Annotated in this window: 54 protein-coding genes and 4 pseudogenes (1 of these 58 running past the window's edge); 18 read left to right on the forward strand and 40 right to left on the reverse strand. The window is 43.0% G+C overall.

Annotated elements, in window-relative coordinates:
* Window positions 1-153: 153 nt before the first annotated feature.
* The gene (locus tag KI350_RS18635; RefSeq protein WP_035336978.1) at window positions 154-576 is read right to left on the reverse strand and encodes a MerR family transcriptional regulator; all 423 of its coding nucleotides are present in this window, start codon (window positions 574-576) and stop codon (window positions 154-156) included.
* A gap of 164 nt (window positions 577-740) precedes the next feature.
* Between KI350_RS18635 and KI350_RS18640 the strand changes: the two genes are divergently transcribed.
* Entirely contained in the window at window positions 741-1,571 is an 831-nt protein-coding gene (locus KI350_RS18640; protein WP_020450517.1) for an ion transporter, read from the forward strand.
* 37 nt (window positions 1,572-1,608) lie between these two features.
* Here KI350_RS18640 and KI350_RS18645 read toward each other — a convergent pair whose 3' ends face one another.
* From KI350_RS18645 to KI350_RS18685, 9 genes are all read right to left on the reverse strand, one after another.
* Window positions 1,609-2,805 (reverse strand): cytochrome P450, encoded by a 1,197-nt coding sequence (locus tag KI350_RS18645; RefSeq protein WP_065644551.1) that lies wholly within the window; start codon window positions 2,803-2,805, stop codon window positions 1,609-1,611.
* A gap of 17 nt (window positions 2,806-2,822) precedes the next feature.
* Window positions 2,823-3,824 carry a biotin synthase BioB gene (gene bioB, locus KI350_RS18650; RefSeq protein WP_065644550.1) on the reverse strand — a complete coding sequence of 334 codons (1,002 nt, stop codon included), beginning with the start codon at window positions 3,822-3,824 and terminating at the stop codon, window positions 2,823-2,825.
* The gene (gene bioD / locus KI350_RS18655; RefSeq protein ID WP_020450514.1) at window positions 3,821-4,528 is read right to left on the reverse strand and encodes a dethiobiotin synthase; all 708 of its coding nucleotides are present in this window, start codon (window positions 4,526-4,528) and stop codon (window positions 3,821-3,823) included. The genes bioB and bioD overlap by 4 nt, the downstream gene beginning before the upstream one ends.
* Window positions 4,525-5,676 (reverse strand): 8-amino-7-oxononanoate synthase, encoded by a 1,152-nt coding sequence (gene bioF / locus KI350_RS18660; protein WP_065644549.1) that lies wholly within the window; start codon window positions 5,674-5,676, stop codon window positions 4,525-4,527. Before bioF ends, bioD begins: the two co-directional genes overlap by 4 nt.
* Window positions 5,666-7,012, reverse strand: a complete 1,347-nt coding sequence (gene bioA / locus KI350_RS18665) for an adenosylmethionine--8-amino-7-oxononanoate transaminase (RefSeq protein WP_065644548.1) — start codon at window positions 7,010-7,012, stop codon at window positions 5,666-5,668. The genes bioF and bioA overlap by 11 nt, the downstream gene beginning before the upstream one ends.
* A complete protein-coding gene (gene bioW, locus KI350_RS18670; protein ID WP_020450511.1) occupies window positions 7,009-7,779 on the reverse strand; it encodes a 6-carboxyhexanoate--CoA ligase in 771 nt (256 codons plus the stop codon). Before bioW ends, bioA begins: the two co-directional genes overlap by 4 nt.
* 181 nt (window positions 7,780-7,960) lie before the next feature.
* Window positions 7,961-9,163 carry a GTP-binding protein gene (locus tag KI350_RS18675; RefSeq protein ID WP_065644547.1) on the reverse strand — a complete coding sequence of 401 codons (1,203 nt, stop codon included), beginning with the start codon at window positions 9,161-9,163 and terminating at the stop codon, window positions 7,961-7,963.
* A gap of 65 nt (window positions 9,164-9,228) precedes the next feature.
* Entirely contained in the window at window positions 9,229-10,902 is a 1,674-nt protein-coding gene (locus KI350_RS18680; RefSeq protein ID WP_065644546.1) for a nucleoside recognition domain-containing protein, read from the reverse strand.
* Window positions 10,896-12,008: an NAD(P)/FAD-dependent oxidoreductase gene (locus tag KI350_RS18685; protein ID WP_065644545.1), complete on the reverse strand. Its 1,113-nt coding sequence runs from the start codon at window positions 12,006-12,008 to the stop codon at window positions 10,896-10,898. Before KI350_RS18685 ends, KI350_RS18680 begins: the two co-directional genes overlap by 7 nt.
* A 132-nt stretch (window positions 12,009-12,140) precedes the next feature.
* On the opposite strand from KI350_RS18685, the gene folE2 reads away from it, so the two are divergent.
* Window positions 12,141-13,043, forward strand: a complete 903-nt coding sequence (gene folE2, locus KI350_RS18690) for a GTP cyclohydrolase FolE2 (protein WP_023855779.1) — start codon at window positions 12,141-12,143, stop codon at window positions 13,041-13,043.
* A 135-nt stretch (window positions 13,044-13,178) separates the two neighbouring features.
* Window positions 13,179-13,455: pseudogene (locus tag KI350_RS18695) on the forward strand (ArsR/SmtB family transcription factor).
* Window positions 13,456-13,484: 29 nt separating this feature from the next.
* On the opposite strand, the gene KI350_RS18700 reads toward KI350_RS18695, so the two are convergent.
* On the reverse strand, window positions 13,485-14,150 hold the full coding sequence (locus KI350_RS18700) for a DJ-1/PfpI family protein (RefSeq protein ID WP_020450506.1): 666 nt from the start codon (window positions 14,148-14,150) through the stop codon (window positions 13,485-13,487).
* A 125-nt stretch (window positions 14,151-14,275) separates the two neighbouring features.
* Here KI350_RS18700 and KI350_RS18705 point away from each other — a divergent pair, with 125 nt between their 5' ends.
* The gene (locus KI350_RS18705) at window positions 14,276-15,190 is read left to right on the forward strand and encodes a LysR family transcriptional regulator (RefSeq protein WP_065644544.1); all 915 of its coding nucleotides are present in this window, start codon (window positions 14,276-14,278) and stop codon (window positions 15,188-15,190) included.
* Between the two features lie 29 nt (window positions 15,191-15,219).
* Here KI350_RS18705 and KI350_RS18710 read toward each other — a convergent pair whose 3' ends face one another.
* From KI350_RS18710 to KI350_RS18720, 3 genes are all read right to left on the reverse strand, one after another.
* Window positions 15,220-17,109 (reverse strand): ABC-F family ATP-binding cassette domain-containing protein, encoded by a 1,890-nt coding sequence (locus KI350_RS18710; protein ID WP_065644543.1) that lies wholly within the window; start codon window positions 17,107-17,109, stop codon window positions 15,220-15,222.
* Between the two features lie 84 nt (window positions 17,110-17,193).
* Entirely contained in the window at window positions 17,194-18,618 is a 1,425-nt protein-coding gene (locus tag KI350_RS18715; protein ID WP_212930572.1) for an SLC13 family permease, read from the reverse strand.
* Window positions 18,619-18,765: 147 nt separating this feature from the next.
* Window positions 18,766-19,371: a TetR/AcrR family transcriptional regulator gene (locus KI350_RS18720; RefSeq protein ID WP_020450502.1), complete on the reverse strand. Its 606-nt coding sequence runs from the start codon at window positions 19,369-19,371 to the stop codon at window positions 18,766-18,768.
* Between the two features lie 128 nt (window positions 19,372-19,499).
* Here KI350_RS18720 and cyoE point away from each other — a divergent pair.
* Window positions 19,500-20,418 (forward strand): annotated as a pseudogene (gene cyoE / locus KI350_RS18725) (heme o synthase).
* Between the two features lie 157 nt (window positions 20,419-20,575).
* Here cyoE and KI350_RS18730 read toward each other — a convergent pair.
* The 7 genes from KI350_RS18730 to pdxR form a co-directional block, all read right to left on the reverse strand.
* Complete coding sequence (locus KI350_RS18730; protein ID WP_020450500.1) at window positions 20,576-21,427, reverse strand: methyl-accepting chemotaxis protein; 852 nt, start codon at window positions 21,425-21,427, stop codon at window positions 20,576-20,578.
* A gap of 16 nt (window positions 21,428-21,443) precedes the next feature.
* Window positions 21,444-22,901: a benzaldehyde dehydrogenase gene (gene yfmT, locus KI350_RS18735; protein WP_025810370.1), complete on the reverse strand. Its 1,458-nt coding sequence runs from the start codon at window positions 22,899-22,901 to the stop codon at window positions 21,444-21,446.
* 159 nt (window positions 22,902-23,060) lie between these two features.
* Window positions 23,061-23,375, reverse strand: a complete 315-nt coding sequence (locus KI350_RS18740) for a DUF2178 domain-containing protein (protein WP_023855788.1) — start codon at window positions 23,373-23,375, stop codon at window positions 23,061-23,063.
* Complete coding sequence (locus KI350_RS18745) at window positions 23,368-23,577, reverse strand: helix-turn-helix transcriptional regulator (protein ID WP_020450493.1); 210 nt, start codon at window positions 23,575-23,577, stop codon at window positions 23,368-23,370. The genes KI350_RS18740 and KI350_RS18745 overlap by 8 nt, the downstream gene beginning before the upstream one ends.
* A gap of 144 nt (window positions 23,578-23,721) precedes the next feature.
* Entirely contained in the window at window positions 23,722-24,441 is a 720-nt protein-coding gene (locus KI350_RS18750; protein WP_003179658.1) for a YebC/PmpR family DNA-binding transcriptional regulator, read from the reverse strand.
* 119 nt (window positions 24,442-24,560) lie between these two features.
* Window positions 24,561-25,478, reverse strand: coding sequence for a DMT family transporter (locus KI350_RS18755; protein ID WP_079289168.1), 918 nt, complete (start codon window positions 25,476-25,478; stop codon window positions 24,561-24,563).
* Window positions 25,479-25,579: 101 nt separating this feature from the next.
* Complete coding sequence (pdxR, locus tag KI350_RS18760; RefSeq protein ID WP_065644541.1) at window positions 25,580-27,001, reverse strand: MocR-like pyridoxine biosynthesis transcription factor PdxR; 1,422 nt, start codon at window positions 26,999-27,001, stop codon at window positions 25,580-25,582.
* Window positions 27,002-27,137: 136 nt separating this feature from the next.
* Between pdxR and KI350_RS18765 the strand changes: the two genes are divergently transcribed.
* Window positions 27,138-28,025, forward strand: coding sequence for a DMT family transporter (locus KI350_RS18765; protein ID WP_025810363.1), 888 nt, complete (start codon window positions 27,138-27,140; stop codon window positions 28,023-28,025).
* Window positions 28,026-28,224: 199 nt separating this feature from the next.
* On the opposite strand, the gene KI350_RS18770 is transcribed toward KI350_RS18765, so the two are convergent.
* The 10 genes and pseudogenes from KI350_RS18770 to KI350_RS18810 all read right to left on the reverse strand — a co-directional run bounded on the left by KI350_RS18770 (window position 28,225) and on the right by KI350_RS18810 (window position 40,068).
* Window positions 28,225-29,145 carry a DUF5655 domain-containing protein gene (locus tag KI350_RS18770; protein WP_065644629.1) on the reverse strand — a complete coding sequence of 307 codons (921 nt, stop codon included), beginning with the start codon at window positions 29,143-29,145 and terminating at the stop codon, window positions 28,225-28,227.
* Between the two features lie 20 nt (window positions 29,146-29,165).
* Entirely contained in the window at window positions 29,166-32,039 is a 2,874-nt protein-coding gene (locus KI350_RS18775; protein ID WP_065644540.1) for an AAA domain-containing protein, read from the reverse strand.
* 178 nt (window positions 32,040-32,217) lie between these two features.
* A complete protein-coding gene (locus KI350_RS18780; RefSeq protein ID WP_026578916.1) occupies window positions 32,218-32,976 on the reverse strand; it encodes a class I SAM-dependent methyltransferase in 759 nt (252 codons plus the stop codon).
* Window positions 32,977-33,136: 160 nt separating this feature from the next.
* The gene (locus tag KI350_RS18785; RefSeq protein ID WP_011197633.1) at window positions 33,137-33,259 is read right to left on the reverse strand and encodes a PhrK family phosphatase-inhibitory pheromone; all 123 of its coding nucleotides are present in this window, start codon (window positions 33,257-33,259) and stop codon (window positions 33,137-33,139) included.
* Window positions 33,256-34,368: a Rap family tetratricopeptide repeat protein gene (locus KI350_RS18790; RefSeq protein ID WP_103750401.1), complete on the reverse strand. Its 1,113-nt coding sequence runs from the start codon at window positions 34,366-34,368 to the stop codon at window positions 33,256-33,258. The genes KI350_RS18785 and KI350_RS18790 overlap by 4 nt, the downstream gene beginning before the upstream one ends.
* A 248-nt stretch (window positions 34,369-34,616) precedes the next feature.
* Window positions 34,617-35,465 carry a PRD domain-containing protein gene (locus tag KI350_RS18795; RefSeq protein ID WP_095292935.1) on the reverse strand — a complete coding sequence of 283 codons (849 nt, stop codon included), beginning with the start codon at window positions 35,463-35,465 and terminating at the stop codon, window positions 34,617-34,619.
* Window positions 35,466-35,494: 29 nt separating this feature from the next.
* Window positions 35,495-36,961, reverse strand: a complete 1,467-nt coding sequence (locus tag KI350_RS18800; RefSeq protein WP_161513113.1) for a glycoside hydrolase family 1 protein — start codon at window positions 36,959-36,961, stop codon at window positions 35,495-35,497.
* 5 nt (window positions 36,962-36,966) lie between these two features.
* Window positions 36,967-38,832 (reverse strand): beta-glucoside-specific PTS transporter subunit IIABC, encoded by a 1,866-nt coding sequence (locus KI350_RS18805; protein ID WP_065644537.1) that lies wholly within the window; start codon window positions 38,830-38,832, stop codon window positions 36,967-36,969.
* A 252-nt stretch (window positions 38,833-39,084) separates the two neighbouring features.
* Window positions 39,085-39,189, reverse strand: a pseudogene (locus KI350_RS23460) (hypothetical protein); the annotation flags it as partial.
* Window positions 39,190-39,546: 357 nt separating this feature from the next.
* Window positions 39,547-40,068 (reverse strand): ParB N-terminal domain-containing protein, encoded by a 522-nt coding sequence (locus KI350_RS18810; RefSeq protein WP_023855800.1) that lies wholly within the window; start codon window positions 40,066-40,068, stop codon window positions 39,547-39,549.
* Between the two features lie 79 nt (window positions 40,069-40,147).
* Between KI350_RS18810 and KI350_RS18815 the strand changes: the two genes are divergently transcribed.
* Window positions 40,148-41,065 carry a hypothetical protein gene (locus KI350_RS18815; RefSeq protein WP_023855801.1) on the forward strand — a complete coding sequence of 306 codons (918 nt, stop codon included), beginning with the start codon at window positions 40,148-40,150 and terminating at the stop codon, window positions 41,063-41,065.
* Window positions 41,066-41,557: 492 nt separating this feature from the next.
* On the opposite strand, the gene KI350_RS18820 is transcribed toward KI350_RS18815, so the two are convergent.
* Both KI350_RS18820 and KI350_RS18825 read right to left on the reverse strand, forming a co-directional pair.
* Window positions 41,558-42,022 (reverse strand): SMI1/KNR4 family protein, encoded by a 465-nt coding sequence (locus tag KI350_RS18820; protein ID WP_065644536.1) that lies wholly within the window; start codon window positions 42,020-42,022, stop codon window positions 41,558-41,560.
* 12 nt (window positions 42,023-42,034) lie between these two features.
* Window positions 42,035-43,930, reverse strand: a complete 1,896-nt coding sequence (locus tag KI350_RS18825) for a T7SS effector LXG polymorphic toxin (RefSeq protein ID WP_065644535.1) — start codon at window positions 43,928-43,930, stop codon at window positions 42,035-42,037.
* 277 nt (window positions 43,931-44,207) lie between these two features.
* On the opposite strand from KI350_RS18825, the gene KI350_RS18830 reads away from it, so the two are divergent.
* Together KI350_RS18830 and KI350_RS18835 are read left to right on the forward strand one after the other, a co-directional pair.
* Window positions 44,208-45,317 carry a Rap family tetratricopeptide repeat protein gene (locus KI350_RS18830; protein WP_023855627.1) on the forward strand — a complete coding sequence of 370 codons (1,110 nt, stop codon included), beginning with the start codon at window positions 44,208-44,210 and terminating at the stop codon, window positions 45,315-45,317.
* Window positions 45,314-45,445, forward strand: a complete 132-nt coding sequence (locus tag KI350_RS18835; protein WP_023855626.1) for a Phr family secreted Rap phosphatase inhibitor — start codon at window positions 45,314-45,316, stop codon at window positions 45,443-45,445. Before KI350_RS18830 ends, KI350_RS18835 begins: the two co-directional genes overlap by 4 nt.
* 91 nt (window positions 45,446-45,536) lie before the next feature.
* On the opposite strand, the gene KI350_RS18840 is transcribed toward KI350_RS18835, so the two are convergent.
* Window positions 45,537-45,920, reverse strand: a complete 384-nt coding sequence (locus KI350_RS18840; protein ID WP_023855625.1) for an ArpU family phage packaging/lysis transcriptional regulator — start codon at window positions 45,918-45,920, stop codon at window positions 45,537-45,539.
* Between the two features lie 370 nt (window positions 45,921-46,290).
* The gene (locus tag KI350_RS18845; protein ID WP_065644534.1) at window positions 46,291-46,842 is read right to left on the reverse strand and encodes a hypothetical protein; all 552 of its coding nucleotides are present in this window, start codon (window positions 46,840-46,842) and stop codon (window positions 46,291-46,293) included.
* A gap of 81 nt (window positions 46,843-46,923) precedes the next feature.
* Here KI350_RS18845 and KI350_RS18850 point away from each other — a divergent pair, with 81 nt between their 5' ends.
* Entirely contained in the window at window positions 46,924-47,226 is a 303-nt protein-coding gene (locus KI350_RS18850; protein ID WP_023855623.1) for a hypothetical protein, read from the forward strand.
* Between the two features lie 173 nt (window positions 47,227-47,399).
* Here KI350_RS18850 and KI350_RS18855 read toward each other — a convergent pair whose 3' ends face one another.
* Entirely contained in the window at window positions 47,400-47,606 is a 207-nt protein-coding gene (locus tag KI350_RS18855) for an XtrA/YqaO family protein (protein WP_023855622.1), read from the reverse strand.
* Window positions 47,607-47,742: 136 nt separating this feature from the next.
* Window positions 47,743-48,420 carry a hypothetical protein gene (locus tag KI350_RS18860; protein WP_023855621.1) on the reverse strand — a complete coding sequence of 226 codons (678 nt, stop codon included), beginning with the start codon at window positions 48,418-48,420 and terminating at the stop codon, window positions 47,743-47,745.
* Window positions 48,421-48,753: 333 nt separating this feature from the next.
* Here KI350_RS18860 and KI350_RS18865 point away from each other — a divergent pair, with 333 nt between their 5' ends.
* The 6 genes from KI350_RS18865 (at window position 48,754) to KI350_RS18890 (ending at window position 52,875) form a co-directional block, all read left to right on the forward strand.
* Window positions 48,754-48,957 (forward strand): ImmA/IrrE family metallo-endopeptidase, encoded by a 204-nt coding sequence (locus KI350_RS18865; protein ID WP_236808666.1) that lies wholly within the window; start codon window positions 48,754-48,756, stop codon window positions 48,955-48,957.
* Between the two features lie 262 nt (window positions 48,958-49,219).
* A complete protein-coding gene (locus KI350_RS18870; protein WP_023855618.1) occupies window positions 49,220-50,407 on the forward strand; it encodes a hypothetical protein in 1,188 nt (395 codons plus the stop codon).
* Window positions 50,373-50,786 (forward strand): hypothetical protein, encoded by a 414-nt coding sequence (locus KI350_RS18875; RefSeq protein WP_023855617.1) that lies wholly within the window; start codon window positions 50,373-50,375, stop codon window positions 50,784-50,786. The genes KI350_RS18870 and KI350_RS18875 overlap by 35 nt, the downstream gene beginning before the upstream one ends.
* On the forward strand, window positions 50,767-51,570 hold the full coding sequence (locus KI350_RS18880) for a restriction endonuclease (protein ID WP_065644533.1): 804 nt from the start codon (window positions 50,767-50,769) through the stop codon (window positions 51,568-51,570). The genes KI350_RS18875 and KI350_RS18880 overlap by 20 nt, the downstream gene beginning before the upstream one ends.
* A 161-nt stretch (window positions 51,571-51,731) precedes the next feature.
* The gene (locus tag KI350_RS18885; protein ID WP_023855615.1) at window positions 51,732-52,148 is read left to right on the forward strand and encodes a recombinase family protein; all 417 of its coding nucleotides are present in this window, start codon (window positions 51,732-51,734) and stop codon (window positions 52,146-52,148) included.
* A 379-nt stretch (window positions 52,149-52,527) separates the two neighbouring features.
* Window positions 52,528-52,875 (forward strand): hypothetical protein, encoded by a 348-nt coding sequence (locus KI350_RS18890; RefSeq protein WP_023855614.1) that lies wholly within the window; start codon window positions 52,528-52,530, stop codon window positions 52,873-52,875.
* Window positions 52,876-53,123: 248 nt separating this feature from the next.
* On the opposite strand, the pseudogene KI350_RS18895 reads toward KI350_RS18890, so the two are convergent.
* From KI350_RS18895 to KI350_RS18905, 3 genes and pseudogenes are all read right to left on the reverse strand, one after another.
* Window positions 53,124-53,579, reverse strand: a pseudogene (locus KI350_RS18895) (DUF3578 domain-containing protein); the annotation flags it as partial.
* A 151-nt stretch (window positions 53,580-53,730) separates the two neighbouring features.
* Window positions 53,731-55,113: a 23S rRNA (uracil(1939)-C(5))-methyltransferase RlmD gene (gene rlmD / locus KI350_RS18900; protein ID WP_065644532.1), complete on the reverse strand. Its 1,383-nt coding sequence runs from the start codon at window positions 55,111-55,113 to the stop codon at window positions 53,731-53,733.
* A 48-nt stretch (window positions 55,114-55,161) separates the two neighbouring features.
* Window positions 55,162-56,076 (reverse strand): diacylglycerol kinase, encoded by a 915-nt coding sequence (locus tag KI350_RS18905; RefSeq protein ID WP_023855610.1) that lies wholly within the window; start codon window positions 56,074-56,076, stop codon window positions 55,162-55,164.
* Between the two features lie 199 nt (window positions 56,077-56,275).
* On the opposite strand from KI350_RS18905, the gene KI350_RS18910 reads away from it, so the two are divergent.
* Together KI350_RS18910 and KI350_RS18915 are read left to right on the forward strand one after the other, a co-directional pair.
* Complete coding sequence (locus KI350_RS18910) at window positions 56,276-57,229, forward strand: nucleoside hydrolase (RefSeq protein WP_025810350.1); 954 nt, start codon at window positions 56,276-56,278, stop codon at window positions 57,227-57,229.
* A 13-nt stretch (window positions 57,230-57,242) separates the two neighbouring features.
* Window positions 57,243-57,671 carry the 5' portion of a GNAT family N-acetyltransferase gene (locus KI350_RS18915; RefSeq protein WP_033155047.1) on the forward strand. 114 nt of this gene lie beyond the right edge of the window, so the window shows 429 of its 543 coding nt (coding positions 1-429); the start codon lies at window positions 57,243-57,245; the stop codon falls past the right edge of the window.

Here is a 57,671-nt window from a genome sequence, read left to right on the forward strand (position 1 = left end):
ACCTAGCGAAGCTAGGCTAGGGGTGTGGGAGGACTTTTTCTATTTCTTTTATAAAGATGACAAAACACATCAAAACCATTTAAAACAAAAAAGCTTGTAGAAAAACATAGGTTTCTCTACAAGCTGACGCTATAAAAATAGCGTTTTTCTTGTTTAATCAATTGATTCAAGCGCATTCTCGGCTTTTGCCTGCATAGCCTCCAAGCGCTTCTTGAATGATTGAAATTTTTCAATCTTTTCATCAATCATTCTCATCTGTTCATTCAGCATCCTCTGAATGTCTTCGAGCTTTTCTTTTCGTTCCCGTTTGTCCAGCGATAAAAGGTATCCTTCTTTATTCATCTCCAAGTGCTTGCCCGTTTCCATGAACTGCTGGAGCTCCTGCAGCGAGAATCCCAGCACTTCCTTCGCGCTGATCACTCTTTCAAGCTCTTCAAGATCGTCTTCAGAGTAAAGACGGACACCGCCTTCCGTCCGCTTCGGTGAAGAAAGCAGACCAATTTCTTCGTAAAAGCGGATCGTTCTTTTCGTCAGGCCGCTTCGCTTGGCCATTTGATCAATCTTCATCCACTCCACGTCCATATCCCCCCGAGATTTTTCTTCTTTTCTATTATACTACCATTATACTTTTACGTAAACGTTAAGTTTTTCGATACAAAAAAAAGAACTGACTTGACATCATCCTGCTGCTGTAACGTATCATAGAAATGGACAAATAAACAGGAGGACAAATAATCAGAGTGAACACTCATCAAAATCGATTTTCAGTTCAAAGTAAAGTTTCGGCATTGATTGAAAGCCGGCTGTTTCAGTCATTCATAACGACGGTCATTGTGTTGAATGCCATCTCGATCGGTTTGGAAACTTACGCTTTCTTTAAACCTTATCAAAAAGTATTTTTTATTGTGGATTGTTTGTTTTTAACGATATTTGTCATCGAACTATCTCTTAAACTATTCGTTCAAAAACAGCACTTTTTTAAAAACAACTGGAACGTTTTTGACTTCGTAATCGTCGCCGGCAGTTTGATTCTTTACAATACGAATTTCGTCAGCGTTCTCCGTATCTTCCGGGTGCTGCGGGTGCTGCGGACGATCACTTCCGTTCCCTCATTAAGAAGGATCGTCAATGCGCTGTTTATGGCGATTCCGACTATCAGCAGCGTCATTATTCTGATGAGCATCATTTTTTATGTGTACGCCGTCATCGGTACGATGTTCTTTTCTGCTATCGCGCCGGAATACTTCGGCAACCTGCAGCTCAGCCTTCTGACACTGTTCCAAACCTTTACGCTCGAATCGTGGGCAAGCGGCATATTCAGGCCGATTTTTGCCGAGAGCGGCTGGTCATGGCTCTATTTCGTTTCATTTATCATTATTGCGACTTTCATTATGATCAACTTGATCGTCGGGGAAATCGTGAATAATGCACAAAAAATTTCTCAGGAAATAGAAGATGAGACAGGCGAGCTGAAAGAGGATACAAAAGAAATCAAAGAACTGCGCGCGGAGGTTAAAGAATTAAAAGCGCTTCTGGAAACCTATATCACGCAAAATGAAAAGAAAGATTAAAAAGGGCCGGCACCTGTAAGCCAGCCCTTTTTTGTCTTTAATTGAGGATGACAGGCAGCTCAGCCAGCGATCTAAAGCCGATTAACCTGCGAAATGGAACGTCTGTTGAAGCAAGCTTCAACTTAGGCAGCCGCTCCAACAATACGGGAATGGCAATTTGCGCTTCTAGCCGAGCTAATGCCGAGCCTAAACATACGTGTGCACCGGCTCCAAAGGCAAGGTGCGGATTCGGTTTTCTCGTGATGTCAAATACATGCGGATTTTGAAATATCTTCGGATCGCGGTTGGCGGCGCCTAAAAGGATGTATACGTGCTCTCCTTTTTTAATGATCTTCCCGTTGATTTCACAGTCCTCTGACGCGGTGCGCGCTGTCAGCTGTGTCGGACTTTCATAGCGCAGGCATTCTTCAACGGCTGACTCAATCAGCAGCGGATTTTCTTTCAGCGCGCTGAGCTGGCCGGGATGGTTCATGAGCAAAAACAATCCGTTCGTCAAAAGGTTGACCGTCGTCTCGTGCCCGGCAATCACAAGCAGAATGCACGTCGCAAGAACTTCATCTTCGGCGAGCTGCTCATGACCGGCGAATGTGCTGATCAGGTCTTGAGAAGGATGAGCTTTTCGCTTTTCAATCAAATCTTTAAAATACGCCGTCAGCTTGGCAACGGTATCCCCGCCTTTTGCCAGCACCTTTCGTGTGCGGGTCAAATCGATCGTTTGAATGAGATCCGCCGTCCATTGCCTGAATTGATATCTCTCCTCTGCGGGGACGCCGAGCATGTCGGCAATGATAAGGCTTGCCAAAGGAAAGGCGAATTCGGATACCATGTCCGCCATCTTCTTGTTTTCAAGCTGATCGAGCAATTCATGGACGATTTCTTCTATAACAGGACGGAAAGATGCCGTCTTCTGCGGCATGAATTCTTTGCCGACAATCGTCCGCATCCGCTTATGGCCAGACTCATTTTGAAACAGCATCATATTCCGCTGCAATTCGTGAAGTTGTTCATATTTTGTAGAGGCTTCAGGGAGAGGAACGCGGTTTTTAAATACCGCGTCCCTCAAAATCGCCGCCGCTTCTTCATATCCGGTGACATACCATCCCAGATGCTTTAAAACGGTTCCTTTATATACAGGATGAACGGAACGCAGTTTATCGTAAAACAGATATGGATCTCTCCAAAAATCCGAATCCGATTTCAGACGCGGCCCTGCCTCGTGCAGTTCTGTCGTCATGTTATATCTCCCCCGTGTTACCGCTGTAAACTGGCTTTCATTTCTTCCACCGATTCGACTTCAAATCCTAAATCATGGAGCATCTTATGGTCCTCTGTTTCATTCTGCCCTGCCGTTGTTAAATAGTCTCCGACGAAGATCGAATTGGCGGCATACAGCCCCAGCGGCTGCAAGGAGCGGAGGTTGACTTCGCGCCCCCCTGAAATACGGATTTCCTTTGTCGGGTTGATAAAGCGGAACAAAGCCAAAACCTTTAAACAATAAAGCGGATTTAATTCATTGACCCCTTCCAGCGGAGTTCCGTCGATCGCATGTAAAAAATTAACCGGAATTGAGTCTGCATCAAGCGCCTTTAAGCTATTCGCCATATCGACGACATCCTGCTTCGTCTCTTTCATCCCGACAATGACGCCCGAGCATGGGGACATGCCGGATTTTTTGGCTGTTTCCACAGTGTTTACTCTGTCATCATACGTGTGGGACGTTGTAATGTTTGAATGATTGCTTTTTGATGTATTGATGTTGTGATTGTACCGGTCCACTCCGGCTTCCTTCAGCCGCTCGGCCTGTTCGGGCTTTAGCAGTCCGAGGCATGCACAGACTTTTAAGCCGTACGTTTCTTTAATTTCTTTAACGGCGCCGACCACTTGATCGACATCTCTGTTGGACGGGCCTCTGCCGCTCGCCACGATGCAATACGTTCCGATATTTAAATCGTGCGCACGCTTTGCACCTTCAAGCAGGGTCGTTTTGTCGACCATCCTGTAGCTGTCGATCGGCGCTTTTGATATCGAAGACTGCGAGCAGTAGCCGCAGTTTTCCGGACAAAGTCCGGATTTTGCATTCATAATCATATTGAGCTTTACTTTTTTTCCAAAGTAGCGTTTTCTGATTTGAAATGCAGCATGCATAAGCAGGAGAACGTCGTCATCCGAGCATTCCAAGATGGAAAGCGCCTCTTTTTCAGTTACTTCTCCGCCATCCATCACCCGTTCTGCAAGTTCCATCCACTGATTCATGTTTCTGCCCCCATTTGCATTTGATTCATAATCAAGGAAACATCGACATGCTCCTTGATCATGTGGTGAATTTGTGTTGGTGAAACGTCTTCAAGCTTCGGCGTAACGCCGAGGAGCGGCACACCGCAAAATCTTTCAATCATGTCCGGATTCGTCTGTTCATCAAGTCCGGGCCGGCTGCTGATGCCGTTGATCACGATGCCGATCACGCGTATCCCCATTTGTTTCGCGTATTGGACGGTTAAATACGTATGGTTGATCGTTCCAAGATTGGGACGAGCCACAATGACAGCCGGCAAATCGAGCGCTTTGATCAAGTCGCTGACGAAATAATCCTCTCCGAGCGGCACCGCAATCCCGCCTGCCCCTTCAACAATGAAGCAATCGTGCCGATCCTTAATCTTTTTCCAATGGTTCACGGCATCTTCCAGCCCGACGGTCCTCCCTTCGAGCTTCCCTGCTGTGTAAGGTGCAAGCGGCTCTTTAAACACGAAAGGTGTGATCTCCTCATCAGCGAGAGATGTTTCAGAGCTGTTCTTCAAAAGTGCTGTATCACTCTGCGGATCGCTGCTAAGCTCTCCACTCAAAAACGGCTTGAACACGCCGACATCAACATGCTGCTCTTTCAACAAAGCGGCAAGGCCGCAAGCGATAAACGTCTTCCCTACTCCCGTATCAGTTCCCGTTACAAAAAAACCCTTCATTTCACCAAGTTCAACTCTCTTCCCACTAATTTAAACCCCTCTAATAGAGCTTCAATATCTCTTAACTTGCGATCTGCGGTGACGGTCAGCCTGATTCGGCTCTCTCCTTCCGCAACAGTCGGCGGGCGGATGGCCGGGGCCTCAATCCCTTTCTCCTTGAGGCCGTTTGCAAATCGAACGGCTTTTTGAGGGTCTCCGATCATAACGGGTATGATCGGCGTATCTTCTCCCTTGACCGTAAACCCGATATCCTCGAGACCCCGTTTGATCGTGGTCACCGATGATTGCAAAAGCCGGCGTTTATCCCGGATGTCTTTAATGATGTCTAAAGCTCTGCATGCCGCCGCACAGCTTGCGGGCGGGACAGCCGTTTGAAAGATAAACGTTCTCGCATGATTCAGCAAAAAATCGATCAATGCTTTAGAGCCCGCGACGAAGCCGCCTTCCGCGCCTACAGCTTTACTTAACGTGCCGATCACAACATCTGGGGAGACGCCGAAATACTCGCCCGTTCCCCTGCCGGCATCTCCCAAAACCCCTGTTGCGTGGGCATCATCAACGATGACAAAGGCCCGGTACCGCTTGGCAAGGAGCATGATTTCGTCAAGCGGTGCAATTGTGCCGTCCATGCTGAACACGCCGTCTGTCACAATAAAACAGCGAGCACGGCTCTGTGCGGTGCGGAGTTTTTCTTCAAGATCATTCATATCCGTGTGGCGGTAAACAACCGTATCAGCTTTTGAAAGGCGGCAGCCGTCGATGATGCTCGCATGGTTCAATTGATCGCTTAATATGACGTCTCCTTTTTCAGGCAAAGACGAAAGCACGCCGATATTGGCCAAATATCCGCTTGAAAACAAGAGAGCGGCTTCTGTCTGCTTAAAACCGGCGATTTTCCGCTCAAGTTTTTCATGCCATTCGGTATTGCCGGACGTCAGCCTTGACCCTGTGCTCCCGGCTCCAAAGCGGCGAAGCGCCGTTTCTGCGGCGTGAATCAGCCGTTTGTCGTTCGCCAGGCTCAAATAATCGTTTGACGCCCAATTCGTACGTTTCGCTTCCGCGACAGCTTGAGGCGGTTTAAGCGAGCGGTAAAGCCCGGCTGCCTTCGTCCTGGCGAGCCGACTGCTGAGCCATTCGTCAATGGGCACGGCCTGTAACCTCTTGAATCGCTTCTTTCATAATGGACACCATGGCGCTCAGGTCATCGGCGGTGCTGGCGAGCGGAGGAAGAAATGCGATAACATCCCCGAGCGGCCTCGTCAGCATGCCAAGCTCCCTCATTTTCAAAGACACCCGGTATCCGATTCGCTCTTCAGGCGGATAAGGCTGCCTCGTTTCTTTCGACTGAACGAGTTCGATCCCGCTCATTAAACCGAGCTGGCGGATGTCGCCGACATGAGGGAGCGCTGCAAGATCATGAAAAAGCGATTCCAGTATTTTCGACTTTTCCGCAACTTGAGCGACGATTTTTTCCGATTCGAACAGGCGCAAATTTTCCAGAGCAACGGCGCAGCCAAGCTGGTTCCCCGTGTACGAATGGCCGTGGAAAAACGTTTTCAGTTTGTCATAGTCATCATAAAATGCCTGATAAATTTCCTCTGTCGCAAAAGTGACGGCGATCGGCAAATAGCCTCCGGTAATGGCCTTTCCAGCCGCCATCAAGTCAGGCTGAACACGTTCATGCTCACAGGCAAACATTTTCCCGGTTCGGCCGAATCCTGTCGCCACTTCATCGACAATCATTAAAACGTCATATTTCGTACAAAGCTCCCGGACGCCTGCCAAATATCCTTCAGGCATCACGATCATCCCCGATGCCCCTTGGACCATCGATTCGACCGACAGCGCGGCGATCTCACCGTGCCGCTCGCTCAGGAGCCGTTCGAGTTCTGCGAGGCATTCATCGCGGCACTCGTCCGGGTTGCCGCTTTTCGAGCGGTATACGTAAGGAACATTTACCTTAAAGCTTTCAAACATAAGCGGCCCGTATACATGGTGGAAGAGCTCGATCGCACCGACGCTGACAGCGCCGATCGTATCGCCGTGATAGCCGTTTTTCATCGAAATGAATTTTTGTTTCTCCGGCTTGCCGATGTTTTTCCAATATTGAAAGGCCATTTTCAGCGCGATTTCCATTGCTGCAGCGCCGCTGTCCGAATAAAAAACACGCGTCAGCTTTTCCGGTGTGATCTTGATTAACACCTCGGCAAGCTCTGTCGCCGGAACATTTGTCATCCCCAGCAATGTCGAATGAGCGATTTTGCCGAGCTGTTTATTGATGGCTTCATCCAGTTCCTTCTTGCGATGGCCGTGGACATTGAGCCATACTGAAGAAAATCCGTCATAGTACTCCCTGCCGTCGATATCTTTCAGTTTGATGCCCTCCCCGCTTTCGATGATCAGCGGGTTTTCGTCATAGTCTTTCATTTGGGTAAAAGGCAGCCAAAGATATTTTTTGCTTTTTTCAACGAATGATTGATTCATGTTTTACCTCCCGACCGAATGAATACAGGCTGTTTTTCCAAGCCGTCTATACAGCTCTTGATATCTGTTAATCCATCAACAAAAAAAATCCGGCAGCCGCTCTCGTCTCCATGCTCTTTCATCCTTGTTATCCGCTGATAACCCAGCTTTTTAGCGGCAACATAGCCCGTTATGTAATCAGGGTCATCTGACCAGCATAATTCGGCGACGACAGCCGGATGCTCACATACCTTAGAAGCGATGGCAAGCGCCTCTTTCAACCGCGGATTCGGCGGCATTCCGCACAAAGCCGCCCACATTTGAAAATCGGCTTCCGGCCAATCGAGCCGTGAGACGCGCACTCCTTTTTGTTTTCTTCCGTCAATCCTCCGGCCTGAATGAATGTCAAACAAAACGGCGCCCCTTACGTCCGAGTATTCGGCAATGCCTTGAAACGCTTTGTCTACCGCGTTTTTCGGTACGCCGGCGCGGCTGATCAGCTCACGGGCAAGCGCTTGTCCTTCTTCCGCTGATTTTGTTTCATTCGTTTCAATGCGCAGAGGCTGGACAAACTTTATCGGTTCGTTTACAAGATCGAAGCGAATTTGCATAAAGTCCGGCTTGCCCCGCGAATGAGACAATGCTTTTTCCAATAAATCGCTGACGGCATCCTTTACACCGATGAAAGGCGCAAGCCGCTCTCCTCCGGATATGTGTTTTCCCCCCTCTTCATGGGGACCGTTCTCGGAGGCTCTCATTCTCACACTGTAATACGCTTCTCCCTTCATGCTTTCATCCCCCCTCTAAACACCGCACTCATATGTTAACCTATAAATAATTTAAGTTAACATTACAATAAAATATTAGTATTCCTTTCCTGATATGTCAACATGGTGTACAAAACACCGGTTTGTTTGAAATAAAAAAAGACAAAAGAGATATCTCTTTTGTCTTAATGTGGAAATTCATTTATCTAGCTCTTTCAATCTGCCAATCGAACGGGTCAGATAAAAGCGACCAGTCGTCCGCCATCTCCGAATCTGTCAAAAGGCATCGATCCGCTTCGGCGGTAATTTCTGACGGGGACAGATCCAATCCGATAAAGACGAGCTTTGTGTGGCGGTCTCCGAATTCTTCATTCCATTCTTTTAATAGCTCTGGATTCTGTCTGAGGATTTGCTCCTGTTCCGCCTTGGACAGCGCGGCCACCCAATAAGAGATCGGTTCCAGCGACACGGATGGGCCTGCCTGCGACATCAAAAGGGCAAGGCTGTTGCGCGTCGCACACCAGGCGATTCCTTTCGCCCTGACGACGTTTTCCGGCAGCGAATGAATCCAGTTATAAAACCGCTCGGTATGAAAAGGACGGCGCGCTTCGTATACAAACGAAGATATTCCGTATTCTTCAGTCTCAGGCGTATGCTGGTGGTGTCCTTCGTTTAATTCCCTGATCCAGCCTGCTGAACCGCTTGCTTCGTCAAAATTGAAGAGACCGGTGTTTAAGATGACCTTCGGATCGACCTCTCCTTTGACCGCTCTGATGATGTTTGCTTTAGGCTGCAACGTTTTCAGCACTTTCTCAAGCTTTTTCAGATCTTCCTCAGAGACAAGGTCGCATTTATTCAAAATCAGCACATCGCAAAACTCGATTTGATCGATGAGCAGATCGGCGATGTCGCGTTCATCCTCTTCACCGACAGCCTCTTTCCGGTCCAGCAGGCTGTCCCCCGACTGAAAATCGTGCCAAAAACGATTGGCGTCGACAACCGTGACCATTGTGTCCAGGCGGCAGAACCGGGTCAAATCAATGCCCAATTCATCGTCGATGTAAGAGAATGTCTGAGCGACCGGGATCGGTTCGCTGATACCAGTCGATTCGATCACGATATAATCAATATTTCCTTGCTTCGCCAGTTTTTCGACTTCAACAAGCAAATCCTCTCTGAGTGTGCAGCAAATGCAGCCGTTTGACATTTCGACCAGCTTTTCATCCGTCCTCGACAGGCCACCGCCTTGCTTGACAAGCCCGGCATCAATGTTGACTTCGCTCATGTCATTAACGATAACGGCGACTTTCAGCCCTTGGCGGTTTTGCAATATGTGATTCAGCAGCGTCGTTTTACCCGCCCCCAGGTATCCGCTTAACACTGTTACAGGAATCTTTTTACTCATTTTTTCATTCTCCTTCCTCTTATCAAATCGTAATTATTACGATTTATATTTTATTTCACCACAATTTATTTAAAAATGCAAAGTGTCAGCTTCCAGATGATCATGATGATCAAAACTGACACGACTGAAGTGGCCATCTGTTTTCCCATAATGGCTGCCGCCGTTTTCATCCCCAGTTCCTTGGCAATTGTCCAAACCGTCACCATGCATGGAGTAAAGGTTGATGCCAAGTAAATGAGCAGAAAGAGCGTTGCCCCCGGCAGCACATCAAGAAGCGCTCCATTCCCTTCATTGAACAAGAGAATACCGTCTTTCCTGATCAGAGAAAAAACAAGGCCCGGCGCCGCATCTTCCGGAGCACCGAACAGGCTTAAAACAGGCGAGACAAGCAATGTCACAAGACGGATGACACCGAGTTCATTCAATACTGTCGCCGCCAGGCAAATGATGAGAAAGATCGGCATCGCCTGAAAGATAAATTGCTGGAGCACTTCTTTTACTCGAAAAACGATCCCTTTCCAGGACGGCATCTGTAAAAACGTTTGCCGGCGCTCGAAGTAAGCGGCCCATTTCTGATCAATGCGATACCATATCCGGTTATGAGCGGCTGCTGCGGCAACAAGAACAGCGAGGTAAGGGATAAACAGCCACTCCCTTCCCGCAGCATGAAAAATCGACAGCGTCGCGCCGATTTGGTAGCTGCACGCTGATCCGAAAGAAATAAATGATACACAGCGCTTTCTCGTACACATGCTGCACGACCGCGTCTGCTGAACGGCAACGACATTGCAGCCAAATCCGGTCAAAAGCGGAACTAAATCGCGGCCGTTCAGACCGATCTTCCGCATCAGCGGGTCCAGTGAATCGACGATCCGGTCCTTTAAACCCGAATCATCTGCTGCCGCATTTGCTATAGACATAAACAAAACGACAGGAAACGCCCAAACAAACGAGTAAATGCCAAGGGATAACAGGCCATAATTCCCCGCCAATGCCGCGCTCAGCCATGACGGCAAGCCTCCGACCGCATTTTGGAGAGGTTCAACCGCCCATTCGTCCGCGTATTGCTGCATCCACTCTGATGTATGATAAGCCAATATGATCGGCGCCATAAATAACAAACATAAAAGTGCAGTGCTCACAACAGGCCCAACTACGGGACGATGAAACACAAACTGCTGAACAGCCACACTTTCAAGTTCAATCTGTTTCATCCGTTTCCGTTTCAGCGGATGAAATTCAGCCTCTTTTCTTAAAAAAGCGATGATATGCTCTTTTTTATCGTCTGTCACAGTTCTCGTATCAACCAACAGGACCGGGAGACTGTGCTTGGCCACTTGCTCAGAAAGCGTCCGGCGCATGGCGTCCGTCATTTTATCCTGAAACGTAACGATAAAGCAGACGCGCCTGGCATCCGGCGGAATCAGGTCCAAGACCGCGTTCAGCTCTTCTGAAAAATGGGTGCCGCGCAAGACGGCAACCACCTCATCGGCCTTTTCGATCTCTTTTTTCAGCGCTCTTTTCGACACGCTGTCATCCTCCCGAATGCCCGGTGTATCAATGGCTTGCCAGCCCGGAAGGCTTTTGATCTCCCGTTCAGCCGCAAATATCGTCGATCCTTTCACATTGGCTGCTTCGCCTGCTCTCTGATCTGTGATCGCGGAAAAAAGCGTTGTTTTCCCGACCGATTCGAGTCCGATGAAGAGCATGCGCTGCCGCCGCGTTGGCTCTTTCAGCATTCACACTGCACCTCACAGCAGCTCAAATCCGTGAGAAACATTTGATTTTCCCTGTATTCTGTCAGCACCTTTTCATCGATCGAAAACTTTCGTTTCTCCAACAAATGCTCGGCGATGACGGCGAATCGCTGCCTGAATTTATAAATGAAACAGAAGACGGCGTTTTGGTGCTGAACGCTCGGCCCGATTAAATAAAGACCGTCCGTCACGGTCGACATATCTTTATTCGTTAAAAGCGGTTTGCCGTTCTCTCTCCATTCAAACAAATGCTCGATTTGTTTTGCCCCGGAATGAAAGCCTGTCGCGATAATCGGCCGTGTTTCCGAGCGTATTTTCCTCCCGTCTGACAAATATAAATCATAGGCTGGTCCGTTTTTCGCCAGTTTCTCTACCAGGGCTTTTTCCAAAAACTGAACCTTCCCTTTTTCATACGCATCTTCAAGACGCTCCCATGTATAAGGTGAAAGCGACCGGCTTGGATCGGCTTCAGCGTTTTCGCTGAGCGAATTCGGCATCACAACCGTCACATCGCTGCCATAGGACGCCAGTGTAACCGCCGCATCCATCGCGCTTTCATAGCCGCCTACCACGTAATAATGGGCTTTTTCAAATTGGCTCCATCTGGCGACCTTGCTGTTGTGAATGCCAATCTCTGCACCATGAAACGAATATTTCGGAAATTGGAATTCACCGGCTCCCCAAATAACGTCTTTGGCCGTCATCATGCCTTTATTAGTTTCAACTGAAAAACCGCCATCGTCTTTATGAACACTGCGAACCGATGTGCCTTCTTGAATTGGAAGCTGAAAATGATCGGCCAAAAGCGCCAAATAATCTCCATACTCCTGCCCGCTCAAGTGCTCGCGGTGAAAAGTAAAGGCAGGGGATGTTCCCGGAGCAACAGCATTTAAATCCAAAGCCCCGAATCCCTGCCCGGTAAAGGACGGTGTTATCAGTTTCATTTCTTCAGGCCAGCTTCGAAATGAAGCTCCTGCACGGTCTTTTTCCAAAATCGTAAACGATTGAAAACCGAGTTTTTTCAGAACGATTCCCATTCCAATACCTGCGGGTCCCGCTCCAACAATGACGATTTCGCTATGCTGCAAAACAACCACTCCCTAAACGAAATCATTTCGATTTAATTTGCATGCTTTAGACATGACCACTTGATTTTATCACAGCATTCCCTCAAAATAAATAGGAACTATTTCGATTTACTACAGAAAGGGGTCTCATCAATGGAACGTATACTGCATTTGCCCGCAAAACCCGAACGCCACCGCCGCTTCGGATCTGTCGAAGCCGTGAAAGGAATAAAACCGACCGATAAAGAACAGATGAAGGATATTCAAAATACACCGAACGACTATTTTTTTGACATTGACCATGTCGGTGTCTCAAACGTTTCGCATCCGATTTTGATTGCATCCTCGCTCAAGCCGTTTACACAAACGACGATCGGCGCTTTTTCCTTTACGACGAGCCTTGCGCGCGGCCGCAAAGGAATCAATATGAGCCGCCTGACAGAACAGCTGCAGCGCTATCACGAAGCAAACTGGACGATTGATGTCCATACACTGAAAGATTTTGCAAAGGATTTAGCCGACAATATGGAACAGCAAAGCGCATCCGTCTCTGTCAGTTTTCCATGGTATTTCGAGCGCCTTAGCCCGGAAACCAAACTGTCAGGATTGATGCACGCCGATATCCATATGACAGTCTCTTATCATGAAAACAAAGGCTTTTCACAAACCGTCGGCATCACGGCCCATGTGACGACGCTCTGCCCGTGTTCAAAAGAAATCAGCGAATACAGCGCCCATAACCAGCGCGGCATAATCAAGATCACCGCACATATCAATGAGCAGGCGGAGATGCCGGACGATTTCAAAACCGAGCTTCTTGCCGCAGCGGAAACGAACGCAAGCGCAAAGCTCCATCCCGTCTTAAAAAGGCCCGACGAAAAAAGAGTGACTGAACAGGCTTATGAAAATCCAAGATTTGTAGAAGACGTCATCCGCTTAACGGCTGCCGACTTATACGAAATGAACTGGATCTCCGCCTTTGAGATCGAATGCCGGAACGAAGAATCGATTCACATGCATGATGCCGTGGCGCGGCTGTCGTTTTCCAAAATATGAATTAAAAAGAGCTGCCGGTTTTTCCGGCAGCCTCGATCCTTATGCAGTTTTTGATTGATTCAGCGCCCGGCTGTTTTTAAACAGGAGCATTGAAAAAATGTATAATACCGATGCAAACAGACAAACCGCCCTGACATCAGTTTATCCGCTGTTCTTTACGCCCTCAGTGATCAAATCAGACTTCAAATCATAAAAAATCTTGCAGAAGCCGGCGAACAATCGTGCAGCGCTGTTAACGTTCCCATTCCAAAATCAACCCTGTCTCATCACTTTAAAGTCCTTAGGGAATCGGGAGTCATTCATACAAGAATAGAAAGAACACAACGGTTTATTTAGGCTTCGCCTAGAGGACTTGGACAGCCGTTTTCCGGGGTTGCTTCAAATCGTTTTACAGGCAGACGAACCGTTGTAAACTGCCGGGTTCTCCCCGGCAGCTTCGACTTATTTCTCTTTCCGCACGTATTCAATATCATCCTGATACTGGCTGTACCCCTCTTGATATTCCATAACACGCGCTGTTTCTTCTATGAAGCTTTCATCATAGCCCGCTCTTCTCAATAAGTGAAAGCCCATTTCCATGCCTGAAGCAATTCCCCCGGCGGTGATGATCCGTCCGCTGTCGACGATTCTCGCCCGGCTGACGCGGCAGGCCGGCGCGATGTCCGCCAAGCGGTCGATCGGTACTTGCCCCATCTCTGACGCCTCAAGCCGATCCGGCTCTTTCCGGCTTGTGGCGGAAAGCCCGTCTAAGAGCCCCATGCGCCCGTAAATCCATGAACCTGTACATACGCTCACCAAAAGCGTCGACTCAGGGAGAGAGCGGATAAACTGATGCAGCCGTTTGTTGTTGGTCTCCTGTCGTGTACCGAAACCGCCCGGAATTAAGAAAGCATCCATATCTGGCTGGTCATTGAAGCTGTAATTCGGATGAACGGTAAGCCCGGCTTGCGTCTGAACCGGTTTCATCGCATCCGCCACAAGAAAGGCGTCCAGTTCAGGATCGAGCCTCCTCGCCACTGAAAACACTCCGTATGGGGCGGCATAGTCGATGATTTCAGCATCCTTGAAAATGTACACGCCAAGTCTGAATCCTCTCGTTCTTTTCATTGTTTTCCTCCTCAATTTTTCTTTTATTCTTGCAAAACCTACGATATCATGGGGAGAGACATTTTACTTATGAATGATTACGATAGAAATCATTTTGATTTTCGATATCAAGGAGATGACAAGCTATGATTGAGCTTTTAGAGGGTAAATTTTTTAAAACCTTCATCGCCGTCATGGAAGAAAAAAACTTCAGCCGCGCCGCTGATCGGCTGGGGTATGTACAGTCGACAGTCACCAGCCATATTCAGCTTTTGGAGCAGGCTTGTGGACAGCGTTTGTTTCAACGGCTGTCAAGAGGTGTGAAGCCGACACCGGCCGGTTTGAAGCTAAGCAAATATGCCTATCAATTTATTCATTTAGGCAGCACCTTGGAAGAAGCGATGAATGAACTGGATCAGCCGCAAGGAACCGTCCGCATCCGCATGCAGGAATCATTTTTTCTGACGCGCACGTCTCTCCTGATCCGGGATTTTCTTAAAGAATATCCAAAGATCAGATTGCAATTGGAAAACGGGTTTCAGCACGATATCGTTCAGCAGGTGCAAAATCATGCCGTCGATTTCGGAATCGTACCGCAAAATCCGAATAGGCCCGACATCCTTTTTACCCCTTTGCTCGAAGAAAAGCTGGTGTTCATCGCTTCCAATGATCTCGTTGAAAAGGTTGAATCTGAGAGCCTTGGCGCTCTTAGTCGCGAAACATTCATCAGCTTCGGCACAAGCTGCGTCTACCACACAAAAGCGGGCAGATTATTGCAAGATGCCGGGATTGAAGGAAACAGCGCCCTGGAGTACCCAAGCATCGCCATGATCAAAGAGGCGGTAAAATGCGGCATCGGCTTTGCCTTCATTCCTGAAATCGCCGTCAAACAAGAACTTGAAGCCAAGCAATTCAAACTGCTGCCTGTGACTGCCCCGATTGTCTCCACCCACGGGCTCATCGTCCATCAAGACAGAGAGCTGAGTCTGGCGGCGTCTTTATTAAAGGAAAAAGTAATCGGCTATTTTTGTAACGATGCTGAAAAAAGCCCGACAAATTAAAAACTGCCGGGATTTCCCGGCAGCTTCCATTACAATTGTTCCAGCTCCTCGATCATCAGCGACAGCTCGGTCCAGCGCTCCATTGCCTCGTCAAGCTCTGCGGCTGTTTGCGCCTGCTCTTCCATCAATGTCTGAATCTTGGCGAAGTCGCTGCCGGCGGCGGCGATTTCCTCTTCAAGCCGTTTATGCTTTTCTTCGAGAGCGGCGATTCTGTCTTCGATGCCGTCCCATTCCAGCTGATCTTTATAAGACAGCTTCTTTCTTTTCTTTTTCTCAGGTTTGGCAGGTTCCGCGGCTTCAGGCGCCGGCTTTTGACGGCTGGTCTCCTTTTGCTTCTCCATATATTCGCTGTATGAACCTTGAAAACGCGAAACGTTTCCGCTGCCTTCAAATACAAGCAGCCTGTCGACGACACGGTCAAGGAAATAGCGGTCATGGGAAACGGTCACGACAACGCCGGGAAACTGTTCCAAATAATCTTCCAGCACTCCGAGCGTCTCGGTATCAAGGTCGTTTGTCGGCTCATCAAGGAACAGGACGTTCGGCTCTTCCATCAGCACTTTCAAAAGATAAAGGCGCCTCTTTTCTCCGCCTGACAGCTTGCGAATCAAGTTGCGCTGCATGCTCCGCGGAAAAAGGAACCTTTCCAGCATCTGCTCAGCTGTGACCACTTGTCCGTCGGCCGTTTTGACGACCTCAGCCGTCTCCTTAATGTATTCGACGACCTGCAGCGCATCGTTCATTTCGCTGTGATCCTGTGTATAGTATCCGATTCTTACAGTCTGGCCGATCGTGATCTGCCCTCCATCAGGCTTGACGCGGCCGGCAAGCGCGTTTAAAAGCGTTGTTTTGCCGATCCCGTTCGGTCCGATGATGCCGATCCGGTCCCCCGGCACAATCAGTTCATCGAATGAACGGACAAGCTGATTGCCGCTGCGGCTGATGTCAACACCTTCAGCTTCAATTACCTGCTTGCCGAGACGATGGGAGCCGATGGCAAAATCAAGGGAAGAACCGGTTTCAGGCGAATCCTGTTCCTTTAGTTCCTCCACTCGCTGAATTCTTGCTTTTTGTTTTGTCGAACGGGCTTTAGCTCCCCTTCTCAGCCAAGCAAGCTCCCTTCTGAGAAGGTTTTGCCGCTTCGTTTCGCTTTGTTCGGCGAGCGCTTCTCTTTCGGCCCGCTTTTCCAAAAACACTTCGTAGTTCCCTTTGTATGTGTATAGGTGCCCACGATCCAGCTCATAGATCCTGTTTGTCACCCGGTTTAAAAAGTAGCGGTCATGGGTGACGAGGACGACAGAGCCCGGATACCCGCTCAAATAGCCTTCAAGCCATTCGATCGTTTCATTGTCAAGGTGGTTTGTCGGCTCATCCAAAATGAGGAGGTCAGCAGGCTGAATCAATGTTTTTGCGATCGCAACCCGCTTTTTTTGCCCTCCGGATAGCGAGCTCACTTCTTTTGCCACATCCACGACGCCAAGCTTCGTTAAAATCGTTTTTGCCGCCGTATTCGCGTCCCAGGCGCCGTGTTCGTCCATTTTCCCCTGTGCCGCCAGCAGGTTTTCCTGCTTCTTCGGATCATCAGGCGAAGCATTCAGCTCCTGAAGCGCCTGCTCATACGCCCTCATCGTCCGCATCATCACGGAATCTCCCGAATAAATGTGCTCAAGTACGGTTTCCGGACCGTCCAAATCAGGATCCTGATCCAAGTACTCGATATGGAGGCTGCCAGGCTTGGTGATGTCTCCTTTTTCGGTCGATTCATGGCCGGCGATCACTTTCAGCAAACTGCTTTTTCCCGTTCCGTTCGGTCCGATCAAGCCGATCCGTTCGTTTTCTTCAATATGAAACGATATATGGTCAAATAATGTTTTATCTCCGTAAGTTTTATATAAACCTTCCGCTTTAAAAATGCTCATCTGTCTACCAATCCTAACGTAATGTCATAACCTTATTTTAATGCAGATGATGCAAGAAAACTAGTGAGAGCTTTTTCACGGACATTACAGGAAGACGGCCGGAAGCCAGAAATATACGCTGATCACGATCAAGACGACACCTGCGATATTGAGCCAAAAACCCGCCCTGACCATGTCCTTCATCGTCAGCAGATTGGAGCTGAAAACGGCCGCATTCGGCGGGGTGGAGATCGGGAGCATAAAGGCGCATGATGAAGCAAGCGCAGCTGCCGCCATCAGCCCGTACGGCTCGACTTGAAGCGCGGCGCCAAGACCGATCGTCATCGGAATCACCATATTGGCGACAGCCGTATTAGACATGATTTCGGTCATAAATAAAATGGCAGCCGTCAAAATGATCAGTACAAATAAGTAAGGATGGCCTTCCAACAGCTTGAGCTTGCCGCCGATCCACGCCGTCAGATTGGTCGCCGAAAAACCGGCTGCAAGCGACAAGCCGCCTCCAAACAACAGAAGTAGCCCCCATGGCAGCGTCTGCATATCCTTCCATTCCAAAATCCGTTCATCCTTTGTACTCGGAATTAAAAACAGCAAAAACGCTCCGAAAATCGCAATCGACGTATCTGAAATTTGAAACGGCAGGATGAATTTGAACATCCACAAACATGCGATCAACAAAAAAACGGCAAAAACCGATTTTTCCTCCCTCGTCATTGCGCCAAGCGCCTTTAAATCATGATCGATAAAATCAGTTTTTTTTCCTTGAAAGGCGCTCACTTTAAATTTTATTTTCGTTAAATAAACATATAAAATAGCAAGAAACAGAACGGAAACCGGGAACCCGAATAAAAACCACTCAAAAAACATAATTTCGTGATTGAGCATCTGTTTGGACATCGCGGCAAAGACCGCATTCGGCACGGAACCGACCAATGTCGCAAGTCCGCCGATCGAAGCCGCATACGCGACAGCCAGCAAAATGCTTTTGCTGAACTTCTGCAGCGATTCGCCTTTTAAAATTTCTTTTTCCTGCACTTCTTTAATAACTGCAAGCGCTACGGGAAGCATCATCAAAGCGGTGGCTGCATTCGAAATCCACATCGATAAAAACGCCGTCGCCGCCATCACGCCGAGCACGATTCGATGGCTTTCAGCCCCGATCCGCTTCAAAATATGCAAGGCCATCCGTTTATGAAGATTCCATTTTTCGATGGCGATCGCAATGATAAATCCCCCCATATACATAAACACAATCGGATCGCCGTATGCTTTGGCCGTCGTTTCCATATCTAAACCGCCCAATGTCGGCAGCAAAATGACTGGCAAGAGCGATGCCGCCGGAATCGGCACGGCTTCCGTAATCCACCAGACGGCCGTCCAAGCTGTAACCGCAAGAACGATCCGCGGCGCGTAAGCCAACTCAGCTTCCGGTATCAAGCCGAGAATCAGCAAAAAACTGATCGGCCCCAATAACAATCCGGTCAGTTTAGTCGGTGTATATACTCTCATTTACCCCTTCCCCCTTTGAAAGCGATTTCCCATTCATCACTTTCGCTTCGCCCGGGGAAAATTCCTCTAAAAAATTTAAAATAAAATTTAAATTAATGTATGACACTGAGCCTAGAAATTGAAAAGTACAACTTCTCTATTAAAAAGTCACTCAGAGGCTGAAAGCAAATTTTTTAGCGCTTTTCCATATAAATTCATCGGGACGCTTTCTCCATTAATAAAATTGAATATCGCAAGACCATTTTCAAGTGAAAAAATAGTCCAAGCGATTTCTTCCGAAGATAGCGTAACCTCATGATTCTCTTTCAACATTAGTTTCGCGACAGACTTGGAGATCCGGTCCACAGACTCCCTGATCATGCAAGACCATTTGTAGCGCACTGACTCATTACGCATCACATAAAGAAGAAATTCCATATTTAAAATCATCCACTTTTGATTTTCTTTCACCACTGAGACAAAATGATCATTCATTGTTTCAATAAAATATGAAAGTGAATGCTGATTATTTATGATTTGATCGATGTTATTCACTTGTAAATTCATTTGTTGTTCCAATAAGGCCAGAAAGAGCTCTTCCTTAGATTTAAAATTGGAGTAAACCGCTCCTTTGCTAAATCCGGCATGTTCAGCAATTTTTTCAACAGAAGCCCCATGAAAGCCAAGCTCCGAAAAAATCTCAACAGCCGATTCTAACAACAATTGACGTGTTTCCTCTTTTCGCTCTTTTTGGGTTAGCCTTCTTCTAAGCATTCTTCTTCCTCCTCTTATTGACAATCATACTGTTCAGAATTAACATACCATATAGTATGTATATTCTAAAAGGTATCACTAGCACTTCACTAAATCAACGTGTTGCCATTAAAAAGAGGAGAAGAATCATGCAAATTGAAAATAATATCAAAACGGATAAACGACCTGTGTCCATCATATTGTCAAAAACCATTAAAACAGGAATTATTAAATCTAACCTTATTCCGATGTTTTCTGGATTAACATTATCTTTATATACTTATAAAATCAGCCTTTCTGAGAAATTACCAGAAATATTTTTTGCATTAATTGGGTCTATTTTAGTAATGGGAGCGGCAGGAGCTTTTAACAACTTATATGACCGGGATATAGATTCTATTATGGAGAGAACCAAAAACAGACCAACCGCTACAGGAGAAATAAAGCCTAAAACAGTTCTATGGCTCGGTATCTTTATGATGATTTTTGGTGTAATAATCCTTGGTTTCACCACCTCTCTGGCAGCACTCCTAGGGTTTCTAGGATTGTTTTTTTATATTGTCCCGTATACCATGTGGAGTAAGAGAAGAACAGTTTACAATACAGAGGTCGGGAGTATCGGCGGAGCTATGCCGCCTCTTATTGGATGGTCAGCTGTCCTATCCGGACATCACACATCCTGCTGTTCTCGGTCTTTTTGTGACATCTGTGATATGGCAAATGCCTCATTTCTATGCTATAGCCATTCGAAAAAATGATGAGTATAAGGCTGCGAAAGTTCCAATGCTCCCTGTTATCAAAGGAGTTAAAAGAACATATATACAAACTAATATTTATTTAATCATCCTCATCGGGACAAGTCTCCTTTTTATTTCTTTGAGCCTCGGCATTATGCTTGTTTCCCTTATATTAGGTGTCATATGGTTGGTTCTTAGTGTGTATGGTTACAAAAAAATGGATTCAGAGAAATGGGCAAAATCCATGTTTATTTACTCTCTGATTCATATGACAATTCTTTTTTCGACTGTCATTATCTATTCTCTTATCGGAGTTATTTTCAATATATAGTTATTTGATTTCGTCTCTTTTACACGTTTGAAGGAATTGCAGTGTGACGGGAAAGAGCATACTCATGAGCCATATTTACGGCAGTCATTTCAATCGCTAGTGTAGTAGTGTTAGTAAAAAAACTGCCGACACATTGTCAGGCAGTTTTTTTCTATCTCTAGTCTTCAAAATGATGTTCCGCCATCTTGGCGAGGTTATGCGCGTTGCTGCTGATCTCCTGCATGGTGGCGGAAATTTGTTCAACGCCGGCGGCCTGGCCGCTCGTATGTTCATTGATGACTTCGATCGAATGCTCAAGGTCTTTCAATAACGCGTGGATTTTCTTCGTGATTTGGTCAATCTGCCCGACGTTTTCTTTTGAGTGTGTCGCGAGCTTGCGGATTTCGTCGGCGACGACGGAGAACCCTTTTCCTGACTCTCCGGCTCTCGCCGCTTCAATCGCCGCGTTCAGTCCGAGCAGGTTGCTTTGATCTGAAATGCCTTTTACGGTAACTGAAATTTTCTCAATTTCTCCGGCGCTTTCACTGACTTCTTTCGCCTGCTTGGAAATGTCGGACATTTGTCCGGAAAACCCGCTGACAGATTCGGCGATATCCTGAATGGCTGAGGCCGTCTGCTCGACGATGACCGACAGGCTTTCTGCGACGCGGTGAAGCTGATCCGATTTTTCAAGACTCGTACCGAGTCCGACTCCGCCGATAACCCTTCCGTTCTCGTCATGGAGCGGGATCGCTCTCGCCGCAAGAGGGAAGCCGAACAGTTCCTTAGGCACCATGCTCACTTTCTTTTTGTTTTGGCGGATGGCGTCTGTAATAATATCGCCTTCCTGCAAAGGATCACCCGCTTTGACATCAAGGGAAAATGTCTTTCCCGGAATGTTGACGATCAGCTTTTCAGTATCGTAAATCCCCACTGTCACATCGTCCTGAATCAGCTGATTCAGAAACGGCGCCACTTTCACAAAAGCATCCAGCAGCGGGTGGATGTCCGTTTTTACTGCTTCATTCATGTATCAAATCCTCCTTTTAATATGGAAAAATCCTTTTCTGGTGCTGGACGGAAATCCATTTTAACGTTGTAAATTCGTCAAGGCTCCACTCGCCGTTCAGCCTGCCGATTCCAGATTGCTTTTCACCGCCGAAAGCGACATGTGGCTCGTCGTTGATCGTTGTGTCATTGACATGGATCATGCCCGTCTCGATTTGCTTCGCGATGGCAACGCCGCGCTCCACATTTCCCGTGTGTACGGCTCCGCTCAGTCCGAACGAAGTGTCATTCGCGATCTCAACCGCTTCTGCTTCGGTCTCAAACGGCATGACGCACACAACCGGGCCGAACAGCTCTTCCTTGGCGACAGACATGTCAGACGTGACATCCGCAAGAATCGTCGGCTCGACGAGATTGCCTTTAATATCGCCTTTCAGAAGCGGTGTGGCGCCTTCTTCGATGCCTTTCTCAATCGATTTTCTTAAATGTTCAGCTTGGCGTTCATTAATGACAGGGCCGATCACAGTTTCAGGATCCAGCGGATCACCCGTTTTAAACCCGGAGATTTTTTGGCTGAACAGCTTTAAAAATTCCGGATACACTTCTTTTTGAACGAGAATCCGGTTGGCCGACATGCAGATTTGCCCCTGATGTGTGAAGCGGCTGAAAGCCGCGGCATTGACGGCGTATTCCAAATCGGCATCCTCAAGAACAATCAATGCGCTGTTTCCGCCGAGTTCAAGCAGCGGTTTTTTAAAATGTTTGATCGCCAGCTGTCCGATATAGCTGCCGACCTTCGTTGATCCGGTAAACGAGATGATTCTCGGAATCGGATGCTCAACGAAGCTGTCGCCGATTTCCCCGATATCCGTGACGACAACATTCAGAAGTCCCTCCGGAAGACCGGCTTCTTCAAAAATCTTTGCAATCAGCGTGCCGCCGCAAATCGGTGTTTCTTCATGCGGCTTTAAGACAACGCCGTTCCCTGCGCCAAGCGCAGGTGCAACCGATTTTACAGATAAAAAGAACGGAAAGTTGAACGGACTGATGACACCGACCACTCCCGCCGGAATGCGGTATATCCGATTTTCTTTCCCATCAACCGGTGAAGGGAGAATTTTACCTTCCATTTTGAGCGGGAAACCTGCCGCTTCTTTGATCATATTGACGACAAGATCGATTTCAAAAGCCGCTTTCAGCCGTGTTCCGCCAAGTTCCTCCATAATGAGGTACACGATCGCTTCTTTATTGTCTTCAATATAAGCCGCGGCTTTTTCTAAAATCGCTCTTTTTTCATAGGGATTGATGTTATCCCATTTCTTTTTCGCCTCAAGCGCAGATTTGTACGCCGCATCGACATCCTCCCGCGTCGCTTTCCGAAAAGAGGTAATCGTTTTATGGGTAAAAGGATTCAGATCGGCCAAGACGCTTTCACTTTGGCCGTCTCTCCATTCCCCTCCTATGTATTGACGGTTGAGGTCAGTCATTTGAATCATTCAGTCCATCTCCTATCAAACAGTTTTGGGAAAAGTTAGACTACATCTTATGTATCGGCAGTCTTTCAAGAAAATTCAATCTCATGAGTCTTTTGGATATAAAAAAAGATTTTACCGATAAATCGGTAAAATCCGGATACAAAGGGGAACAGCACCATCTTAGTTTTTCTGCGCAAGGTAAACGGTTGTGATCAGCATTGATAAACATTGCAGGATATATAAACCTGTTATTAAGAAAAATGAAAAGGAAATCCCTTGGAAAATAATTGCCAATGTCCAGGCCATTAAAATAGCCGCCATTGTAATGTTCCAGGAGAGCGCCTTAGCCTGATAATTAATTTTCTGCTGGCGTTCATCGAACAGCCTCTCTTTTTTTCCAATCCGTTTGTTCACACTGTATATAATTACGATCCCGAGCACGCCTATTCCTAAACCTGCTAAAGCGATCAGTGTGTTTGTCATCGTTTCAGTCAATATTTTCATCCCCCTCAAAAATAAATAAATCTTCAATCAGACATTCAAAAATTTGAGCCAGTTTATGCGCCAGAACAAGTGAAGGTTTATACTTCCCCTTTTCAAGGGAAATCACCGTTTGCCTTGACACATCGAGCCTTTTAGCCAGTTCTTCTTGTGTCATGTTCAGCGAAGTGCGCTTTTCCTTTATTAACGTTTTCATCTTTCCTCCATCGGAATGTAAAGTTTACTATACGTAAAGTATACTTAACAAAAAATCAGGTGTCAAGTTAACTTTACAAATAAAAAAAGATAGACAAAACAGACTTTCGCCTGTTCATCTATCTTTTTACTTCACGATTTCTTTTTACGCCCCTAAATCGACATTATGGTAAACTTGCTGAACGTCTTCCAAATCTTCCAGCGCGTCAATCAGTTTTTCAAACTGCGCGCGCGCATCCTCAGGAAGGGCGACGTCATTTTGCGCGAGCATGGTCAGCTCGGCCACCGTGAACTCTGTGATGCCGGCGTTTTGCAGCGCCTCCTGTACGGCGTGGAACTGATCGGGCTCGGCATAGACGATCACCGCATCGTCTTCTTCTAAAATATCACGGACATCAATATCCGCTTCCATCAATAATTCGAGCGTCTCATCAGCCGTTTTCCCTTCAAAGCCGATGACGGCCGTCGGATCAAACATGTAAGCGACAGATCCGCTCACACCCATGTTTCCGCCGTTTTTGCCAAATGTGGAGCGCACATCGGCAGCCGTGCGGTTGACGTTGTTTGTCAACGCGTCAACGATCACCATCGCTCCGTTCGGCCCGAAGCCTTCATAGCGCAGTTCGTCATAATTTTCTTCAGAACCGCCCTTCGCTTTTTCAATCGCCCGCTCAATAATCGCTTTCGGGACATTGTATGTTTTGGCGCGCTCTAGCACGAATTTCAGGTTCTGGTTCAGTTCGGGGTCGGGCTCTCCCTGCTTTGCCGCCACATAGATTTCGCGGCCGAACTTGGCGTAGATTCGGCTCGTATTCGCATCCTTGGACGCTTTCTTCTCTTTTATATTGTTCCATTTACGGCCCATGATGTAACCACTCTCTTTCAACATTGAATCTTTCATTCACAAAATCTATTATACCGCAGGGCCGGGCGATTTCATCAAATTGATGCATCGAATTTACGACATTTTTTTGGAAATCCGTCTTAAGATGCGAGTTTTCCGCTGTCTTTCTTCTGCTCTTTTTTCAAAACAGTAATGAAAATTCCTGCAATTACAAACACGATTCCGGTCAAATGAACCAGTGTGAATTGCTCCTTCAAAATGACGCCTGAGAGCACAACGGCCGATACGGGGAGAACCGAAGTGAAAATCCCGGAAACGCTCGCCGGCACTTTCGTCACGCCGTTGTACCATAAGTAAAAAGCAAGCACCGTAACAATCAGCGCGTAATAAAGGACATATGACCAATCAAGAAGTCCGGGAACGCTAAAATCAAACGAGACAGCCTCAATGACCGCAAACGGTAGAAAAAACAAAAAACCGAACAAGGAAACAAACGCCGAAATCGCCAATGCGGAAATATGGGGCGACAGCAATTTTGCCATTAGCGTAAACATCGCTTCACCGATCACTGCGGCCGCGATTAACAGATTTCCCATCAATGCATAAGGGCTCCCCGCTTCGCCGCCGGCCCCGAACAGGTTGATCGCCATCACGCCGATAACGGCCAGCACGATGCCAGCGGCCATTCTCTTTTCTATTTTTTCTTTTAATAAAAAGAAAGCCAAAATACCGACAGCCATCGGCGTCGTGCTCGTAATAATGCCGCTTTCCATCCCCGTCGTCAGCTTAACCCCGTAAAGCATGCAGATGCTGAACAGAAAGACACCCGTAAAAGACTGCAGCAAAAGAACAAAGACATCTTTTTTCGATAGAGCGGGAATGCCTTTCTCAATCCAAAAAAGCAAGATCATTAAAACGGCAGCCGCGATAAAAAAACGAATGCCTGACGACAAAAACACCGGAATCGTCTTCACCATCAGCTTGCCGACAACAACCGAACTCCCGACGATCGCCATGGCGAGAGCTAAAGAAAAATAAACTGAAATTGGGTTCCGCATAAGGTTTCTCCTGTCATGATGTATTTAAAATCCTTTTTAAGTTTAACAAAAATAAGGTAAAATTTATTTCTTTTGGAATAAATATTTTCAACTCATGCACATCAACCAGACAGCATTTTAATCAGTCCGCTTAATTGCGTAATCCCTTTCTTCAGGTCTTCACAGGAAGCAAATGCATATGACAGCCTCATGTAATCGCCTCTTTCCTGCCCGTATATGACGCCGGAATTAAAGAGAATTCCTTTTGAAAGTGCTTTGGCATAAAGAGTTTTCATGGATACCGGCGGCAATATCTTCAGCCAAATAAAGAAGCCGCCTGCTGGAACGCTCCATTCCGCGAGTCCTTCCAACTCTGTTTTTAACACATGCAACACAAAGTTTCTTCTTATTTTTAGCTGTTCTCTGACGTTTTCCAAATGTTTCTGATAAAGCCCAGATGTCAGCCATTCGGCTGCGACTCTCTGAGACAGTGAACTCGAGCCGTAGTCCGTCTGCATTTTAATATCTGATAAACGTTCAATGACCGGCTCCGGGCCGACGATCCAGCCGATTCTTAATCCCGGGCTCAACGTTTTCGAAAAACTGCCAATGTATAAGACGCGGCCGTTTTTGTCCATCGCTTTCATTGGAGCAGGCGGCGGTGCATCAATCCATAATTCGCGGTATATATCATCTTCAATGATAGGCAGGTGGTGTTGTTCGCTGAAAGCCAGAATCTCTTCCCTCCGCTTTTTGGACATTAACACTCCGGTCGGATTTTGAAAACAAGGGTTGGTGTACAAAATGGCTCTCGTCCGCATGTTTGGCGTCATCTTGATGCTTTCTGGCATGAGGCCTTCTTCATCCATTTGCAATCCGGCCATCCTCATTCCCGCAGATTGAAAGACATGCAGCGAATAAAGGTAAGACGGCTGATCAAGAAAAACGGTTGATCCGCTTTGCAAAAGCCCCATGGCGATTAACTGCAATGCTTGCAGCGCGCCGGAAACGATTAAGATGGAAGACGGGGAAGCGTGGATGCCGACCGTTTGTAAATAGCTGCTCAACGCCTCTCTTAAAGGAAGATAACCTTTTGGCTCCTCATACCCAAAGGCATCCATGTTATGAGCAACCTTCTCCATCATCTCCTTCATAATGTCCAGCGGAAACAATTCATTTGAAAGTTCGCCTTTGCTGAGCTGTATCAATGTTGAATTCGATTCAGATTGATTAATTTCCTGAACCGTTTTCCGGCTGGGCTGCTGGAATCCGGCTGCCACGTATTTATCCCAATCAGGGGTCGAATGTTTGGCCAACAATGTCCATGTATTGTTTATAACGATCGTGCCTTTCCCCATTCTGCCTTCTATTAATCCATCGGCTATTAATTCTTCCAAAGCTGTAATCACCGTGCTTCTGTTCACAGCGAAATGTTTGGCCAATGAACGCTGACTCGGAATTTTGGTGCCGATCGGCCATTCTCCATTTGCAATCTTCTCTTTTATAAATTGAATGATTTGTTTGTATTTTGGCGCGTGGGGCATAAATGGATCTCCTTTTATCGATAAGTGGTTGGGTTTATATTCTCAAAACTGGTTGAAGCCATTTTACCAAACGTCTATTAAGATGGATACACACATTTAAACCGGTTGGTTTTTTTAAAAAGGAGATTGAAAAATGATGAAGAAACAGAGGATGTACATCATGTTGTCATATTGCCTGATGATCGGCTTTTGGGCTTCGGCTTTTCCGGGGATCCGAGTCGGGCTGGAGGATTATACGCCTCAGCACCTTACATTGCTTCGGCTGCTGTCAGGTTCTTCGGCTCTAATATTGCTGGCTGCTGCCGTCCGGATGCGCCTGCCGGAGGCAAAGGACATCCCCATCATTTTGCTGCTCGGTTTTTTAGGATTTTCCGCTTACCACACATTGCTCAATCAAGGCGAGGAAACGGTCAGCGCCGGAATGGCAAGCCTTCTGGTCACGACAACGCCTATTTTTTCAGCATTGTTAGCGAGGCTGTTTTTCGCAGAACGATTTGGTGCAGCGAAATGGCTCGGATCAGGGATCAGCTTTTTAGGCGTCATGCTTATATCACTCGGCGTCGGAAACTTTGAAAACACGGCGGCTGGGGTGTTGTTCATTTTACTGGCCGCGATATGTGAAAGCATCTATTTCGTTTTTCAAGAGCGCTACATTCAAAAATACGGTTTTATCCCTTTTGTTTCATACGCGATTTGGGGAGGAACGATCCCCATGCTGTTCTTTTTGCCCGGGCTATTCGAAGAGCTTTCTCATGCTTCCATTCAATCTACTGCAAGTGTTGTTTATTTAGGATTGCTCCCTACAGTTGTCCCATATTTTGCGCTTGCTTATATCACCTCGTACAGAGGATCTTCAGAGGCCGCGATTTCGCTTTATTTAACGCCAGCCGCAACACTTTTCATATCATGGGTATGGATAGGCGAAATTCCCGCTTTCCTATCACTGGCCGGGGGAATCATAACGATAGGCGGTGTACTGTTTACATACAGAGGAACGAAAAATAGCATTTACAAACTCGAATAATTTAATTCTGCTTATCTCCAAGAAAACTAGAAAGGATGTCCGGACCCGGGGGCATCCTTTTTCAATGGAATGGGCGCCGCTTGCGAAAACGAAAATTTTCTAATGGATGCTGCAATCTCGTTTTATTTTTTAATCGATCAGTTGTCAGGCAAAGAATGGTTTCACATTAGAAAAAAGCCTTTTTATATGGAAAAGGCTCTTAAACTTTATTTTTCTCATAAACTTGTTTAACCAAATCAACGATATATTCGATATGTTTTTCATCATCGATTTGAATTTCATAATCACCGTTCCCCCAGTGGCCGGTGTTTGCGACATCCCTAAATAAATCCATGGGATCATCTAACTCGCCTCTTTTGGCATTTATCCAAATTTTTAAGCCCTTTTTTAAGAGAAGAACGTCTACCATGTTACACTTATGAACAGTAAATGCGATATACAGCTTTGTTGCTTTGACAGATATGTTGTCACCCACATTTAAAATCTCTTCTTTTAACTGCTGGTATAGATCAATCACCTCACCAGGCTTACGGACTAGATGATCTTCTTCTGTGAAAACTTTGATTTCCCTGCTCACTTGTTCGATTGCTTCACTTTGATTCGAAATTGTGTTTATCGACCCCGATGCCCCATTTGGTCTAATAGGATTCATTTGTAGCAGGTCATTTTCATACCTTTTGATTTCCCACAATTCCATCGGCAAATCTCTAAAATTAATGGATTCCTTTTGGTGTGTAGTAAACTCAGGCGAAATAAAGATGACCCTTGATTGCGACCAATCGACACTGTTCCTTTTTAAAAGCTTCTCTTGATTTTCATTATATTCAAGAATAAAGTCAGCTTTATTATTAAGCATGATGGACAGATAAGCATAGCCTTGATCTATTACGCTGGAATGTTTCTTGTTTTTATATTCAATAATAACAAACGATTGTGTCTGGTCATCAAATGCTAGCGTATCAATCCGAAATCCGGCGACTCGAAACTCAGAGGCAATGAACTTGAGGCCTAATAATTGCTTTAAATTTTTTTCACATAGGTGCTGTATGTCTTTTTCTTTCTCAAACGGTATTTCCCGGATTTCTTTCATATCTTGATGGTGTAATTGAAAGAGATTCATGGCTGCGCTCCTTACCTTCATTAAGAATGAACAACGTCATTTTCTAAAAGCATCCTCTTCAACAATCCACTCGGTTTATTCGCGCTGTCTGATAAACAATTCATATCACCCATGACAAGGAAGCTGTCCTTTGCCCTTGAAACTGCGACGTTTAGAAGGCTTTTATTGGCGTCTATAAAAAAGCAGCCGTCATTTTTCCCGTACACCGTCGACATGATGATGACCTTTCTTTCGCCGCCTTGAAAGGTATGGACCGTTCCTACGTCGATAAACGGTTTAACATCGGGTGATAGCGCACGCTTGATGATGCCGACTTGCATTTTAAAAGGGGTGATGATGCCAATGAGACTTTTTGGATCATCTTCATGATATGCATTTCGGATGTTGTAGAAATGCTCATTGATCCATGTGGCGATGGCCCTTGCCTCTATTTCATTATATCGGCTGCCCGCTTTTTTGGTTGACTGGTATGAGTCAACCTGCATATGACCAAGAGGTGGAATCGATAATTGAACAAGCGGATTTTTCTTATCCTCTGCCGCTTTACCTCTCATTGGCTCAAGTTTTCCTCTATACACCAGATTGTTGCAGTATTCAATAATTTCATCATAACAGCGCCTATGTTCGCTCAAAAACAAACCGCGTTGCTGATGTTTTTCGTATTTACAGCTTTTGCACGCTACCCTCATCACACTAGATTCTGACGTATTCAAGCCGAGTTCGCGAAGCTTCTCAAACTGTTCGATCGAAGTAATAACATCATTTGAAAGAGCTAATGAAATATCCAATGTTTCGTTGATATTCCACACCGGTTCAATCTGATAAACATCTCCGACAACAACTGCCCGTTTCGCAAGCGAAAATGAACATGCCGCAATCTCAGGAGTCACCTGTCCTGCTTCATCTACGATTAGTAAATCAATATAATTGTAGAGAAAATGCTCCTTCCCATTGTTATAGGCCAGCAGCATTCGCGGAAGCTGATAAAAAGTCATCACAAAACAAGGGGTCAACATACTTAAATTTGTATAAAACTGATTTAACACATTATCGAAATTTGTGCCTCTTTGTTTTTCCGACAGTCTTTTCTCTAAAAGCCATCTGCACTCATAGTAATGAACTGCTAGCCAAAAAGAGGCGTATTTTATGGTTGTATCTAAAAATTCATTCGCCTTATCTAAAGAAGAAAATGAACCAGGATATTTCTCAAGAATGTTCAGTGATATAAGTTCCACCATTAATTGTTTATATTTTGTGTTCAATTTGCTGACTTGTTGGTATGTCGCATCGACCTGCTTTATTTTTTCTCTCGTCTCTTTTGCTTTTTCGCTATACAGAGAGAGAATTTTATCGAGATTCATTGACTCATCAATAAATTCTTCATCCGGCTGAATAAAATATCTGACACGACTGACTAATTTGCTCTTGAAGAACGGCAGAAACTTGAATAAGCGAACAAAGAACGGCAAGTTTGAAAAGTGCGTCTGCCACTCTTTTATTCTTTGTTGTATCGATTGAAACGTGCTTTCCCACTCGGTTTTTTCCTCGGTCAATTGCGTCATGTATGTATCTAAAGAAACGCCTTTGGGAGCTATTTGATCATATTCGGAGAATAAGGATAAAACTTTTTGTCTGATTTCTTCAAGCGCTGTTAACCGATTTGAAATCGTTTGCTCACATTGCTTAATATCAGTATGGTTTGTTTCAAAATATCGACTGCATTCTTTGAGCATCTTTTCGGTTGATCGCTCAATGTTCTCGTTGCTTTCAACTTCGTCAAAAAAGTTTTCTCCCCGAGGGTTCGTATATTGAAATCCTTTTTCTTGCGCCTCTTTCTCCTTGCTGCCGGACGGAAAATAAACAGCAAAGCTGTCGACTCCTTCGATCCATCGCTGCTCTAAATGATTGTTTTCCCATTTTGGTTTAATCTTTCCGAATGATTCAATAATATTGGTTACTGCCTGATTGTTTGTTGATGAAGCGACAATGACAGGAGGATCTTCCTTTTTTAATGCTCGTTCGACATAAAGATTGGCAACGAGCGACTGCAATAACGTCGTTTTCCCCGTACCCGGCGGACCGTTGACTGCAAGAATTTCTCCATCTTCCATATTGTTGAAATGGTTCAGGCACTCCCTTTGCGATGGCGACAAAGGATATTCCCCGCCCATTTGTCCGACATGCTTCTGCATTTCTGACATCCGGTTTGGAATAAGCGGCGATAAAGAAGTGAATTTTTGGTTGATAAAATTTTGATAAAGCTGCAGATGATTCGGCTGGCTGGATAAAAGGTGATCATATAACTTTAATATATTTCTGGTTGCATTGATGGAATCATCCTTAAAGATATAAACATTTTTCTCTAATTCTATTTCTTTAACTGTATTTGAAGTTATTTCGGTTTCTGTAACTGACTCATACATATCTTTTGCAAACTCAAAATAGCTTTTCCAAGTGAGGTTGCTTTCCAACCTCTGATAATTGTTGCTCATATATTCATCAAAGTCATTGACATAGCCGATCGCAAGCTCTTCGTCAATGATTGGATGAAGATGCTCTCTCGGAATCCATGGATATTTGTCTTCTGAAGGCAACAACATACCATTGGCAGTCAAAACTGCCGGGATATAAAGAATTCCGGTCATATCTTCAATATTTGTCTCAACCCTTTGCTGCACGTCGAATTTCGTCTTGATCGTCTTTGCCACAACGATAACATCGAGTTTACCGGAGACATTTTTGTGGTCTGAAAGAACCGCGTAGTACTTACTGTCTATCTTTCCTTGTATAAGGCTATTCAAATCTGAAATCATAAAACGACTGTTTTTAAAGTTGATTTTTAGTTTCGCAGCGACACTATCGCGAAAATACTTGGTTACAGTTTGGGATGCCATCGCTTTTCCTCCTGATGTATGAAAAAAACATAATACTGGTAATAACATTAAGTAGTAACAATTATATCCTAAATGAATATATGGATAAATAACTGGCTTTACAAAAATATAGGAAAATAAAAAAGGATGTCACCATATAATATGAGACACCCTTCATAGGCAAATCTTTGATCAAACTCTAAATCGCTTCCGCTAAAATCATAAACCGGTACTGTGTGACATCAAAATAACCCTTTTCTTCAATCATTTTATGAATCGCGTACAATTCATCCATGTATTGATCCACTTCAAAACCGGGCGCCTGCCAGGGAATGGCTTTTAAGTAATAGACCAGAGCTCCAATATCATAAAACCTTTGAGTCGGACACTCTTCCCTGCTTTTTAAAACCTTAAAATCATGTTTTTCTATTTCTTTTAACGCTTTTTCCAAGTTCCAGTCCTTAAATTCTTCATTTAGCGGTACACCAAGTTTTTCATTGATTTCTTCGCAATCATGCCCGCCGACTTGCTGAGTGAGAAACAGTCCTCCTTTTGAAAGGATTCTCCTCACCTCTTGTGCTGAATATGACTCGTGTTTATTGATGACCAGGTCAAATTGGCCGGATTCAAATGGAAGATCTTCATCATCATCAATTTGGACGACCTGAACCCCTAAAGGCGTCAATCGTTCCTTTGCAACTGGCACATTGGGCAAATAGCATTCAGTAGCGTATGCTGACGAAGGAAACGGCCCCAATTTCGATAAAAATTCTCCGCCGCCTGTCCCCATATCGAGCATGGATTTGGAATCTTGAATAAGAGACAGAGCCATGCTTCCGTATGACCATGAAAGCAGGTCGCTTTTCATTCTTCCCGTATCGTCAATGAAAGAAAAATCCCAGCCGCTGAAAGGCTTATCTGCGTGTTTTAAATATGAAAGAAATGTTTTGTCATTCATAGTATCCCCCTCCAATTTTAATGTTTAAATATGTTTTAAACGATTGGAGGGCCTCTCGCGAATTTGGAAGGTTTTTATATTTCATGCTCTTGCAGATTCACTGTAATCGCACCCCATTTCATGGCTTTAAAAAAGAAGCCTGTAAAAGGACTTCAGAAACTTAACCCCCAACCGGCAGCTCAGCTGTTTGAACGCCGCCTGACGCCTGATTGTGGCTTTGGGATAAAGCAGCTCCGCCTAAGACCATAGCAGTTAACGATAAGCAAAGAATCAATTTTTTCATGACAATACCTCACTCCCTAATGATCTCATTTTGTTTTCGGCTTTCATGAATATTTTAACAAATTCCAGCGCTTCCTTGAAATCTCCTTTTTTCTCAAAATAGCTTGAGATGAGCAATGAAAGGTCACAGACACCGTCTAAATCATTCATCTCGTCCAAGGAATCGATGTCGTCTTTGATGCTTTTAACGTTTTCATGGCAATAAAGCTCATACATAATATTTATTTTCTTTTCATAATGCTTATTCCCGTTTTTCTTTAATTCCTCCTGTCCTTTTTTATAATAGAACAGGGCCGCTTCTGTTTCGCCGATTTTGAAAAACTCTCTGATCAGCATGTAAAGCGAGTTGATATAGTAGCTTGACTCGCACCATTCGGGGTTGCTCAACGCATGCTGGACGGCGAGAATGCATTCCTGAGACCGGCCGGAATTGGAATACAGAATGCTGATATTGTGATGAAGCATCGCTTCTAAAAACGAATCGTCGATCTTTTTGGAAATTTCAATCGATTCTTCGAAATACTTCTCCGCATCTTTAAAGCGCTGCATCTGCATGTAATTTGTCCCCATCACAACCTGGGATATCGCCAGCTTTTTTTCGTACCCGTCATGCATTTTGTAAATATTCATCGCGTCTCTCGCATAATTGAGAGAAACCGCATTTTGCCGGAGAGACATATACAGCCATGACACTTTTAAATAAAACTCGGCAGCTTCGATCTGATCGGGCACCTTCACCAGTTTTTTCTCGGCAACCTTGTACAGGCTGATCGCCCGCTCAACATTCTTGTTGTACGCTTCATGCATCGCCTCAAAAAAGTAGAAATAGTAATCGATCATATGATCCGTCTGCTCAATGCACTCGATTTGCGAATCATTAAAGTAAGACTCCCGCGGCAGCCGCTCTCCTCTCGCATCATAAAGCATCATCCGATACCGCTCCTCAAGAAGCGAAAAATAAGCCAGCACATTCTGATCCTCTTCCATCCCGGAAAACATCGACTTCGCCTCTTCAAAAAGACTTTTCGCCTGCTCAGTATCGTGCTTTTTAATGGCCAAATGGAATTCGTTCAACACCCCCGCAACCACCTCTGAAGCGACCTTGCTCATGCCGAACCCCCTCTTTCTCTTTAAGATTGTTCTCTATCTGTAAAATGATCTTATCACATGTGTAAATTTTTGTAATGACCTTTTGTCAATTAGTGATATGTTTTTGTCAACAATTGAAAAAGCCTTTTGTTGTCAATTTTAACTGTTGGTATAGATCAATCAACTCATCTGGCCTATAAACAGAAATGCTCCTTCTTTTTCAAAAACAAGAAACCACTCGCCTTCCACAAAGGCAAGTGGTTCTTCATTTATTTTAATTGCTGATAAGAAATCAATCGATGAATATGGACTCCCAAGTATGTTAGTTCATCGTTCGGAATGACGATTCCGTGTACCTGTTTGATATAATCTTTGATTTTGAAAGCTACATCCATTGCTTGCGGATATAAATTAGCAATTTGTTCAAACAATTCATTCTCCTGATCTGCCAGCAATTTATCAGCGTAAAATCTTTCAACAAAAAATTTAACGTGTGTGATAAATCGGCTGTAATGGATATTTTCTTGATCCCATTTCATATTTAATGTGTACCGGACAAGATTGACAATGCTCCCGATCATTTTTGCATACTTCATTCCATTTTTTGATTCTGTTTCTTCACCTAATGCATTAATTAAGTGGAACGCAATATTTGCCGCTTCCTCTTTCGGTAATTGGATCCCTAGTTTTTCATTGATGAGCTGCAGTGCATAATTCCCTGCCTCAAACTCTTCTGTATAGTAGTTTTTAATTTCCCAGTAGACGCGATTCGTAATATTGATGTTCTTTTTATAACGCTCTACTGCAAAATTCAAGTGATCCATTAATGTGAAGTAAACGCCGGAATTTAGCTTTGTTTTTAATTTTTCTTCTGCATAATGAACAATTTGCTGTGTCAATTCAATAAATTCTTGCGGTATTGAATCCAACAGTTGAAGAAATTCTTTTGCCTTCATATTGTCTACTGGCATAAACACTTGATCAGCTTGTTTTTCTTCAATCATATGCCCAGGTTTTCGTCCGTAACCGATGCCTCTGCCGCATAAAACCATCTCCTGTCGGTTCTGATCTTCAGCCAGTACCACACTCGAGTTTAAAACCTTTTTTATTTTAAACATCGCCATCACCTTTTCATGAATGCGGTTTTTTAGTCTAATACTTCTCCATTTGACTCGATCACTTTCTTATACCAGTAGAATGAATCTTTACGTGAGCGCTTCAATGTCCCGTTGCCATCGTCATCTTGATCAACATGGATAAATCCATATCGTTTGGACATTTGAGATGTTCCCGCACTAATAATGTCAATGGATCCCCAGCTGGTATATCCGAAGAGATCTACACCTTCTTCAATGGCTTCTTTCATCTGACGGAAATGTTCTCTGAAATAGTTAATACGATAATCATCATGGATCGATCCATCGCTTTCAACAACATCTTTCGCACCCATGCCGTTCTCCACAATAATGAGAGGTTTTTGATAGCGATCATACAATTCAATGAGCGAAATTTTTAAACCGACCGGATCGATTTGCCAACCCCAATCTGTTGAAGGCAAATAAGGGTTTTTCACACCGCGAATCGTATTGCCATCTGTTTTTTCCAGCCCTTCTTGTGCAGATTCTGTCAGGGACATATAGTAGCTAAATGAAACGAAGTCTACCGTATGTTCTTTCAAAATGGCAAGATCGTCCGCTTCCATCTTAATATTGATATTTTTTCGTTCCAGCATGCGTTTGATCAATGGCGGATATTCGCCAAACACTTGAACATCTGCATAGAAATAGTTATCAAGGTTTTGCTTCAGTGCGCGTTCGACATCATTCGGATGACAAGTGTGCGGGTAAGTCGTGAGTTTCGTTAGCATACATCCCACCTGACTTCCGGGAATGATGCGATGACAATCTGCAGTCACAAGAGCGGATGCCACAAATTGATGGTGCAATGCTTGATAAACGGTTTCTTCTACCTTCCCCTCTGGACAGCGGTCAGGAATGATTCCCGCTGTAATGAAAGAATGGCGGTGTATACTGTCTATTTCATTAAAGGTAAGCCAATATTTCACAACATCTTTATAGCGTTCAAAACACACATTGGCGAATTTCACAAAGAGGTTGATCACTTTTCTTTCAACCCATCCGTTGTATTTCACACTAAGTGCTAATGGCATTTCATAATGTGACAGAGTCACGATCGGTTCAATGTTATGTTTTTTCATTTCTTGAAACAGACGGTCATAAAACTGAAGACCTTTCTCGTTCGGCTCAGCTTCTTCCCCTGTCGGAAAAATTCGGCTCCATGCAATCGATATACGCAATGTTTTAAAACCCATTTCTGCAAAAAGAGCCAAATCTTCTTTATAGTGATGATAAAAGTCAATGCCTCTGCGCTTCGGATATTTTTTTACGTCCGGGTCTTTCATTGCGCGTTCAATGTTTTCAGAAGTAACAGCAAGGTGTCCTTCGTAATCTTCTACACTCAAATTCGAACGGTACATGGCAATATCTGCAACAGACGGTCCTTTTCCATCAACATTCCAAGCTCCTTCTGCTTGGTTTGCGGCAATCGCACCGCCCCATAAAAAATCTTTCGGAAATCCTTTTGTCTTTGTCATCATGATTACCCTCCTAATTGTGTGACAACCATCAACGTATCTTGACGATTGACCTGTTTTAAATGCGTTACTTTTATATCATATTGATCCGTATTCGTAATAACTGCTAGTGTAACTGGATCATAACCTGCTTCTTTAATTTTTTCCAGGTCAAATTGAATGAGCAGATCACCTGCTTTGACTTTGTCTCCTGCTTGAACCAAAGGTGTAAAGAACTTGCCCTCTAGCTGAACGGTGTCAATCCCAATATGGAAAAGAACCTCAACTCCGTTTGCTGTTTTCATGCCGAGCGCATGATTTGTTTCAAAGAGAAGTGAAATCTCGCCATCTACCGGTGCATATAGTTCACCCTTTGAAGGAATAATGGCAATTCCTTCTCCCATTACCTTTGAAGAAAATATGTCATCTTCTACATCAGATAGTGAAATCATTTGACCGATGACTGGACTTTTGAATGTCTCATCTGCGCCAAGTTTTTCAGCGAAAACACCTTGCTCTGCTTCTTTTTCCGTTTCTTCTGTCTTTCGATCTTTTCCTAAAATAAAGGCGGCAGCAAAAGCAACAACAAATGAGATGGCAAAACCGATAACTGCAAACATAAAGTTGCGTGGAAGCTCGTCAGATATGAACATCGACATACTTGCAAGCCCAGGTCCAACAAGAACAAGCGCTTGAAGTCCGACAAGTCCAATGAAGATTCCGCCGATGAAAGAACCGATCATGACACTGCTAAGCACACGTTTATTTTGCAATGTCACCCCGTATAATGCCGGTTCGGTAATGCCAAAAAATGCTGAAATCCCTGCAGAAATGGCAGTTGAACGGAGCACTTTATCTTTTGTACGAAGGGCAACTGCGAAACACGCCCCACTTTCAGCGATATTATGTGCAAGTGAAGCAGGCAAGTAAAGTGCTTCTTTTCCGAGATTGCCCATTGTTGTTACAGCGTACGGCACCATCGCTTTGTGCATCCCCGATGCGACCATAAATGGAAGGACTGCTGCCAGAATCGCAACCGCAACCCAGCCCACTTTGTCAAACATAGCAAGGATGATTGCTGTGAAGCCTTGCCCAGCTGTAAAACCGATTGGTCCCAGCAACAGGAGAGTGATCGGAACTGTAATAACCAATGACATCATCGGTACGAAGAAGATACGAATGGGTTTTGGCGAAATACGAGTAAACCATTTTTCCATCTGTGCATACAACAGAACAGATAAAATCGCCGGAAACACTTGGTAGGCATACGCAATATTTTTCACATCGAATGAAAATAATTGAGCGCCTTCTGTCAGCATAGCCGTCATGTTTGGCAGAATAAGAGCGCCGACTGCCGATAATGCAACAAGCGGATTCACTTTTAGCTTATTGGCTGTCGTCACGGCTACCAGCAATGGCAGGAAGTAAAGCGGCGCATCGCCAACCATATTTAAAATCTGATACGTTTGCCCTTTGGCATCCATTAATCCGAATAACGAGAAGAGGAGGAGAAACGATTTTAAAATCCCTCCGCCCGCAATGGCTGGAACAAGCGGTTGGAAAACACCAACAATGAAGTCTAATAGTACAGTCCCCACTTTTCGCTTTTCCTTTGGCTGATTGCTAGACCCATTTTGTCCAGAAGGTGATCCGCCGAGAAGGCCGGTCAATTTCTCATAGACTTCAATGACATCGTTTCCAATCACAACCTGGCACTGTCCTGACATACGGACGGCGATGACACCTGGTGTTTTCTCAAGTGCCGGCACATTCGCCTTGTTTTGATCAATCAATGTAAAACGGAGTCGTGTCGAACAATGCTCCAAGTGGGCAATATTCTCTTTACCGCCTACATGCTGCAATACGTCGCTTGCTGTTTGTGTGTAATTCATTGTTTCTCCCCCTTTTCTGAAACATGAGACCTATATTTAGGCAATAAAAAAAGGACCTAAACCGACAAATTAAAAAATTTATCGGTTTTAGATCCTGCCTGCATGACCAGTCACATGTCTAATTTATCAATATTGGATTTGATTAAAGTATATATCGGTTTTATGAAAGCGTCAACATTTATTTTGGTTTTTTGTAAAGAAGGAATTTTCCTGGTCGAATGGCCTGTAATTTATTCTCAATGGCGAGCATGAACCATCCTCAAGCACCCGAAAATCGCGCACCAAGGTTCCAGGGTTACAAGACACATAAACTACACGCTTCGGCTTTATCTCAATAATTGTCCGCAGCAAAGCATCAACTGACACCGTTTCTCAAGCAGCGAGAAGTAGACGAGCACATTCTAATTCTCTTCCATCTCGAAAAACATTGACTTCGCCTGTTCAATATTTATGCTTCTTAGTTGCCAAATGGAATTCGTTCAACACCCCTGCAACCATTTCTGAACCAACCTTGCTCATGCCGAACCCCCTCTTTCTCTTTAAGATTGTTCTCTATCTGTAAAATGATCTTATCACATGTGTAAATTTTTGTAATGACCTTTTGTCAATTAGTGATGCCGCAAGAGAATGTACTGAATACTTTAAGGCCGTTTTTCTTGATGTTTTTTAAATCGGCCAACTTCCAACGGTATTCTTTCTTTTCCATGTAATCACCTATTCATTAAATGAAAATCCGCATTTGGGGCAGGTATGTTGGAAATGATCATCTTCATAATCATCCAGGTCTAATTCCTGGCTGTCATTGATTTTTCCTCCGTTGCCTTCATGCTCAGCCAGCTCTCCCAAGATTTCATCTATTTCACTTTCTGGGAAGCCTGTAAAGGATAGATCAAAATTATTGTGCTGCAGGTCTTCCAAAACCTGTTCAAGTTTGTAACCATCCCAGTCTCCTCTGATCTTATTTAAAGCCAGCTTGAGCGCTTTTTCCTCAGATTCATCCAGACTTACAACTGACACCTGGAGAGACCGCGGCTTCTCCTCCATGTGAATTTTGAACCTCTGATGTCCACCGACAAGATTTCCCGTCCGTTCATTCCAGACTAACGGTTCAACTGCGCCAAATCGATTTATAGATTGTTTCAACGCTTCATTTTCTGGATCACCCGGCTGTAGATCGATCCGTGGATTATATGGGGCTGGGTTAATTCTTTCAACTTTAATCGTTTTAATGCGCAATGTGCTCACCTCGTTAGCCTTTTTTTATAAGATCTTGTGGTAAAATAATCATAATTAATTTATTTTTCAGGAGGTTACTATGAGACAAAAAGATATAAAACATTTGCTACAAAAATACAACGAACAAATTGAAATTCATGTTAATACCGGTAGCAAAAGAACTATCCACGGTTTACAAAAGTCACTAAATGCAATAAACGAGTTATCTGCATTGGGCTTCTTAGACGAAGATATCAAAAGATTTAAGCAGTTAGGCAATATCTATTACACGCGTTCACCCCAAGATAGAATTGAAGTGGACGCACATATCGCTTCCCAAATAGAACAAAACATAAAAATTGTAAAAGAAAAATTAAATGGATTTATAACATTAATTAATAAATCAATGTCGAAGCAGGATGCTAATACAATTAGTGTCAAACTTCCATACTATGATTCATTAGATGACCTTGAAAAATTTACTAAAAAATTGAATAATGCATTTCAAAGTGGAATAACCAATAAAGAAACTAAAGGTCATTTTAAATTACAGGGTTTCGATACTGGCTCTATGTGGATGGATATCTTAGTTAGTAGCCCAGCAGCTTTGCTAATTATAGGAAAAATCATAGATGCAGCACAAAAAATTTCGATTAACTCTCAAGGGTTTTTAATATCAAAAGCTCATTATGAAAGAATAGTCTTGCAAAATGAGCAACAAAAAAAACAAAATGAAGCTTCAGATATATTTTTAGCCGGCCTTCAAAAAAGTATAGATGCTATAACTGAAGCTGAAATAAAAAATGTAACTGAGGGAGCAAATTATTCACAAGAGTCGATTAATGAAATTAAAACATCGGCTAAATTATTTGCTGAACTACTTCATGAAGGTGCTCAATTTCACCCGTCTTTAGATGCACCTAAGGAAGCAATTGAGTCTTTTCCTGAACCACCACAGAGTTTAGAAGAACCTCAAAAACTATTAGAATCATTAATTGAAAATCCAACTGAAGAATAATTATTTATATGAAAGCTTTATTTTTCAAATAAAGCTTTCTTCTACTTATCCTTTCAGCTAACATACATAAAATATCGTGCTTCACTCCACTAATTCTCCTTAGCTCAGTTTCTTTGTTTATCAGATAAAAGCTCAAAAAAATTAACCTCCTTACCGAATAAACACCACCTTGCGCTATTCGCTTTTTTGAATTAAAAATGGCTCCGGCTAATCTCCAGGAGGACGCAAAGATAATAGGGAGCCATATAAAAATGACTTCCTTCCTGTGCAAACAGGATCTCACCGCTTGCGTTCCCCGTGACTATCACATCCGTGTGCAAAAGATCAGTGTCCGCAGGCTCTCCTTCTTGGACTTGATATTCACGTTCGTTTTTCTTGTCTCTATCGTATGACAAAGTGGAATAGAAAAAGTCCCCCTTTTTGTCGGATTTTTATCGGATTGGAACATAAAAAAAGCACTCAATCAGAGATTAAGTGCTTGAATATATTAAATTATTCTTCATCGTCCCACTCTTCGTCTTCTTCCCAGTTTTCTTTAGACTCCTTAAGGTCTTCCATGAAAAACTCTAGAAAATTAGTAGCTACTGTTCGACCATAACCCTCTTGATTATCCCAAAGTATAACTGGGCATTCACCATCTACCATCCTGTTTGTATCAAGACAATAAGAGAATTCATCTACATATTCAATGACTACGATACCATCAATTAAACCATAGTGATTTCTGTAATCTTCAGTAACTGTTACTACTCTTGGTGAAACTTTTCCATGACCTAAAATATCTACACCGTAAATTCCACCGGACCCATAGTTTTTTAAAAACCATTTATAACTTTCGGGTAGTTTTACGTTTAGGTTTTCTTGAATTTCATTAATTTTTTCGATGCTAATGCCACCTGTAAAATCATCATCTTCAGCATTTTCTTTTATGAATTGTTCAACTTGCGAATAGTTCACTAAAACCACCTCTTAATCTTGATTCTCAAATTGTTTAGCTCTCCATTTCCAATATCTTTTCCTGAAAAGATTATACTGTTTTTCAAGTATAGGATCGTTTCTGAAACTTTCTCCCTTTCCTTTTAGTCCATGAAGAACTTTGGAGTATTTTGTATGCCAACTATCAGGTATTTCTGCCATTGGTCCAGGCTCTTCTTGAATTAGATGATGGAGGTTAATTTGAGTACCATCGTTCGCATACGGAGTTCTTCCTTTTTGCATCAGTTGTAAATTTGTCATTCCAGTTTCAGGGTCAATTCTATTTATATCAAGATCCTTAAACGTATAAACTCTTCTACTTACATTTTTAATCTTTCCTTTAGTCTTTACATGCCCTTCAATTTCTTTCGCTTCAAATCGTTCCTTATTTAACCAAGGTACATTTATATTTTTTCCTGTAAACGGTTTTCTGCTTATATCAGAAACTTTCTTCGCAAACTGAATAAGACTGTCTTTTATATGCTCCCCATTAAGTGCATGATAAGGAACTTTACCTCCGCCTGCAAGCTGAATTTGCGGCGCAAAAGGGTTGTGTATTTGAATCCCTTTTATGTTTGAAGCAACCCTTTGCATCGATTTCTTGAAAGACGCTACGCTTTTTTCCAAAGCTTGTTTCGATACTTTTTTAGAAGCTTTAGTTGCTTTGGCAGCGACCTGCCCTACCTTCCCCGCTTTGGCGGCTTTTGCTGCTTTGTCAACGCCTTTAGAACCAACCATCGATGTCCCGACCATTCCAACGGCATAGCTAAACCATCTGGCTTGGGTGTAAGAATCACCATTGACGACATCTCGTTGATACGAGTCTTCAATTCCTTTTTTTATAATATTGAATGTGACATCAGGATGATGAAGTGTAAAGTTAATGCCCTCAATCGTTTCGTCTGCGTGAACGACCATGTCCCATAGGCCTACTGCAGTATCGACGACTGCATTTTTGAGTCCTTCAGCACTTCCTTTAATTGCGTTGCCAAAATCACGAGCGCCTTCAATTTGATTGAAATATCGCTGTTGCCAAGGGGAAAGGTTCTCGTAGCCAATTTCTGTGGCCATCTCATAAAACTCTGAAGCCGTTGAAAAATTGTAATCATCAAGCTTCTTCTTTAGTTTAGCAATTTTATTATCCTGTTTGCTAACCTCGCTAGCTTCTTTTTCAAGCTTTGATCTCTTATCCAGCTTATCCAACATGACGCCCATCGCTGTGTCTTGTCCACCACGTAAAGCATCCATCTCATCCGGTTTTAAAATCGAGCCTTTTTGATAGCCGGTAATTTCAATTTTAGGCCCTGTGTACATTTTTTCAAGCCTGCTTATGTATCTCTGCATCGTTTCCAGGTCGTTTTCAGCGGTTTTAAGAGCGCTTGTCTGTTCCCTGTCGAACGTATGCAGCTTTTCAATTGTCTGATTGATTTCCTTTAAGGATTTCTGATTCTGTTCATGAAAATCGGTGTCATTCAAATCAGGCAAATCGACAACATGACTGACCTTCGCGATCGTGGCGTTCGATTTAGACACCAGGTGTTTGGTTGTTCGATTGGCCGCATTCAATCCTTGTTCTAGCTCGTGCTCAAGAAAAGTTTGCGAAATAAACCCGTTATGGTTTGGTTCCAGCGAATTCAATGCGGTTTTCATTTTCTTCAGCGTGGAACTGTATTCCTCTATGAAAGTATCATAGAACTGTAGAAAAGGGGTGTGGCACTCTTTGTAAAAGGCACGGATCGCGTCGCCGCCTTTTCCTTTTAAAGCATCATCTAGTGATGCGATTTCCTCAACGCTTTTTTGGACTTTGTCGAATTCGTCTGATTGATGTTTTAATTGTTCCAACGTTTGATCAATAGCTTTGTGCAACGCCTGAACATCAAGAGTCTTCATAGCATTCTCCTCTAATACTAAAGTGACATACCACAAAATATTTTACCACTTTATAGAAAATAATTGGTGAATAAATCCTGCCAATCCATGAAAATGAATCTTATTGAGCAGGTCTTATACCCTGACACGTTCGGCATAACCTTTTTCAGATTCCAAAAAAGGAAAATCATTGTCAAAAAATGATCCTTTATGTAAAATGAAAAGTATGCAGAAAAAGGAAATGGATACTTATTTTTTTGAATATTTCAAATCAATTATACGAAAGGAATGGTGGGAATTGGTTGTTAAAATACGATCCGAAAAGGTCGGGAATATGTTGAATCAATGGTATGCAACGATTAAGTTACAGCAAGTCCATAAAGCAACTCAAATGAAGAAAGAAATTCAGAAGGCAATTGATAATATGGAGAAGAATCAAGATGTTTTGCTTTATTTCAATATCATAGATTCTCGTTATAAATTATTGATTGAAAAATATAACGAATCCGGAAGCATCTTAAAAAGTCTTAAGTATAGAGCTGAAGAAAAGAAGACGGACGACATGCTTCAGTATTACTTTTACTTTTTCAGCGGGCTATATCAGTTTTACATAAAGAACTTTACGAAAGCTATTAATTTTTATCGCATTGCAGAAAATTGGATAAATAAAATACCAGATGAAGCAGAACGAGCAGAATTCAATTATCAAATTGCTATTGTATATTATGAAATCCACCAAAATTTTTTCTCGTTAACACACGCAGAAAAAGCGCTCGAAAGCTTTTTAGCCCTTGGAAATTATGAAAATAGGGCAGCAACCACTCAAATGATAATTGCGGCAAACAGATTGGACCTACATCAATACGAATTAACTGAGTCCGTATATAAAAAAGCGATAAAAATGGCTGCTGATACCCAACAAAATTATGTTGAGGGACTCGGACATCACAATCTCGGTATTGCTTATGAACGACAAGAAAAACTCGATTTAGCGCGTGAATCCTTCGAAATAGCTCTCGACATTTTTGAAAATTTACATTCCAAAATCGCAATCATCAGAACTTCTTATATGCTTGCAAGGGTTTTATTCAAGAAAGGTTTATTCGAAGAAGGGACACATTGGTATCAAAAAGCCCTCAATCTCGCAAAAGAAATAAACGAAATAACGTACGAAGCCAAGTTATTAGTCATACACTCAATATATAAAGAGTTGGATAAAACCTTATTAGATAAAGGATTGAATATGCTAAGAGACAAAAAGCTTTGGTCAGACGTAGCAGATTTAGCTATCATTGCAGCAAGACACTTCAAAAAGAAGGAATATCATGAATTAGCGGCGAAATACTTCGATGAAGGAGTAGTCGCTCGCGACAAAATCCAAACATGGACGGAGGAACTTGTCTCATGAAAAAATTACTTTTAGGTGCAGTAATAACAGGTGTAGTTTTAACTGGTATTTTAAACTTTACTACTCAAGGAAAAGCTGAATTCGGTGCTGGAGACTTTAAAGTTGCTGAAAATGCGTTTTTTGGTTAAATCATAGCGTGATTCAGTTCGGCCCTTAAGATTAAAAAAGTACACTTTGATAAGGCAGACTCATGGGAGTCTGCTTTTTGCACAACAGCCCTCAGATAATCCCAAGAGCTGTCGCCAAATTATAAATGGCTCGCCGTTTGACCTGATAGTATTTGTCCTTTTTCAACCCCATCTCCATATAAATCTCAATGTCCTTTATTTTTTGGAAAGAGAGATACTTGGCCTTTATAATCTTTAATTCATCATCATCAAGGCTTTGTTTAAGCGCTCTGTCCATCTGACAAACTTTCAATTCATTTAAAGAGTGCTGGTCCCTGAGCTGCGGGAAAAGGTTATTCATCCCGGCCGCTTCCCGTTCTTTCCGGTTTTCAAGCTGGACCTTCAAAGCCTTATATCTTTTCAGCTCCCTTATCATCGTATTTCTGACTTCTTTTTCATCTATAGGCGGCAAAAAAGTCAATTGTTTATCTGACATGCTAAATCCCCCCTAAAAACAAAACAGACACCAAATAAACGTTATACAACGTCGATTTGGTGTCCGCAGGCTCTCCGTCTAGGACAAATATTTTGTTTTGATTGTACTTTTATAATACCATAATTTTGGAGTTCTGTAATACTCATAAATGTATTACCTTATTATCTGAATTCGCTCATATAGTTGATTGAAAATAAGGTAACAGCTTAAACTTGATCTTCGGGTATAGAGGATAGACCTTACCAGGATTGCTGAAGATGTAGCAAACGGTGCGGTGGCAAACGGTGCGTTTGAGCTTATGGTTTGCTGACATCCAGGAATCAGTTCAAGTAAAAAAGCAAGCTAAAGAGCCTGCTTTTTTCTTGAAATTTTATCTCTTTTTAAAAGGAATTGATGCTCCAGGTAATACTGTGAATTTGCTATTATTAAGGGCAGCAGCAGTACCTTTTAGAGTTGCAATTCCGCCATTATTTTTGTTCATTGTTACATAACCACTAGCAGAAAAACCCAAACCACCAGAACCTTTTATAAATGCATTTCTTTTAAAACCAGAATAATAGCGTAACTCAATACGCCCACCAAACACCCAAGGCCAAGCAGTGTTAGGTTTAACAGTCCAATAAATGATTTGCCCTGAATTCCCTGCATCAATTGTTACTTTTCCACCAGGACCAGTAACAGTTTTAGCTGGTGTAATTAAATGTGGAACTTCAGTAGACGAAACGCTTGTTGGACTTTTCTCAATTTTTTTAGCTATTTCAGGGTCATTTCCCCAATACCCAACAGTAATCTCATCATCCTGATAAGTTATTTCAGCCTTCGATAAATCTAAGTCCAAATCATCAATTTCATCCGCGTAAATAGAATTAGCAAAAGACAAAGACAAGAAGGTAACCAGGACAAAAGTTAGAATTTTTTTCATAAAACACTATTCCCTCCTATTTTTGGTTATAATATCATAATAGCAGAATAGCCCAAAAAAGAAAGGATGAATTTTCTATTTATGGAGGATTTATTTAAATTAGCTGTTAAATCATTTTGTAAGAGACATAATATGTCACCCCAAAAAACAAGATTTTCAAAAGTTGAAAACTATATAACTATAAGTGTAAAAAATCACTCGGAAACTGGATTAGATAAAGACTGTTTTAAAGTTCTTGACTTTATGTTTAATATAATCGGGCCAACAAAAACCAAATTTAGCCAAACAACTTTCATGTTCCCAGACTCTGAAAAAGTAGACAGAGTAACGGTTTCTTTTGAAGAAAAAGATTATAAAGACTTAGTATATACATTGTTTTCTTAATTCAAAAAAGCAGGACCAATCTTTCCTGCTTTTCATTTCCAGAATTCCTCTAATCTTTCAAAGCTAATATGCCCTAGATGACTGTAATTATTTGGCATTTAGACTTTCAGAAGTCAAATGGACAATTACGTTATTCGAATGAATATGCAGCTTCGTGTGTCAAACCCTGCTTTTTATCTGAATTTGTAAGACGACTCAAGCAGAATCTTGGAAAAATCACCTTTTGCCGTTTCAATGATCGTTTTTCCGTGTTCCGGCGCCTCGGCTTCATAAGCTACACCGTTTACGCCATCTAAAACGATGACAGTTACTTTTCCGCGCTGAATTTTGCTTTTAACTGAAAAATCTTGGCTGATGTCTAACTCCTTTGGACGGTTCACCTACATCGCTCCCTGTGCTATGATAGAAGTGCCCATATTGTGTACCATAGCCGGAGCGGTCGCTTCGGTTTTTTTATTGGCTTATTTCACAGGTGCATAGAGGTGACGGCTTGTCCGCCCTCTATGCAGTTTTTGATCAGGCAGCGCCGTGTTCCTCATCTTCCTGGTCATCCTGATTGTCGTTTTCATCAGGAGAATCTTCTGCTGCAGGCACATCGTTTTCTTGCTTGAACAGCGGCTCCGCTTCTGCGTCCTGGTCTTGCTTCCAGTCCCACCATGTATCTGCAAGCGGCGCAACTTTCGCGAAATATTGATCCATTAGATCAACAATTTTGCCTGAAGATATTTCAAGCTCAGACGCCAATTTGCTATAGGATTCACCTTCAATTTTGCGCTTCACGAAATTAGGGAAGTCGCTTGGAAACTCCTCGAAATTAGGCGCCATTCCGCTGGTGATAAACTCCTCTATAATGGCCCGTTCGATCTGACGTTTTTCTTTTTTGGTTGGAATGTTTTCTTTAGGCAGTCCAAGCTCAGCCTCAAGTTGTTCTGGCTGCGGCTCAACCTCTGATACGACTCCATGCTGATCAACCTTATAGCTGGTTGTAGGTTGGTTCGTGTTAGGGTTGATTTCAACGTTATAATTGACGAGTGTTGATTCTAGTTGTGATTCAACTTTTTGATCAATCATTTCAGAGAGGTGTTGAATCTTTCCGTCTAAATCCGCGCTATTGACCTCCAAGGTAATTTCCGTTAAGCCCTTCGGTTTCATATTCACCTTTTTTACGATTGCTTTGAAATCAATGAAAGACATAATTGTTCCTCCTCCTGGGTTCAAAAGGTTTTAGAGTGTGAACTTTTTTAAATTTCCGCTCTGAATATAGACAATATCCTTTCATTGGTTTATTATGTATATCGTTTACATCTTTTACTAAGCCTTTGGGCTTTTCTTTTTCGCTCCAAACCGAACATATATTCTGTTCTCGAAGAGATAAGGAGGCACCCTTGATGAAAATGATTATGAGACATACTACACATCTGGAAGACTGGATTGAGTCATTTTACAGGAAATTAAATATTTTTATCCTCACGAACTAGATGCCGTGGGAATATGCAGCAAATAGGTTTGAAAATTGAATTTATGAAGATGACCAGTCGATATTACAACGCTGTTATTATTCTTGATAGTAGACTTTCACCACCTGAACAGTGGAAAGAATTCGGTCATGAACTTTGCCATGTTCTAAGGCATGAAGGAAACCAATTAACTATGTCCCCTCTATCCGCCGAGTTACAGGAAATGCAGGCAAATGTATTTGCCTATAAGTTCTGTGTCCTTCATTTATGTTAAAGAGAATTCAACTTTCACAAGTGCAAATTGATCTAGTAAGATTGATTGCTTCAAGATTCAAATGTTACACAAGAATTTGCTTTAGGGAGGTAGGATTACTCAATAGACAACTTTACAAATATCCTGTTCATGTCTAACTAATGCATATATTGTCTTTTTTTGTCGAAACATACATTGGACTTGAAAATTTGAGTTATCATTATTACATATATCCTGGTCTATTATTCAAATTTTTGTCTAAATGTATGGGGGTTTCAAAGAGATGAAAGAATTTGATATTAGCAATCCTGCAATCTATGAGAATGCTTTTAATTTTATGAAAAGATACATTCAAAACAAGCATTTGAATAAGGTATTAAATACATGGGGAATTAAGAAAACAAGAAGGCTTCAAGATATGCATGAAGAAATTATTGATAGAGTTAGGTTTGGTCTTATAGATATTAAGGATTTTTCCGACTGGTTGAGTACCAGTCAGATAGATGGAAATAATTATCACTTCGTTTACGATGTAGATTTTATTAAAACTAAAGAAAAAGTAGCAAAAGAAATACTTGAAAATTCACATCATGTAACTGAAAATATCCTAACCTTAAATCCAGATAGTATTAATCAAACCACATTAATAAATGTATTTAAACTACAACATAAATACGTTTTTGTTTTCTTGTCACCTGCTGAAATTGCTTTAAAAAGAGAATACATTGATGGTTCTTATTCATATATAAATAAGAAAATTGTTTATCCATCTTTTGTTGAGTGTGATTTTAAGAATAACACTGTTAATGTAATCTTAAATCCGACAACAGGTTTAGTCCATGTAGACAATGTATCACAAGGAAAATACTCTAGTTTTAGCCCAATAGCAGATCTTTATTTAGAAAAGACGAAAGAGTTACTCGGTAATTTTATTATCAACAAACCCGAATGGTTACCAAAAGCTTTTTTTGAATTTGCTGAAGAACTAAGTGCTATTAAAGATCCAAAAATTCAAGAGGTTTTGCGTAACATGGATGAAAAAATCAGAGATTTTTCAAAGGATATTCTTGAAGAAAATAATATCACCGATATAGCTTTAAAAGACTCATTTTATGCGGAAATTCAGGACTCTTTTATAACTGTCTTACAAGAGGAATATGGTATAGAGGAGGATTACGAAGATCCATATAGGGTATACTTTCAGAAAACGGATCAAGCAACGTCATCTATAGCAGTTGAAAGCAAAACCAACATATTAACAAATGGTACAACAAATAGAATAGCAAAGCAGAGTAGGCAAGATTCTGATTTAAAAGTAATCGGATTAGAATATAGACCTGATGAACATAACCTATATAGGTTCAGGATTGAAGATGGTGTTGATCATATTTTAATAAAGCCTTCAAACAGATTTACTGAAGAGGAGGTTGTTCAAAATGTCATATCTAAGCTTAGAGAGTATAAAAGCTGAGTTCAAGCTAGATGATTCAAAATTAAATAAAGCAAAAGACGTTTTAAATCATTTAAGACCTTCAGATACGTTAACTACTGGGGTATTCGCAAGAAAAACTGATTTAACTTTTGAAAAGTCCCAAGATATTTTGATTAGCATGGTAAATAAAGGTTTATTAGATGTTGTAATTTATGTTCCTTGCTCTGAGGACGAAGAAGATCATCCTTATTTAATCTTTACATCTTTAAAGGATTATTTTAAAGCTTCTTTTAAAGAAAATGAACATAATTGCAGTTTTTGTGAATGTCATTACGACTTTCATAAAGCAATTGTTGCTTTTAAAAGACCTAAAAAACAAAATAAAGGGGGGTTTCTGAATGATAAAAAACAAATTTGATTTTACAACTATAAAAGATTTGATAAAAAAACTTGACGATGATAATGTTTGGGAACCGATTTGTAATTCAGATGTTGAAGAGAAGTTTGATCATCTAATTGAAGAAATAGTTCAATCGCAGAATTGGCCATCGTCTAGGAATCATGAAAAAGGAAAACTTTTCGAGAAATTGATTGGACTAATCCTAAATCAATTTCAAATTGCTGAAATAACATCTGACTTCACAGTTAAGGATAATCAAATTGATCATGAAATAAAAATCGCTGAAATGTTCAGAACAAATTTCACTGCTAAAATCGGGGATACTATTATATGTGAATGTAAAAATGAGAAAACCAAAGTTGATGTCACCTACATGTCTAAATTGATAGAGCTATGTGAAAGTAGAGATGCAAAAACTGGTATCTTTTTTTCTATTCAAGGCTTAACCGGAAAAGGATGGATTCATGCTGAAGGAAAAAGGAAAAAAAATTTCCTGAGAAAAGGGTTAATAATAATTCATTTTAATTTTGAAGAAATAAAATCATTAAAAACAAAGAACTTATATACTTTGATTAAAAAGAAGGTTCAAATGTTAGTTGATGAAACTGAAGAGTCTTTAGATGATATATATGTCGATAAAAGATTAACTTTAGAAGAGAAAATTGCTTTTAACGTTAGGTTGTTAAATAACGTTAGACAATTTGAGAGATTAGGATTAATTAATAGGGGTGAGGCTTTAAAAATTGAACGTAAGATTAATAACCTTTATTGTGCAGATACAACAGAAGAAGAAACTGGTTAGTTATTTGTCTTCCAAATACATATGAGGTATTTGGAAGGAGTGATAGAAATATGAGAGCAGCCATATACATACGTGTATCAACAAATCTCCAAGAAAAAAAGTATTCACTACGAGCTCAAACAACCGAACTTCACCGATATGTGAAACAACAAGAGTAGCGATTGGTAGATGAATTTCAAGATATCGAATCTGGTGTTAAGCTGCATAAAAAAGGCTTAAATGCCCTTCTCGACATTGTTGAAGAAGGTAAAATTGATGTTGTTGTCTGCATTGATCAAGATCGACTTTCTCGCCTGGATACAATATCATGGGAATATTTAAAGTCTACTCTTCGTGAAAACAAAGTGAAAATCGCTGAACCTGGAACTATAGTAGATCTAGATGATGAAGATCAAGAATTTGTTAGTGACATTAAAAATTTAATTGCTAAGAGAGAAAAGAAAGCTCTTGTGAAAAGAATGATGCGTGGAAAACGCCAAAGAATGCGTGAAGGTAAAGGCTGGGGCCAGGCTCCATATGAATATTATTATGATAAGAAGGAAGAACAATATAAATTAAAAAAGAATGGGCTTGGGTAATTCCATTCATTGATCGATTATACCTGGAAGAACAACTAGGAATGAGAAGCATCACAGATGAACTTAATAAAATCTCAAAAATGCCTTCCGCTATTATGTGGAATGAGCATTTAGTACATACTAGGCTGACCACAAAAGCATATCATGGTGTTCAAGAAAAAACATTTTCTTTCCCAAGTTAAGAACCAAAGAAACTTGGGAGAAAATTCAGATTGAACGAAATAAAAGAGGAAATCAATATAAAGTTACCAGCAGGAAGAGAAATGATCTCCATCTTTTAAGAAGAACATATTTTGTATGTGGTGAGTGTGGAAGAATCAGCCTTGCTGCTCACGGAACAAAAGAGTCTCCCCGTTATTATCTAAAGCATGGCCGAAAATTGAGACTAGCTGCTGGGTCAGTTTGTGATGTGAGTATAAATACAGTTAGGGTTGAGGGTAACATCGTCCAAGCAATTAAAGATATTGTCACTAGTAAAGAATTAGCAAAACAATACGTAAATCTCGAAAATGAAAAGGAAGAAATTACTCAACTTGAACAAAACATAAAAAACAATGAACAAATTCTCCAGAAGCAAACCACCAAAAATGAAAAGCTGATTGACTTATACTTCGATAATCACCCATCTAAAGAGCAATTAAATAAGAAGCAACATGAACTCAAGAACATAACAGAAAATCTTCAAACACAACTTAAGAGAGAGATAAAGCGAAGCTTGAAACATTGAAAAGTGATTCTTGGAGTTACGATTTTCTTAGCGAACTTTTCGAATCAATTGATTTTTCTCCTCTCGAAAGAGCTATGCTAATGGGAAAAATCTTTCCGGAAGGTATTGTTTATAGAGACCATGTCATATTAAAAGTAACCCTGGGAGGCTTAAACTTTGATGTGAAAGTGTTAGTTAATGAAGATCCCTTCCCCTGGCATTACTCCAAAAGTAATTCAAACAAAAATAAGGGGTTATTACACCTATTTATTTCCTAACTCATATCCTCTCGCAAGATCACCTTCGCTCTTTAAATCAATATTTGTAAGGTTCATATATTGATGAATGGTATTTAGTTTTTCTCTAATAATAGAAGCTGTTTTTTGGATTTTCTCCCTACCTATCTTTGTACCACACTTTTCTTTAAAGTAGGTCCATCCTTGATTGAAACTAACATAAACACCGCTTCCATCTGCTCTAAATAAGTAAACAATATAGTAGCCTCTTGTCGCCGAAGTCGTTAAGTTCTTTAGAAAAATTGAAACCCAAGGAATCTCAGCCCAACGGCCTTTTCCAACTGAACCTGCTACATGATATATATTAGGATCTAAGTCAACAACTTTAAAAAGAGTATCCTTTATTTCATGACAAATAAGGTGTGACAAAGGATGTCCTTTAAACTCCTCATTTTTTGCTTGCTGATATGTTGATAAAACACGCTTCATTTGTTCACTAACCGTTAGTTGATTCGAGATTTTCTGTTCTATTTTGATACACCTCTTTATTAAGAAAGGCTAGGACTTTATGCAAGAAATGGAACCTTCATATAACATTATAAGCCTCTCCTGGATTAGAGAGGCTTATGTTTTTAAATTTTTATTTATCTTTTTTGAAAAGTACAGCCACACACTCCACATGGCTCGTATGCGGAAACATATCAACAGGCTGCACCTCAAGCGTCGAATACCCGCCATCCTCAAGCACCCGCAAATCGCGCGCCAAGGTTCCCGGGTTGCAAGACACATAAACCACACGCTTCGGCTTCATCTCCAAAATCGTCCGCAGCAACGCCTCGTCACAGCCTTTGCGCGGCGGGTCAACCACTAGCGTGTCAGCCTTAATTCCTTCCTCATACCATTTCGGAATCACGGTCTCCGCTTCACCGACAGCAAACTCAGCGTTCTCAATATCATTCAACTCAGCATTCCGTTTCGCATCCTCAATCGCTTCCGGTACAATCTCAACGCCGTACACTTTCTTCGCCTGCTTCGCCAGAAAGAGCGAAATTGTGCCGATGCCGCAGTACGCGTCAATGACGGTTTCTTCGCCGTTCAGCTCGGCGTACTCAAGCGCTTTGTCATAGAGCACTTTCGTTTGCTCGGGGTTGACCTGGTAGAACGATCTTGCCGAGATGGCGAATTTGATCTCTCCGATTGTGTCGTAAATGTATTCTTCTCCCCAGATGACGGTTGTTTCGTCGCCGAAAATGACGTTTGTTTTTTTCGGGTTGATGTTTTGGACGATCGATTTGACGTGCGGGAATGCCGCGGTGATCTCCTCGACGATTTTCGCTTTGTGCGGGAAGTCGTTTGTTCTTGTGATGAAGACGACCATCATTTCGCCTGTGACGGCGCCGTATCTGACCATGATGTGTCTGAGCCAGCCTTTGTGGCGTTCTTCGTTGTACGCCTTGATGCCGTATTTGCCGCAGATTTCTTTAATCGCTTGAACGACGCGGTCGTTTTCCGACTGCTGGATCAGGCATTCGTTCATGTCGATGATTTCATGGCTGCGCTGCTGGTAGAAGCCTGCGATCAGACCGCCTTCTCTTTCGCCGACAGGGACCTGCGCTTTGTTTCGGTAGTTCCACGGGTCTTCCATGCCGAGGGTCGGGTGGACGGTGATCCGGCTTAAATCGAGCTTGCCGATTCGCTCAAGCACGTCTTTGACTTGCTTCTGCTTGTAGAGAAGCTGGCCTTCGTAGTTGATGTGCTGAAGCTGGCAGCCGCCGCACTGCTTGTAGATCGGGCACGGCGCGTCTGTACGAAAGCGGCTTTCTTCTTTCAAGTCGATAAGGCGGCCGAAGGCGAAGCCTTTTTTGACCCGGGTCACTTTGATCTGAGCCTTTTCTTCAGGGAGTGCGTTCGGCACGAAAATCGGGAAGCCGTCGACTTTGGCGACGCCGGCTCCTTCGTGTGTTAAATCTTCAAATACGACATTGTAATATTCATTTTTTTGAACGGGGGCTTTTTGTTTCATCTTTTTCACCTGCTATAAGAAAAACTTGGCCAGCTCTTTAGACCAAGTTCAATCATCCAATTTTCTCGCTTTTTCTTTTGACATGACGACATCGATATGGCGGTAGAGGTTTTCGAATTCGCCTGGCAGTTCGCCGCCGTATTCGCCGTCAAGGTTGAGGAGCATTTTGTCTTTGACCGTCACTTTGACGCGGTTTGCTTTCGTGTAGATGATATGCTCGTCATTGATATGTTCGCCGCGGAGGGCAAGTCCGACAAGTCTGATGAATTCGGCGAGGTTTGCCCGTTTTAAAATAACGAGGTCAAACATGCCGTCATTCAAGCTTGAGTCTGGAGCGAGCTTCTCAAAGCCGCCGACGGAGTTCGTCAGCATGACGAGAAACAGCATCACTTCTCCTTCAAACAGCTTGCCGTCGTATTCGATTTCGACCTCGGTCGGCCTCAGCGAAGGAAGGAGCATTTCCATTCCTTTTAAATAATAGGCAAGATGGCCGAGCATCGTCTTCAATTTGCTTGGTACGTCATATGTCAGTTCGGTGAGGCGTCCGCCGCCGGCAATATTGATGAAATATTGGCCGTTGACGCGGCCGATGTCAATCGGACGGGCTTCTCCCTCTAGTATTGTGTTTACCGCCTTTAAAATATCCTCGCGCGGAATGCCGAGCGCTCTCGCAAAGTCATTCGTCGTTCCGACCGGAATGACTCCGAGCTTGGGACGGTGTTCCAACGGCGCCAGTCCGTTGATGACTTCATTTAATGTGCCGTCTCCTCCGGCCGCAACAATCAAGTCAAATTCCCGCTCAGCGGCGTTTCTGGCGGCCTGTACGGCATCCCCTTCCCCTGTTGTCGCATGGCAAGACGTTTCATAGCCTGCCTGCTCGAACTTCTGCAGAACTTGGGCAAGGTTTTTTTTGAAAATTTCGCGTCCGGAAGTCGGATTGTATATGATTCGTGCACGTTTCATGTTTTCATCATCCTATTAGAGTATCCGTATCATTTCTTTACCAACAACCTTTAATTATACTAGTTGTTGAAAAAATCGCAACAAAATGGGTTTTATTATTTGTTTAATTTTAGATAAAATGCCCTAATTCATGGTAAAAAAGACTTCGGGATCTAATTGATGTAAAATAATTAATATTAAGAAAAAAGGAGATGTTGCTGTGAAAAAGCCCGTTTATTTTAACCATGACGGAGGCGTCGATGATCTCGTCTCTTTATTTCTGCTATTGCAGATGGAAGATGTCAAATTGATCGGAGCATCCGTCATACCGGCGGATTGCTATTTGGAGCCGGCTCTCAGTGCCAGCCGAAAAATCATTGACCGCTTCGGTTCGTACCAGGTCGAGACTGCGGCATCCGATTCGAGAGGGGTGCATCCGTTCCCGAAGGAGTGGCGCATGCACGCTTTTTATGTCGACGCCCTGCCGCTTTTAAATGAAAAAGGCGAAGTCCGGACCCCTGTGTCAGACCTGCCCGCTCACCTCCATCTCATTGAATGCGTCAAACAGAGCCCGGAACCGGTGACGCTGCTGTTCACCGGCCCGCTGACAGACTTGGCGAGGGCGCTTGAGGAAGAACCGGCGATCATCAAGCACATTGCCAAACTTGTCTGGATGGGCGGTACCTTCCTTGAGAAAGGAAATGTGGAAGAGCCTGAGCACGACGGGACGGCGGAATGGAACGCCTTTTGGGACCCTTACAGCGTCAAGACGGTGTTTGAACGCGATATTCAGATCGAAATGGTCGCGCTTGAAAGCACGAACCAGGTGCCATTGACAAACGATATCCGCTCCCATTGGGCAAGCCTCAGAAAGCATGTCGGGATCGATTTTATCGGCCAGTGCTATGCGATGTGTCCGCCGCTTGTCCATAACGAGACGAATTCGACATACTACCTTTGGGATGTGCTGACGACGCTGACACTCGGCACAGTCGATATGACACGCTCGCGCAGCGTCAAGGCGGTTGTCCATACGGAAAGCCCGCGCCAAGGAACGACAGAAGAGCATCCTCACGGCAGAATGGTCGAAGTCGTCGATCAAGTCGACAGGGATCAATTTTTTGCGTATTTTGAAGAGTTGATGAAAAAAGCCGACCGCATTCCATCTTTATAAAAGGAGACTTTCCATGATCAAAAAAGGGACAAACATTTACATCAGGCCGCTTACGGCTGAAGACGCCGAGGCTTGCCTCGAATTGCAGAACGCAAACCGCCCGTTTTTTGAACAGTTTTCAATGGAGCGGAACGAAGAGTTTTATACAATCGAAGGACAACAGAAGAGGCTTCAAAGATTATATGAAAATATGCAGAATGATGAAGATTATTATTTTGGCATCTTTGATCCTGCAAACGATGCGCTGATCGGAACGATCAACCTTTTCCAGGTACTGCGCGGCTCCTTGCAAAGCGCCTTCATCGGCTATTTTTTGGATCAGAAACACAACGGCAAAGGCTACACGACAGAAGCCGTCAGGCTGATGGTCGAGTTCGCATTTCACGATCTCAAGCTCCATCGCATCGAAGCCGGCGTCATGCCCCGTAATCTTGCCTCAATC

This window comes from Bacillus sp. J41TS8, from assembly GCF_018333035.1.
Classification (GTDB): domain Bacteria; phylum Bacillota; class Bacilli; order Bacillales; family Bacillaceae; genus Bacillus; species Bacillus paralicheniformis.

What these genes read in the sequence shown, in the direction of transcription:
- KI350_RS18645 (WP_065644551.1), bottom strand. Translation starts at nt 2,805, where the DNA reads ATGACGACAGAACTGCACGAGGCAGGGCCGCGTCTGAAATCGGATTCG.
- bioB (WP_065644550.1), bottom strand. Translation starts at nt 3,824, where the DNA reads ATGAATCAGTGGATGGAACTTGCAGAACGGGTGATGGATGGCGGAGAA.
- bioD (WP_020450514.1), bottom strand. Translation starts at nt 4,528, where the DNA reads ATGAAGGGTTTTTTTGTAACGGGAACTGATACGGGAGTAGGGAAGACG.
- bioA (WP_065644548.1), bottom strand. Translation starts at nt 7,012, where the DNA reads ATGAATCAATCATTCGTTGAAAAAAGCAAAAAATATCTTTGGCTGCCT.
- bioW (WP_020450511.1), bottom strand. Translation starts at nt 7,779, where the DNA reads ATGAAGGGAGAAGCGTATTACAGTGTGAGAATGAGAGCCTCCGAGAAC.
- KI350_RS18675 (WP_065644547.1), bottom strand. Translation starts at nt 9,163, where the DNA reads ATGAGTAAAAAGATTCCTGTAACAGTGTTAAGCGGATACCTGGGGGCG.
- KI350_RS18680 (WP_065644546.1), bottom strand. Translation starts at nt 10,902, where the DNA reads ATGCTGAAAGAGCCAACGCGGCGGCAGCGCATGCTCTTCATCGGACTC.
- folE2 (WP_023855779.1), top strand. Translation starts at nt 12,141, where the DNA reads ATGGAACGTATACTGCATTTGCCCGCAAAACCCGAACGCCACCGCCGC.
- KI350_RS18700 (WP_020450506.1), bottom strand. Translation starts at nt 14,150, where the DNA reads ATGAAAAGAACGAGAGGATTCAGACTTGGCGTGTACATTTTCAAGGAT.
- KI350_RS18705 (WP_065644544.1), top strand. Translation starts at nt 14,276, where the DNA reads ATGATTGAGCTTTTAGAGGGTAAATTTTTTAAAACCTTCATCGCCGTC.
- KI350_RS18710 (WP_065644543.1), bottom strand. Translation starts at nt 17,109, where the DNA reads ATGAGCATTTTTAAAGCGGAAGGTTTATATAAAACTTACGGAGATAAA.
- KI350_RS18715 (WP_212930572.1), bottom strand. Translation starts at nt 18,618, where the DNA reads ATGAGAGTATATACACCGACTAAACTGACCGGATTGTTATTGGGGCCG.
- KI350_RS18720 (WP_020450502.1), bottom strand. Translation starts at nt 19,371, where the DNA reads ATGCTTAGAAGAAGGCTAACCCAAAAAGAGCGAAAAGAGGAAACACGT.
- KI350_RS18730 (WP_020450500.1), bottom strand. Translation starts at nt 21,427, where the DNA reads ATGAATGAAGCAGTAAAAACGGACATCCACCCGCTGCTGGATGCTTTT.
- yfmT (WP_025810370.1), bottom strand. Translation starts at nt 22,901, where the DNA reads ATGATTCAAATGACTGACCTCAACCGTCAATACATAGGAGGGGAATGG.
- KI350_RS18745 (WP_020450493.1), bottom strand. Translation starts at nt 23,577, where the DNA reads ATGAAAACGTTAATAAAGGAAAAGCGCACTTCGCTGAACATGACACAA.
- KI350_RS18750 (WP_003179658.1), bottom strand. Translation starts at nt 24,441, where the DNA reads ATGGGCCGTAAATGGAACAATATAAAAGAGAAGAAAGCGTCCAAGGAT.
- KI350_RS18755 (WP_079289168.1), bottom strand. Translation starts at nt 25,478, where the DNA reads ATGCGGAACCCAATTTCAGTTTATTTTTCTTTAGCTCTCGCCATGGCG.
- pdxR (WP_065644541.1), bottom strand. Translation starts at nt 27,001, where the DNA reads ATGCCCCACGCGCCAAAATACAAACAAATCATTCAATTTATAAAAGAG.
- KI350_RS18765 (WP_025810363.1), top strand. Translation starts at nt 27,138, where the DNA reads ATGAAGAAACAGAGGATGTACATCATGTTGTCATATTGCCTGATGATC.
- KI350_RS18770 (WP_065644629.1), bottom strand. Translation starts at nt 29,145, where the DNA reads ATGAATCTCTTTCAATTACACCATCAAGATATGAAAGAAATCCGGGAA.
- KI350_RS18775 (WP_065644540.1), bottom strand. Translation starts at nt 32,039, where the DNA reads ATGGCATCCCAAACTGTAACCAAGTATTTTCGCGATAGTGTCGCTGCG.
- KI350_RS18780 (WP_026578916.1), bottom strand. Translation starts at nt 32,976, where the DNA reads ATGAATGACAAAACATTTCTTTCATATTTAAAACACGCAGATAAGCCT.
- KI350_RS18785 (WP_011197633.1), bottom strand. Translation starts at nt 33,259, where the DNA reads ATGAAAAAATTGATTCTTTGCTTATCGTTAACTGCTATGGTCTTAGGC.
- KI350_RS18790 (WP_103750401.1), bottom strand. Translation starts at nt 34,368, where the DNA reads ATGAGCAAGGTCGCTTCAGAGGTGGTTGCGGGGGTGTTGAACGAATTC.
- KI350_RS18795 (WP_095292935.1), bottom strand. Translation starts at nt 35,465, where the DNA reads ATGTTTAAAATAAAAAAGGTTTTAAACTCGAGTGTGGTACTGGCTGAA.
- KI350_RS18800 (WP_161513113.1), bottom strand. Translation starts at nt 36,961, where the DNA reads ATGACAAAGACAAAAGGATTTCCGAAAGATTTTTTATGGGGCGGTGCG.
- KI350_RS18805 (WP_065644537.1), bottom strand. Translation starts at nt 38,832, where the DNA reads ATGAATTACACACAAACAGCAAGCGACGTATTGCAGCATGTAGGCGGT.
- KI350_RS18815 (WP_023855801.1), top strand. Translation starts at nt 40,148, where the DNA reads ATGAGACAAAAAGATATAAAACATTTGCTACAAAAATACAACGAACAA.
- KI350_RS18825 (WP_065644535.1), bottom strand. Translation starts at nt 43,930, where the DNA reads ATGAAGACTCTTGATGTTCAGGCGTTGCACAAAGCTATTGATCAAACG.
- KI350_RS18835 (WP_023855626.1), top strand. Translation starts at nt 45,314, where the DNA reads ATGAAAAAATTACTTTTAGGTGCAGTAATAACAGGTGTAGTTTTAACT.
- KI350_RS18840 (WP_023855625.1), bottom strand. Translation starts at nt 45,920, where the DNA reads ATGTCAGATAAACAATTGACTTTTTTGCCGCCTATAGATGAAAAAGAA.
- KI350_RS18845 (WP_065644534.1), bottom strand. Translation starts at nt 46,842, where the DNA reads ATGAAAAAAATTCTAACTTTTGTCCTGGTTACCTTCTTGTCTTTGTCT.
- KI350_RS18850 (WP_023855623.1), top strand. Translation starts at nt 46,924, where the DNA reads ATGGAGGATTTATTTAAATTAGCTGTTAAATCATTTTGTAAGAGACAT.
- KI350_RS18860 (WP_023855621.1), bottom strand. Translation starts at nt 48,420, where the DNA reads ATGTCTTTCATTGATTTCAAAGCAATCGTAAAAAAGGTGAATATGAAA.
- KI350_RS18865 (WP_236808666.1), top strand. Translation starts at nt 48,754, where the DNA reads ATGACCAGTCGATATTACAACGCTGTTATTATTCTTGATAGTAGACTT.
- KI350_RS18870 (WP_023855618.1), top strand. Translation starts at nt 49,220, where the DNA reads ATGAAAGAATTTGATATTAGCAATCCTGCAATCTATGAGAATGCTTTT.
- KI350_RS18875 (WP_023855617.1), top strand. Translation starts at nt 50,373, where the DNA reads ATGTCATATCTAAGCTTAGAGAGTATAAAAGCTGAGTTCAAGCTAGAT.
- KI350_RS18880 (WP_065644533.1), top strand. Translation starts at nt 50,767, where the DNA reads ATGATAAAAAACAAATTTGATTTTACAACTATAAAAGATTTGATAAAA.
- rlmD (WP_065644532.1), bottom strand. Translation starts at nt 55,113, where the DNA reads ATGAAACAAAAAGCCCCCGTTCAAAAAAATGAATATTACAATGTCGTA.
- KI350_RS18905 (WP_023855610.1), bottom strand. Translation starts at nt 56,076, where the DNA reads ATGAAACGTGCACGAATCATATACAATCCGACTTCCGGACGCGAAATT.